We start from the raw sequence: 56,947 nt of genomic DNA on the forward strand, positions 1-56,947 counted from the left end.
CCGACAAGGTCCAGACCCCCGAGACGAAGCCCGAGTCGAAGCCGGAGACGAAGCCCGAGTCGAAGCCGGAGACGAAGCCGGAGACGAAGCCCGAGTCGAAGCCGGAGACGAAGCCCGAGTCGGCCCCGGAGCAGGAGTCCGCTCCCGCCCAGGCGTCCGCCCCCGTGGAGGAAAGCGCCGCCGCTTCCGGCTGAGGCCGAGAAATCCCCGACACTGCGGCTCTGCGCACCCAGGCCTGAGCGCACCGCACGGAAGAAGACCGCAGCGGATCTGCCCCTACCAGCTCTTCGCGGTGTTGAGCCGCACGTGGCGCGGGGCCCCACCGGCCGGTGGGGCCCCGCGCCATCCAGACACCCAGGCGTCCAACGCGTGGGGCCGGTCAGTTCTCCGAGATCGTCTGGAGCAGGTCGCCGACCTTGGCCTCCGGCAGCGCGCGGGCGACATCGGCCAGCGCGACGATGCCGACCAGCGTGTGCCCGTCGATGACGGGCAGCCGGCGGACCTGGTGCTCGCTCATGGTGCGCAGGATCTCTGCGGCGTCGTCGTCGGCGCCGATGGTCACGGCCTCTCCCTGAGCGAGGTCGCCGGCCTTCACCGCGCCCGGGTCCTTGCCGGCGCCCAGTACCTTCACCACGATGTCCCGGTCGGTGAGCATGCCCTTGAGCTTCTCGTCCGTGCCGCAGATCGGCAGGGCTCCGACCTTCAATTGGGTCATCTTCTTCGCGGCCTCAAGGACCGTCTCCTGGGCGCCGATGCACGTCGCGTCCGCGGTCATGATCTCGCGAGCCGTTGTCATCCGTCGTACTCCTTCATCCTCGTCTCGTCTGCACGGGTCTTGGGCCGGCCCCCTCACACGGACCGGTCACGGCACCTATGGGTGCCCCCTGCCCCCAGCCGGTAACGACATTCGTCCCATTTCCACCCCAGGGCGCCGACCGCGCCCCTCAGCGCACCTTGCCCGCCGCTGGGGGCGAGATGGAAAGGGGCGTGGAGGCTGCGTCGTCGTTCATGGCGATTACCCGGCGCTTCCGGGATTCACCAGAGACCTCGGAGTGTCTCGGTGGCGGGCAGGCCGCGAAGACATGGTGGATCTGGCCTCTGGTGATCCTGCGGGTGCATGGGGGCGCCTCCTTCGGAACGTGACCCGTCTTCTTTGGAGGTGCCTCCACGCCGACCTGTCGTTCGAATCTTGTGCGAATTGAATCGCGGAGTGCCCCAGAGGGGAGTGATTTCCGCGGAAGCGAGCGGCTGCGTCGGCGGGGAGGAACCACGCTGCGTCCTGGTCCTCCGCCGGTTCAAGACCAGCCATCCGCCCAGCTCAAACCCGTTCCTGCAGTACATCGACGGTCCGCACCGCCCCCGGCTCCACCGCCGCGTCAGCGTGCCGGTGCGACACCAGTCAGCCTCGCCCCTGCACGCAGGTCCGCTTCGTCCAGGCGACCCACGCAACAGGACGGACAAGCCCCAAAAGCGCCTCCTCCGCAACGACGCCACCCCCGATCCGGGACAGCCTGAACGGCACGGAACACCCCGGCCCCCGCCCCACCGACGCCGCGTGCGGGCGGGAAAAAGAGGGCTGTCACACGCCTGTGACAGTCGGCGGACAGCCCTATGAAATGCCGCCGCCACTCTCTTAACAAGAGAACAAAACGGGACATTCGGTCGGATGTCCCACCTGCTTCCGAGGACGCGAGCAGCGATGACCGAGCCGATCCGGCGGAGGAAATCCCATGACTCTCACACTCACCACCCCCCACACCACCACCGCGGCCCCCACGCCTGAGCTGGCCCCCCGCGAGCAGGAAGCACTGCGACACATCGCCGCCGGCCGCACCTACCTCCAAACCGCCCGCCACATGGGCCTCTCCAAGCACACCGTCGACGCCTACCTCCGCCGCATCCGCGCCAAACTCAACGTCAACACCACCGCCGAGATGACCCGCATCGCCATCGCACTCGGACTCTGACACCCCCACACCACAGACGGCGCCGACACCGACCTCATCCCCCCGAGCCCCGCACGCACCCGCGCACAGGGCCACAGCCACACCCCACAACCCGCACCCAGGCACGGCCGCACACAGAAGACAGAGTTCCGCACCGCGAGCCAAAGGGAACGCAGCGGACAACAGGGCCGTAGGCGGCGGGGACGCGACGGCGGCAAGCCCCACACGCGGGAACCGAGCCGGACACCCCGAGCCAGAGCCGCACGGCTGCGCGGCCGGGCCGGACGGAGAAGAGACAGGACCCGCCCCACACAGAAAGACGGGCGAGGGGTCAGGTGTGCAGGCGACTGTTCGGGCCCTCCCGGTCACCAGCACTCTCATCGTTGAACCAGTAATCACCCGCCGCCAGATAACGGAAAGAATGCGTGCGCTCACTCGGCAGTGTCAGCGTGACCGCACGCTTACCGTCCCTGCGCGGCACAAGCGTATGGACACCCGGCTGCCAGCCGTTGAAATCCCCCACCACACTCACCGGCCCCGGCGGAACATCCAAAGGCAGCACGAACGTGACCTCCGTACCACCCCTACGCAAAACCCGCTCCAACATGACACCACTCCTGACAGACCGTACGAAGGGACACACACCAGCCCATCCTCAACCCCAGGCCGCACTACCGCACCCCAAGAGACGGGGCGGGCTGTGACTCCGCCCACCCTCTCTTGACCGGGGAAGAAAGGTTTACCTAACTTCAGGGCATGGCCCCTCACACCCCCTCCGCCCCCTCCCCTGACGACAGCGCCGGTACCGGCGGGTCCGGGCTGGTCGACTTCGCGGTCGACCTCACCTCGCAGGAGGTGCTCCGGCGTGCCCAGGTGATGGAGGCCCTCGGCCCCGACTGGGACCCGGTGGAGGTCCTCCTGGGTGAGGAGGCCGCGTACGACCTGCTGTACTCCGGACTGGACGCGCAGCAGCAGCGCCTCTACGACGACCTTGTCGCGGCCGGTGTGCTGCCCGACCGGGGACACGGCCGTGCTGCCGCTTGACCCGCAGGCCGATCCCGGGCGCCGCGCCTGGGTGGCCTGCCCCCAGTGCCAGGACACGCGCGGCTGCGAGCCCTGCCAGGAGCGGCGGACCTGCTCCGCGCACTGGCGTTACCTGCTCACCAACACCGGCAGCCTGCTCCACCTGCAGTGCCCGGGGTGCAGCCACGTGTGGGTGCACGAGAGCGGTTTCGGTGCCACCCGTTCCCTCTGGGACCGCATCACCGGGGCCATGCCCGGCCTTTGAGCACCCCTGCCATGCGCGCGTGCGCGGTCAGGGGGCGGGGCGGAAGGCGGTGGCGCGTACGGCGGTGCCGCACAGGGCGAAGTTCCCGCCGTCGTCGGGAGCGAGCTGGAGACGTGCGCCGGCGGCGCCGATCACCATCGAGGGGGCGGCGAACGGCTCCGCGCCGGAGGCGCAGTAGCCGTCGGCCTCACCCAGGACCGGGGCGAAGGCGATACGGGTCGCCGCCGCACCGCCGACGGGCAGCTCCACCGGGCGCGCCGGGCCCTGGCGGATCACGGTGAGGCTCCTGGCGGCGGCGGGCGAGCCATGGCCGGCGAGGGCGACCGTGGGGTGGCCCCGCAGGACACACGGTGCGGGACCCTCGTTGACGACGGTGATCCGCACCGCGTTCACCCCCAGTCGCTCGGCACCCCCCGGTACGAGCTGGCCGCTACCGCACGGCGGCGCGGGCGCGGTGACGGCCCCGGTGCCGGCGATCTGGACGTGCTGGACGTTCTGGGCGGTGCGGGCGGTGGCCGGGTGGGCGTTCGCGGCTAGCAGGGCGGCGGCCGCGGCGGCCGTTGCCAGGGCCGTGCGCAGCCGGCGGCGGACCACGGCGCCGTTCACGGTGTGGGACATGATGCTCCTCTGGGTGCCGCACTGTGCCGGTGTGCAGATGGGCCTGTTCCCAGCCTGGCACCGCCCGCCCGGGCCCGCCCGGCCACCGGATGCCAGGGGGAGGGGCGGGTCAGCTGCGGCGGATGAGGGCTTCGGGGGCGCCGGCCGACTGGGATCCTTCCGACGCGAGGGTCAGCCGGTCGGGCTGCGTCATGGTGAGCACGTAGAGGTTGCCCCGAGGACATTCGAAGGTGGCCGAACGGTCGGTGGGGTGGCTGGTGACGGCCGCGAAGACGGCGGAGTCCTGGCGGATCTGCCGCAGCTCCAGGGCCTCGGTGCAGCCCAGGTTCCGCCCGGTGGAGAGTTCCTTTACGTCGCTGACCTGCCTGCCCACGAGCTCGCCCACCGCCCCGGCGTTCAGGGTGACCGTGACGGAGAACTCGCCCGCCCTGGCCCGGGTGATGCCGTCCGCGTCCGGTGTTCCGGGCCCGGTGCCCGACCAGGTCCCCACCCAGGCGGCGGGCAGGGCGGCCCGCCCCGACACCGGGCCCGAAGCCGATGCGGTCGGCGTCGGGGTCGGGGTGGCCTTGCCGCCACCCCCGTCCCGGTCGCGGTCGCCGTCCATGAGGAGCCGCAGTGGGAACGCGGCCAGCACGGCCAGCACGGCGGCCGCGCCCGCCACGGCGATCAGTCGGCCCCGGCCGGACGCCCGCCCGTCGACGCCCGCAGCGGAAGCCGTCGGAACCGGCGGCACGGGCGGAAGAGCCGCCTGCACCGCCGGCACCGGTGCCGGCGGTGCAGGAACGGGTGGGAGAGCGGCGACGGGTGGGAGCGCGGGCGGCGGGGCGAGGAGCCGGGTCAGTTCGCTCTCGCGGCGAGCGATGTCCGCGGCCAGGATCGGCGGCACCACGGCGTGCCACTCCCCCACCCCCGATCCCTCGTCGGGAGCAGCGGCGACGTCGGTGAGGCGCCGGTGGAGTTCCTGGGCGGTGGGCCGCTGGGACGGGTCCTTGGCAAGGCAGTCCCCCACCAGCGGGACCAGGTCTTCCGGGACGCCGGCCAGGCGGGGCTCGTCGTGGACGATCCGGTACAGGAGCGCCGGGAGCTGCAGCTCCTCCCCCGCGGCCAGGAACGGACCGCAGCCGGTGGCCGCGTACACGAGGACCGCCGCGAGGGAGAACACATCGGCCGCAGCCGACACGGCAGCACCGGTGGCCTGTTCCGGGGCGAGGTAGCCGGGAGTGCCGATCACCGCGCCGGTCTGCGTGCAACGGGCATCGCGGGCGGCGCGGGCTATCCCGAAATCGATGAGGAAGGGACGTTCGCGGCCCAGCAGCACGTTGGCCGGCTTGATGTCCCGGTGGACGACCCCGGCCGCCCCGACCGTCACCAGAGCCGCTGCCAGTTCCCGGGCCAGGCAGTACAGGGCGGGCCGCGGCAGCGGCCCGTGCCGGTGGATCCAGTCGGCCAGGGACGGCGCGGGAACGTACTCGGTCGCCAGCCAATGCGGCGCGGCCCCCGGCGGGCTGAAGTCGACCACCGACACGGTCCACGCCCCCCGCACACGGTCGCTGGTACGTATCTCCCGGTCGAAACGCTCCGCGAAATCCGCCTGCAGACTCAGAGCCCGGTGCACGGTCTTCAGCGCCAGCGGCCGGCCGGAAGCCGTACGGGCCAGGAACACCTCACCCATCCCGCCCTCGCCCAGGCGTGCCAGCAGGCGGTAGCCGCCCATCTCCAGCGGATCATCGGGCCGCAGAAGGTCCACCAACACCACCACCCACAACGCCTGTTGCCGGCCCGCGGGATACGGGTCGCCTGGTGAGGCCACCCTAAGCGACCCCACCACCCGCAAGCCCGGCAGGCAGCCCCACCGGTTCCCGCTTCAGTGCGAGTCAGCGGGTGGTGCGGTGGTCGTAGACGGCCAGCGACAGCGCCTTCATCGCGGCATGCGCGCGCCCCGCGTCCACACCCTGGTCGACCGCCTCCAGGGCGGCGGCCGCCGACACCCGCACCGACTGCGGCAGACCCTCGTGGGCGCACACGCGGTAGGCGACACCGCGGCGAGCATCCCGTTCCTCCTCGCTGACCCCGAAAGCGGTCAGTGGGAAGGCCGCCGCCTGGTACGTCGCGAGACTCACCAGAACCGCGTCGGCGACGCCCTCGGCATACCCGCCCACCGCATCCGAAACAGCCACCGCCACCGGAAGCGGATGCGGATCGGAAGCGGGAACCGGGGCCGGGGCCTGCGCGGAAACAGGCACGGAAACGGCTTCGGGGGCCGGGGCCGGGCGGAGGAAGTCGGCCACGTGCCTGCGTGAGAGGAAGGAGCCGATCCCCGCCCCCAGCGCGGCCGCCACCGCAGCCAGCACACCCGTCACCCGCCCGCCCAGCAGCCAGCCGAAACAGGCACCACCGGCCACCCCGCACATCACCAGGACGAACGTGATCATCAGATGGATGCGGGCAACCGGCGAAAGCGTCATGTCCAGCAGTATGCAATGCACACCTACCCCGCCGTCCAGGGCTGTCCACGCGGCTCGGGCTTTGCACAACGCACTTCGCACTCCCAGCCCGGTACGGGCGCGGCATGATCAGCTCCAACCGGGGCATACCGGCCCGGTGGCCCAATTGGCCGCGGGGCGAGGGTGGGCATGGCCGGCCCGACTCGTAGGATGAGCCTTTGATCATTGCATTCGCAGATTTCTACGGGGGCTCGGATGAGCAGTACTTCCTTCGACGCGGAATGGGCCGGTCTCAAGGGAGGGACGGCCGCCGCGACGCAGATGCGCCTCGCCGGCACCGCACCCGACGGCGGAGGCGGCGGGGGCGGCGAGGACCTCAAATCCGACCAGGCGGTATGGAACAAGGCCAGCAACGACGTCGGCCAGCTGGTGTCGGGGATCAAGAGGGCCAAGGCCGAGTTCGAGGCCGGGCAGAGCGGCGCGGCCGTCCCCGGCGTGGAGAGCGCAGCCGCACAGAGCGAGCTGTACCAGTCCTGGAAAACCTACCTCGACGGTCTCTCCGGCAAGTGCACCGCACTGCAGGGGCCGATGGTGCAGGCAGGCAAGGGCCAGGTCGCCAATGACGAGGCGCTGCGCGCCGACTTCGCCCGCATGAACGGCCAGTACAAGGACACCCCCGCCACCGGCGGCAGCAACTGAAACCCGCAGATGCGGCGTCCTGGATCAGGGGTTCAGGGCGCCGGAGCGGCCGGGGTCACGCAGCGCTTCCAGCCGCCGCTCCGCCAGCCGCAGATGACCGGGATCGGCCAGCGGCAGCGTCCGCAGCAGATCCACCAGTTCGGGTCCCGCCTCCAACGCGCCCGCTCGGTCCTTCACCTGCGTCCAGCAGTACAGGGCTCCGGCCGCCGCGTCACGGACCTCGGCCGCGTCCCCACCCTGCCACTCCAGCCGCGCCCGCCCCGCATGCACCCACAACCGGGTCGCCGACACGAAATCGCCGGCCATCCGCGCAAGATCAGCACGGATCTCCGCACACCGCACCGCCTCCGCCGACGCCCGTCCCCACCGCTCCACCACGCTCCGCTCCCACGCCCTCGCCAGCGCATCCGCCTCGCCATGGCGGCCCTCCACCGCCAACGCGTGCAGACGTGCCCGCGGGTCCCCCTCCACCACCGGTCCGGGCCGGGAGGCAGGCCCGGCAACCGGCTCGGGTTCCCGGCCAGGCTTTTCCGGTTCCCGGCGTACGCGGGCGGGCGCCGGCGAACGGCGCATCTCCAGCTCGCGCGCGGACGGCACCACCAGCGTGCCCGGCGCCGGCGCGGCCGACCCCACCGCCAGCACATGTACCTCCACGTCGGACGGCCGCACCGGAGCGCGCCGGAGCTGGTCGATCCACTGCCGGGTGTACCCGCTGACGCCTCCGCCCCCGGCCGGCACATCCGGCCCGCACACCACCCCGAACACCTCTACCCCGGCAAGTTCCGCGAGCCCCGGCAGCGCCCCCGCCTCCCCCACCAGTGGCCACGCCTCCTTGTCCGCCACCAGGTCGACCACCACCGTGGTCACACCCCCCGAACGCGAACGCAACTCCCCCACCAGCCACTCCCACGGCAACGAGGTGTAGCGCACGCTGCCCGCCGTCGTCCCCGCCAACGCGACGAACAACCGCCGGCTGCGACGATCCGCCGTCAACCGGCCGGACACGTACACGAACAGCGGACCTGTCGCCGCCACGGCCACCCGCAACCGCGCCAACACCGTGTTCGGATCACGCACCCCCTCCAGACACACCATGTCAGCCGGCACCTCGCACCCCAGCAACACGTCCGCCGGGACCATCGCCAGCGCGGCGACGTTCACACCAGGAGCCACCAGCACCCCGCCACGCCGCACTGCTGCATCCGCCGCCAACAACAGCACATGCCCCCGCGGCGCCCGCCCCCGACCACCGCCGTCGCCCACACCACCGAAACCCATGGGGCGACGCTATCCACACCACACCCCCCACCCGCACCAAACCCGGAGAACAGCACACCTGGGAAGGGAGTTCGTCCGCCTCTCCCGGACGGGCACACGGCGCCCTCCTCACCGAGGGCGTGATCAAGCCAGACTTCCGTCACCTGATCGGCTCAGCAGGATCTAGAGTGTGCGCGTGACCGAGCAGAATCCCGAACTCATCGCCGGCCGGTACCAGCTGGTCGAACGCATCGGCCAGGGCGGTATGGGCCGGGTCTGGCGTGGCGTCGACCAGCACCTCTTCGGGCGCGAGGTCGCCGTCAAGGAGATCCTCTTTCCGCCAGGTCTGGAGGACGGGGACCGCGCCGCACTGCTGCGGCGGTTCATCGGCGAGGCCCGCGCGGCGGTCACGCTCAACCACCCCGGGATCATCACCATCCATGACGTCGTGGAGCACGACGGCGCCCCCGTCATCGTCATGGAGCTGGTCCGCGGCAAGTCCCTGGCCGCCGCCATCCGCAGCCAGGGCCGACTGCCCGTCCAGCGGGTGGCCGAGATCGGCGCCGCCCTGCTCGACGCGCTGGCCGAGGCGCACGGAGCGCGGATCGTCCACCGTGACATCAAGCCGGACAACGTGCTCCTGACCAAGGACCGCGTCGTCCTCACCGACTTCGGCATCGCCCACCTCGCGGACGCCACGACCAGGCTGAGCCACAGCGGGACCGTCATCGGCACACCCCAGTACATGGCGCCGGAACAGCTGGAGGGCAAGCGCCCGACCCCTGCGAACGACCTGTGGGCGCTGGGCGCCACCCTCTACCACGCCGTCGAGGGGCGTCCGCCGTTCGATGCGGAGGGGCTGCACGCCCTCGCCGTGGCCGTGTTCACCCGGCCGCACCGGCCCCCGGTCCACGCGGGCCCGCTGACACCCCTGCTGGACGCGCTCCTCACCAAGGATCCGGCGCAGCGCGTGGAAGCCGCGGAAGCGGCCGGGATGCTCGCCTCGGTGCTGCGGTCCTCCCCGTCCCTGCCCGATGCCTCCACCGGGCGGGGGCGCGAACCGGAGCCCGGGCCCACACCCCCGCCCGACCCGAGGACGCCCTCCGTACCGGCGCAGGAGCAGGTACCCGAGCACGCAGCTGAGCCGGAGCCGGTTCCGGGGACGACGGCGTCGGTGCCGACCCCCACGGTCCTCGACCCCGGGTCCACCGCCGGCACGCCGCCGCGCTCCGTGCCCGACCGGCCGAGCGGGCCGCCGCCCGCACCGGAGGCGCCGCCCGAGGCCCCGGCCGAAGCACCGACCGAGGCACCGGTCGTGCCCGAGACCAGGCAGGAGACGAGGCAGGGCGAGCAGACGTCCGTCCGGGGACGTACCCTCACCCGGCGCTCGGTGGTCCTGGGCGCGGCGATGGCGACCCTCGCCACTGGCTCCGTCCTGACCTGGAGCCTCACCCACGGCGACGACGACCGCGGTGGCGGCAAGGCGGCCGGGAGCGGGGCGCCCCCTTCCTCCGTCACGGTGGTGATCGGGGTGGACGCACCGCTGAGCGGCGGGATGTCCTCGATGGGCGCCGGCATCAAGAACTCCGCCGACCTGGCGGCCAGGACCGCCAACGAAGCCGGGCACGTTCCCGGCGTGAACTTCGAGATCAAGGCCCTGGACGACGGGGCCGATCCCGCCAGGGGTGCCTCCAACGCCGCCCAGTTCGTGTCCGACGAGAAGGTGCTCGGGGTCGTCGGTCCGCTCAACTCCGGTGTCGCCAAGACGCTGGTGGCACCGCTCGCGCAAGCGAACATGGCCGTCGTGTCACCGGGCAACACCGACCCCGTCCTGACACTCGGCCCCGGCTGGGCCGCCGGCAGCACGTCGCGTCCGTACTCCACCTACTTCCGCACCGTCGCCACGGACGTGGACCAGGGGCCGTTCGCCGCTCGGTACCTGCACGGCGAGGCGAAGAAGACCAAGCTGTACGTGGTCGACGACGCGAGCGCCCACGGCACCGCTCTCAGCTCCCGTTTCACGGCCGAGTTCACGAAGCTCGGCGGGACCGTCGTCGGTACCGAGCAGGTCGACCCTGCAGAGCGCGCCTTCGAGGGCCTCGCCACGAGGGTCCGGTCGTCAGGGGCCGACGCCGTCTACTTCGGCGGCTACTACGACACCGCTGCGCCGATCTCCCAGCAGCTCAAGCAGGCCGGGGTGAACGCCCCCCTGATGGGCGGCGACGGCATCTTCGACCAGCAGTACCTCACGTCGAACCCGAAGGCCGAGGGCGACCTCGCGACCAACATCGGCGCACCCGCCGAGGAATCGCCGGCGGGGCAGGACTTCCTCGCCCGGTACCAGAAGGCGGGCTATCCGGAGGCGGCCGGCTGGTACGGCCCCTACGCGTACGACGCGACGTGGTCGCTGATCGAAGCGGTGAAGGCCGTGGTGGCGGCCAACGACGGCACCCTCCCCGACAACCTCCGGGCGAAGCTGCCGCAGGCCGTGGCGGGGCTGGCCTTCGACGGCGTCACGGGCCGGGTCGCCTTCGACGGCAGCGGTGACACGGTCAACCGCCGGCTGACGGTGTACAAGGTGAACGGCGGTACCTGGGCGACCGTACCGAGCGGATCCGCCGCCGCCCGCTGAGATCGGCAGGCGGCGGATCCGACCGGGCTGCTCGGCTCTCAGGGCGCCACGTTGCAGCGTCGCGCAATGACCTTGAGGCGTTCGAGCTCCCGTCGCGCTGCCGTCGGGTGGGCGAGATCGAGGGCCATCCCGGCGCGGGCCGAGATGTAGAGGATGTCCTGACGCGTGGCGGCGTCGAGGCCGGGGACGGTCAAGAGGCGGCGCCCCGTGACGCGCAGGAAGAGCGCGATGCTGTCGAGATCCTCGCGCAGCTGCACAGGAAGCACCTGCCGCAGTTCGTCCTTGGCGTAGTCGCGCGCCTGCCGGTCCGCCGTGCAGGGTCCGGGCTCCACGGGAGCCAGGTGAAGGCCAGCCTCTCGGGCGTCGCCGTACATCTCCGTCACCAAGGCGCGTGCAGAGGCGGTCTCGCCCCCCGCGGCTGCCTCGCGGGCCGACTGCAACGTGGAGCACAGTCGCGCACGGGCCCGGGGATCCTCGCCAGTCCGGGCGTTCAGATAGCCGGACCACACGTCGAACGCCTTACTCAACTCGGCATCCAGCATGACCGTGTACACGTCCGGCACTCCGCCGCCCCTTCGTCGAGCCCGTCCGGGCACGGACGGCAGCGGACAGGATAGGACGAACGCCGGACGGGATGCCTGGGAATTACCCGGTGCAGCGTGCAGGAGCCCCCGTGTCACGCTACTCAGCTGCTTGGTCCGTCCCGCCCGCGGTCAACAGTTGCGGGACAGCCCTCAGCCGATCCGTTCGGCCAGAGCCACGATGATTCCCGCCGGGCCGCGAAGGTTGCAGAGGCGGTAGACGCTCTCGTACTGCGCCACTTCGCCGAGGAGTTCAGCGCCGTGGCGGCGCAGGCGGCTGATCGTGTCGTCGATGTCGTCGACGGCGAACATGACACGGTGCAGGCCCAGAGTGTTGGGTGGCGGGTCGTGCAGTCCGGTGGTGATCGCCGCTGGGGTGTGGAACTTCGTCAGCTCCAGTTTGCCGTGACCGTCCGGGGTGCGCATCATCGCGATGGCGCTGCGGACCCCGTCGAGGCCGACCGTCCGGTCCGCCCAGATTCCCTCGATCTCCGCTTCGCCTTCCAGCTCCATGCCGAGCTCGGTGAAGAAGGCGATGGCGGCCTCCAAGTCGTCGACGACGACGGCCACGTTGTCCATCCGCTGGATCGCCACGCGGTGCTCCTTCTGCGTATCGCGGTTCGTTTCCGGCTATCGGTACCCCTGGGACGGAGCCGTGCCGCGTTCTCGACACCTCCCCGGCGGTCTACCGCCCGCGATCGCCGAAATCCAGGTCGAGGAGGGCGTTGGAGACCGCCTCGGTCGGCGCGGGGTGGATCCACAGCGGGGAACGGGCGAGGTCGAGGGCCTTGATGCCGAGGCTCATGGCGATCACCAGCGGCTGGATCAGGCTCGCGGCCTGCGGGCCCAGGATGTGGGCGCCCAGCAGAAGTCCCGTGCGGCGGTCCGCCAGTACCTTGCAGAAGCCGGTGGTGTCCTCCAGGTCCCAGCCGTAGGCGGTGTCGGCGAAGCGGCGTACGGAGACGGCGTAGTCGAGTCCCTCCTGTCGGCACTGCTGCTCCGTCCTGCCGACCTGCGCGATCTGGGGGCGGGTGAACACCCCTGCCGGGACGGCCTCGTGAGAGGTGCGGACCGGAGCGTCGGGGTGGAGCAGGTTGTGCGCGACGACGTGCGCCTCCCGGTTCGCCACGTGTTTGAGCGGGAAGGGCGTGCAGACGTCTCCGAGGGCGAACACCCCCTCCGCGCTGGTCCGCTGGAAGGCGTCCACGACGATCCGGCCGTCGTCGTGCAGGTCGATCCCGGCGCGGCCGGCGTCGATCCGGTCACTGTTGGGGTTGCGTCCCACCGCCACGAGCAGGGTGTCCGCCTCGACGGCCGGGCCGTCGTCCAACACCAGGCGCAGCCGTCCCGGCTCGCCCTCGACGCGGGTCAGCGCCCTGCCCGTGCGCACGTCGTAGCGCTCGGACGCGATGGCGGTGTAGGCGGCGGCGACCGTCTCGTCCTGGGCGGAGAGCAGTGTGTCCTCCTGTTCGATGACCGTGATGCGGCTGCCCGCCGCGTGGAAGACGTGTGCGAGTTCGGCTGCGACGTAACCGCCGCCCAGCACCGCGAGGTGCCGCGGCGGGCGGTCCAGGCGCATCACCGTGTCGGAGGTTTCGTACGGCAGTCCGCCGTCCCGGACCGGCGGGGGTACGGCCGGGCGGCTGCCGACGGCCACGACGACCTGCTCTCCGCGTACCGTGACGGTGTCGGCGCCGGCCTCGACGGTGAGCGTCCGGTCGCCGGTGAAGCGGGCGCGGCCCTTGTGGACGTCGATGTTCGCCGAGCCGCGCCGCCCCTGCTCCCCCTCGGCGGCCTCCTGGTCCAGTCGGCCGAAGACCCGTTCGCGGACGGCGGGCCAGTCCACGCGGCCCGGCCGGGCCTCCACGCCGAACCGGCCGGCCTCGCGGATCGTGTCGGTGAGGTCCGCGACGTGCACGAGCATCTTGCTGGGGATGCATCCGCGGTTCAGGCAGGTGCCGCCGAACGGCCCCTCGTCGATGACGGCCACGTCCAGGTGCGAGAAGCGCTCGTCGACGACGGTGTTGCCGGAGCCCGCCCCGACGATCACGAGATCATGAGTTCGCATGCGGCGGAACCAGGAGGAGGAGTGAACGATCGAACGCGTCGGCGGCCGGCCGGACGCGGACCCACCCCCATCGCCAGGACGAGAGGAGCGGCAGATGGCCGGTAGGACGATTCCGGACCTCGGCGCACAGACCGACGCCGTGGCCCGTCTCGCGGCAGGCGTCCCGGACGCCCGGCTGGACGCCCCGACGCCCTGCCCCGACTACACGGTCGGTGTCCTGCTGGTCCACCTGACCGGTCTGGCCGTCGCCTTCCGCGACGCCGCACGCAAGGACCTGGGCCCCACGACCGACACCGCCCCGGACCCGGCCGCGACCCCGCTGTCCGCCGAGTGGCGTGAGGAACTGCCCCGCGTCCTCGGCGAACTGGCCGAGGCCTGGCGGGACGTCCGGCGGGCATACCCGTGCACGGCACGCGGCGCGCGGCCCGCCGCGCCTGCGTCACGGGGGCGCCGGGGGTGCCCAGGCCGGGTCGCGTCCGCTCAGGCCGACTGCCCGGTCCAGCAGCGGGGCGTCGTCCGGTACGGGCACGACCGGGCCGAAGATACCCCCGCCGCGGGTCTCGTCCTCGGCGGCCGCCAGCAGGAATTCGTACGCGGCGCGCAGCGCGGCCTGGTCGGGCGCGTACTCCTGGCCGGTCGCCCGGGCCAGGTCCCAGCCGTGGACGACCAGTTCGTCGACGGCCACCGCACCCGCGATCTCGCCGGGCAGGTCCACGCTGCCGGCGCGGGTCATACCGGTCCAGGCGGCCGGATGCTTGGTGACGACGGCTGCCGCCGCGACGGCGCTGGTGGCGAAGGCCAGGGCGAGCATCCACCGCTGGTCGAAGGTGTGGCCGGTGGCGTGGTCCAAGGAGTAGCGGCCGGCCCCGGCGAGGCCGATGGCGGCGGCGGTGAACCCGAGGAAGGCCGGGTACTCGAACCCGCCGCCCTGGGCGAAGAAGCCCGCGGGCGCGTGGACGGCCACGGCGCCCGCCATGGCTCCCGCGGCCGCGGCGCCCGCCGCCGGCGTGGCCAGGCCCAGGACGAGCAGCGCCCCGCCCCCGGTCTCGCCGAGTCCCGCGGCCAGGGCGCTCTGCCGGCCGGGGGTGTAGCCCATGTGCTCCATCGCGGCCGCCGTATTGTCGAGACCGGCTCCGCCGAACCACCCGAACAGCTTCTGGGTGCCGTGTGCCATGAGCACCGCTCCGGTTCCGGCCCGCAGCGCCAGCAGGGCGAGGTCGCGTCGGTTGATCCAGCTCATCGAAGTCTCCCCGGAGGCGGCGGCGCGGTCGTGGTGCGGCGACGACATCCGTATCCCGTCAGGGCGGCGGCGACCCCGGGCCCGCCCGCAGGTCCGCCGAACGGGCGACCGCCCAGCGGAGCAGCGCACGCCCGGGCCGCGGCGCCGTTCCGGCGGCGGCGCCGCGGGCCCGGTTCGGCGTTCGCCTGCGGGCGCTGTCGGTGACGCGCCGCGTTGATGGTGGGCGCGGCGGCGTTCCGGGGCCGCGTACGCCGACCGGCCGGTGCGCGGCCGAGGTCGGGAGGACCGGTGCCCCGGCCCGAGCCTGGAGGGGCGGTACCTGCTGTTCGCGGCCACGGTCACGCCGGCCTGCCTGACGGCGTGCGGTCGTCCGGCGAGCCCGAGCCCGGACAGCGTGCTCCCCCTGGCCCAGGCGGGGCGGGACGGGCTCCCGGTCCGGGAGGTCGCCTCCCGGCCCAAGACCTGGACGAGCTGGTTCCCGTAGGGCCGCCGGGGGCTCCGGTATCGCCCCGGAGCCATACGCAGCCGACCGGCTGGGCCTCGTTCCAGGCTCGGGCGAGAGCGGGGGCCACGGGCGCGATCCCGGCCCCCCCTGGTAGCACCGCACAGCCCACGCGTTGTGCGGGTGCACGCGCATGAAGACGTCGCAGAAGCCCGCCCCGACGGCCCGGGCCAGGAGCCCTCACCAGCGCGCGGCCCAGCCCCTTTGGCCGAGGCCGGCCAGCCGGCCACCGCGGCTGCGTCATCAGCGGAAAAGGGAAGAAGATCCATACCCGTCGATCGGTCCGGAGGCACGACACGACCCGGCAGTCGCCTCCCCCACCGGGAGGCCAGACCGCGCGGGCCGCCACCACGTGCCCCGGCCAGGCCGTCGCACCGGGATTTCCGGGCACGTTCCGTCACCGCGGGGGTACGACACCCCGCTCCGCAGGGCGCGGGAGGCCCGGCGCGTTCACACTGGCAGGACGACGAGTGCAGTGTTCAAAGTGCAGTGTGCAGTGCGGCAAGGAGGCCGGATGAGCTGGGCATCGTGGACCACCTGCGGGATCTTCGCCGGTCGGGACGGAGTCAAGACCGGCGAGTCGGGCCCCGTCCTCACCGGTGAGCTCGACATCCACACCACGTGGACCGAGGTCGAAGGCCTGGCCTACGTCACGGTGCAGTACAGCGGGGCGTCCGACTGGCTCCCCCTCGCGGGAAGCCCCGTCCCCTGCCCCAGTGAGGAGGCGAGCCGCGCCCTGCACGAAGCGGTCATCGATTCCGTACGTGCCGGAGCGCGCCTTCCCCTGAGCACCGGCCTTCCCTGAGGTCCGCCCGTCAGGCCGCCGCGCCCACAGTCCGGCGGGCCACGTAGGCCCGGCGTTCCTCCGTGGTGAGCCCGCCCCACACCCCGTACGCCTCCCCGGTGTTCAGCGCGTGCTGCAGGCACTCGGCCCGCACCGGGCAGCGGGCGCAGATCTCCTTGGCCGCCTGGTCGCGGGCGGCGCGGTCCTCACCGCGCTCCCCCGCCGGGTGGAAGAACTTGCGCGAACCAAGGCCCCGGCAGGCCGCTTCCGCCTGCCAAGCCCAGTGGTGCTCGGCCAGGCCCGGGAGTCGCGACACGTCGGACATTGCTTGCTCCTTCCGTGGGATGGTGATGACGAAAGCTCGCCTGCTCACGATCCCGCGGATGAAACGTCAGTCGCGAGGGGCCGCCGACGGGGTCCGACGGCGGGGGCTGTCGACGGGGCCTGTCGGCGGGGTCCGCCGGCCGCAGTGGGGGGGGTTGCGGCCGACGGACGTCTCCAGGACCCGCCGCCCTGACCTGGCGGTGCAGCGCGGTGCTACGCGGCGCCCGTCATACGGGCGAACACGACCACGTTGCTGTCGTAGTAGTGCTTCTTGGGGTCGAAGTCTCCGCCGCAGGTCACCAGGCGCAGGCCCGCGTGGTCGAGGTTCTTGTAGACCTCCAGCGTGGGGAACTCGGCCTTCGGGTACTCGCTGACCCGGTCCACCGTGAACGTGACCGTCTTGCCGTCCTTACGGGTCACCTTGATGGTGTCACCGCCCTTCATCGTCTTGAGCTTCTCGAACACCGCTGATGCTCCGTTCCACGTGACGTGTCCTGCGATCACGGCCGGTCCCTGGGAGCCGGGCGTCGGTCCCGGCTCGTACCAGCCCGCGAGCGCGGGGTCCTTCGGGGTCTGCATGGTGCCGTCCGCGTTCTGCCGCAGCGTCTCCAGGGAACTGGTCAGCCCCAGGGAGGGAATCGTGATCTTCTGCGGTTCCGACCGGGCGAGGGCCTGCTCGGCCCGGCCCGCACCGGCGCCCGTACCGGTGCCCGCGCCTGTGCCCGTTCCGTTCTGCGATCCGTCCGCGGATGTCGCGGCGTCGCCGCCGGCGGGCTTCCCGGCGGGGGCGGCGGCGCCCGGTGCGCCGCCCTGCCCGGCCTGTCCCGGTGGGGCGGGGGGCTTCGCCGCGTTCTGGCCTCCGCAGCCCGCGAGCAGCATGGCGGCGAGGGCCGCGGCGGCCAGGGGGCGTACGGTGCGCCGTGCGGCACGGCGGGGGCGGGGCCGCTCGGTCGACGGGGCGGTCGTGACGGGTGCGGGGGCCCGCTTCACGCGCCGCCCCCCGTGTTGTCCTGGCGGACGGGGACGGCGGAGGCCCGCTTGCGCGTGAGTGCCACCGCACCGGCCGCCACGGCGAGCACGGTGATCGCCACGCCGTCGCGCATCGTCACCTGCACCGAGGCGTTCTCGAGGGAACCGCCGCCGGTCTCGATGGCTCCGACCGGGATGGATCCCACGGCCGCGCCCTTGACCTCTCCGCAGTTGGTCGGAGCCGTGGCTTCCTGGGGCAGCTTCGGGTCGAGCTCGCTCTTGCCGGCGCCCTCGAAGTCGTACTTGCCGTTCTTGTTGCGGTCGATGCCGTGCTGTACGACGTGCAGGTCCTTGATGTGGTCGACCACGTCCTGGCCGACGGTGATGGTCCGCTTGTAGGAGATCTTGCCCTTCTTGTCGGCTACGGGCATGCGGTCCACGGCGAGACCGCTGGTGGCCTTGGTGTCACCCGACGTGGTGAGGGAGATGTTGATGTCGCCGTAGTCGTGCGTGGCCTCGGTGTTGTTGAGGACTCCGTCGCGGTTGGTGTCGTCGGTCGCGTCCGGGCACTTGAAGTCGTGTCCCTTCGTCGAGCCGTGCAGGTGCTGCGCAGACGGCGATCCGGGCACCATGCCTTCGGACTCGATCTGCACGGTCAGCTGGTTTCCCTTGAGGCTGAGCATGACCGTGCCGCGGGAGCCCGATTCGTTCAGCTGCGCCAGGTCGATCTGGTACGCCTTTGCGCCCTCCGCGAGAGCTGGTCCGGAAAGACCGAGGGTCAGGAACACGGCGGTGGGTACAGCGGCGAGAACCACGTGGCGACCGGCACGCTTGACTATCACATTCGCTCCTGTTCCGTTGATCCCCGGGACGGGAATCGCAGATCGTACGGGGTCGAAACGAGCCCCCGGAGAGGGCCTCGTTCCTTCTTCGGCGCCCCAACGCCTGTGGATTGGTGTCTGTTTGAAGATTTTTTGGCGCCCACTGCGTCCGGCAGCGTTCCCCCGGTCATCCAGATGCGTGACATCGCATCGGCCAGGGCGGGGAATCGGGCGGCGTCGCAGAGCATCACCGAGAGCACGAGCATTCCGTGCGCGGTGGATTTCGGATCACGGTTCCGGTGCAGCCACATGACCGCGTCGCCCAGGGGGCGGCGCCCCAGGAGGATCCCCGGACTCCGCACGCCCGCGGCCGTCTCGAGGTCGCGGCGCCGGCCGCCGAACGGCAGTTCCTGCGCTCGGCGCATGCCGGGTGGGGGGGCCGCGTCCCGCACGTGGCGGACGTAGCCTTCGGGCGGGGCCTGCCCGTTCTCGAAGGTGTTGCGGAATCCGGTGATGCGAGGGCCCGCATCGTGGTGACGGAGCTCGATGTAGAGCTCGATGAACACACCTCGAAGTTGAATGCGGAGGGGGAGATGGGTTTTCCCCTCATCCCCCGGGCCGGCCATGCTGAAAAGACCGTCAGCATCTGCCGCTCTCGACCGGATGGCCGACGTCAGGAGCCGATACTCGTCCACCGATGCGTACGCCGAGGAAAACGACACGGGTTTCAGCATGGCCGCCTGCATCAGGTGGAGGAGCCGGAACCCGGACTCCTCGTAAGTAATCTGAACGGAATCGGTTCGACCTCGCTGTACTCACGCACGCGCATCCACCGCCTTCGACATTATTCCGATCGCCGACGGGTGACGTGGTCCCCATCGCCGGATTCGGTTTCGGTTCGGTCTCGACCTTTGTAGTCGTCCCGGCGGTGAACGGGCCAATAGTTGGCCTCTGTTGCTAAGAAATCTGTGCGCGATCCCGGCCGGTGGGATGTGGTCAGCGCGCCGGTCCGGCGGTGGGCGTACCGGCCGCCTGTTCGAGGACCTCCAGGACCGTGTCGCGGAACAGCGTGGTCTTGTAGCCGGTCTGCGGCAGCGGCCGGCAGCGGTCCAGTACGGTCGCGGCCGCCGCGGCGAGGGTGCCGGGGGTGGCCTCGTGGCCGATGAGCGCGGCCTCCACCTCCGGAAGCCGCAGCGGGACGCGCGCCACCCCGCCCGCGGCGACCGCGGCGTGAGTGACGGTGGCCCCGTCGAGTGCGAGCCGGGCGGTGGCCTCGACGAGGGGCCACTCGGCGTGGGCCCGGCTGGTGGCCCGGTGGCAGGCGGCGCGTTCGCCGGGCAGGGGTGCGGGGAGCCGGACCGCGGTGAGGATGCGGTCCGGCGGCAGGAGGTGGTCGGTCCGGTGGAGCCGGTCGCCGTCGCCGTACAAGTCGGCGACCGCACGCGGGGGTTCGCCGTGGATCTCGGCCTGGGCGTCGTAGGTGAGCAGGGCCATCGCCAGGGTGGACGGGTGCGGGGTGATGCAGGGGCCCCCTCCGCTGACCACGCCGAAGTGGTGGTCGCCCTCGCGCGCGGGGCAGCCGGCGCCGCCCTTCTGCAGGCAGCTGACGTGCGGGTTGCGGTAGTACCAACAGCGGTTGCGCTGCAGCAGGTTGCCGCCCAGGGTGCCCGCGGCGCGGATCTGCGGGGTGGCCGCGGTCCCGGCGGACACCGCAAGGGCCGGCCAGCCCGCGCGTACTTGCGGATCGGCGGCCAGCGCGGCGAGGGTGGTCAGGGCGCCGATCCGCAGCCCGCCGCCGGGCAGCGGCCTGGTGCCGTGCAGGTCGGCGGCGCCGTCGAGGTCGGTGAACGGCCCGGTGGAGACGCCGCTGCGCTGCCGGGCGCCGGTGTCGGTGCCACCGGCGCGCAACTCGCCGCCGGAGGCCCGTACGGCGGCCGACAGGTCGGTGAGATCGGGCTCGGTGCTCACGTACGCAGTCCTTCCAGGAGCCGGTCGGGGCGGATGGGCATGTCGTACGGGCGCCAGCCGGTCGCGTCGTGGACCGCGTTGGCCAGGCACGCCGCGGTGGGCAGGGTGGCGATCTCGCCGAGGCCCACCCCGCCGCCGGGGACGTGCTCGAAGCCCTCCTGGTGGAAGTGGACGGAGATCTCGGGGGTGTCGCCGATCCCCGGGATGCGGTAGTCCTCCAGGTTCTCGGTCAGCACCCGGCCGGTGACGGGGTCGGCGCGCCGATCCTCGAACAGGGCGTAGCCGATGCCCTGGACGACGGCGCCCTCGCACTGGCCGCGTGCCAGCCGGTCCTCGTGGATGCGGCCGGCGGCGATGCCGCTCCACACGCTCAGCGGGCGGATCCGGCCGAGCCGCGTGTCGACCTCGACCTCGGCGACCTGGACCGATCCGGTGAAGCCGCGGCCGACGGCGATACCGCCCAGGGTGAAGGGGGTGACGAAGCCCCGGCGGTCCCGGGGGCGGCGGCCGGTCACCCGTACGCCGTGTGCCGCGTCCAGCCGGGCGGCGACGTCGGATCCGCCGAGCGCTTCTCGCAGCCGGGCCGCGGCGTCCACGGCGGCGGGCACGAGGGAGGGTGTGGTGCGGCTGCCACCGGAGACGGGGCCGTGGACGGCGTCGCTGTGGCCGATCTCGGCGCGCACCCTCGCCTCCGGCAGGCCCAGCGCCTCGGCGACGGCCCGAAGCAATACGGTTCGCGAGCCCGTGCCCATGTCCTGTACGGCGCAGCGGGCGACGACGGTCCCGTCCTCGACGGTGAGCTCGACCTCGGTGACGGGATCGAGGAAGTACAGCCAGTTGGCCGCCGCGACGCCGACGCCGCGGCGGAACCGCCCGGTGCCGCCGCGATGGCCCGACCAGACCGGCAGGGCCGCGGCCCGCTCGTACAGGGCGTGCCGCTTGGGGTTGCCGTCCCAGCGGCGGCGCAGGGCGATCGGGTCCTCGCCGAGGCGGTGGGCCATCTCGTCGACGGCCTGTTCCAGGGCCCAGCACAAGGTGGGTCCGCCCGGGCCGCGGAACGGGGCGCCGGGGGGCCGGTGGGTGACCGTGTCGAAGTCCCGGAGCCGGCGGGGGGCCTTGCCGTACATGAACCGGGCCAGTGCCGCCACGGAGTTGCCCACCGAGACCCCGCCGTCGGTGTCCGCGTCGATGGCCAGCGCACTGAGGTCGCCGGCCGCGTCGGCGGCCATCGCCAGCCGGATCCGGGTGCCGGGCCGGTAGCCGCCGTCGGTGAGTTCCTCGTCCCGGTCCAGCACGACCCGTACCGGGGCTTCGTGCAGTCGGGCCAGCTCCACGGCGGCGACGACGTCGGAGGTCAGGCCCATCTTGCAGCCGAAGCCGCCGCCCACGTGCACGGCCCGCGCCACCACCCGGTCGGGGGGCACGCCGAAGCGTTCGGCGGCGAGTTCGGCCACGCGTTTCACCGACTGCGTGGACACCTGGATGTGGAGGGTGCCGTCGGCCCAGTGGGCCAGGCAGGCGTGCGGTTCCAGGGGGGTGTGGGTCTGTGAGGCGGTGGTGAACACGCCTTCCACGACCCGGTCGGGGTTCTTGGTACGGGCTTCCTGGATGCGGCGTACGGCCGCGGCGGGGCGCCTGCTCATGGCGGACGGGCCCCGCAGGTTGCCGCGCCAGCGGGCGGGCACCAGCTGGGGGGTCTCGCCGGACCCGGGCGCCCGCTTGCGCGCCGCCTTGTCCTCGTAGACCAGGGGTCCCTCGCCGGTGCGGGCCAGGCCCGCGTCCAGGGCCGCCGGGAGCACCTCGTAGTCCACCGTGACGCGCGCGGCCGCGGCTCGTGCGGCGGCCCGGTCGGGTGCCGCGACCGCGGCGACGGGCTGCCCGACGTACCGGACCACGCCGTCGGGGGGCAGCAGCGGTACGAAGGGCAGGTCGCCGGCTTCGAGGGAGCGTACGTGCGCGTGGGCGTGCGGCGAGCGGATGATCACGCCCTCCAGCAGGCCTTCGGGGTGCAGGTCCGTGGTGTAGCGGGCCGATCCGTCGGTCTTCTCGGGGGCTTCGGTGCGCGGGACGGCCCCCAGCTGCCTGCCGGTCGGTGCCGTGTCGTAGTCGCCGGCGCATGCCGCGGCGACCGCTCTGTAGATCCCCTCGTAGGCGCCGCAGCGGCAGAGGTGGCCGGCCAGGGCTGCCGCGATCTGCTCGCGGCCGGGTCGGGTGGAGCCGTGCTCGGCGCGCCACCGTTCGAAGAAGGCCGCCGCCTCGACCACGAACCCGGGGGTGCAGTAGCCGCACTGGAGAGCGTCCTCGCCTGCGAAGGCGCGTGCCACGGGGTGGGCCGCCAGGCCCTCGACCGTCGTCACCCGCCGTCCGGCCAGCCGGGCGGCGGGCGTCAGGCAGGACACCCGGGGCTCGCCGTCGACCTGGATCGTGCAGGCCCCGCACACGCCGCCCGCGCAGACCAGTTTGGTGCCGGTCAGTCCCAGGCGGTCGCGCACCACCTCCACGGCGGCCGGGTCGTCGTCCACGTCGACCGTGCGGCGGGCGCCGTTGACCTCGAACTCCACGAGACGCACTCCTCAGCCGTGGGGTGGTGACCGCCAGAGCCTCGCGCTCACCGTCACGCTCCTTGATATACCGCTCCCGGGCCCGGCGCAGTCCGGCGCATTCCCGCGCACGACCCGTCGCGCACGGGACGCGGCTCCCCCGGGACCGGGCCCGGGGCCCCGGACGCCGGAGGGAAGCCGTCCGGCGGTTGGTCCGTTCGCGGTGTGCCGTCATGACCTGATCGATCGGACCGGGCCGTGCGCGAGCCGTGCGGGCGGCCCCGAAATCCGCTTCGGGGCACGCCGGGGCGCGAAGTAGCATCCCCGGATGCCGAACATCAAGACCCTGACGCCCGAGGCCGGCCGGATCGACGCCGCCGGGCTGCGGGCCTGCGACGCCGACCGCCTCGCGCGCTGCGCCGTCGACCGCGCGGAGCCCTGGTGGCGGCGGACGGCCTGCGTGGAGGCGCTGACCGGCCGGGTGCCGCAGGCACGGCTGGGTGAACTGCTCGCGTGCGTCCGCGACACCGGTGACACCGGCACGGTCCGCAGGGCGCTGCTGGACGTCCTGTCGGACCGCGCCGAACTCCTGCCCTGGCTGCGGCACGAGGACCGGCGGCGCGAGGAGGCGTACGGCATGCCGGAGGCGGTCCTCCGGGCGCGCGGGGCCCTCGGTGACCTCACGGCGGCGGCCGAGTTGGCGACCCTCGCGTTCAGTCACTGGTGGACCCGCCGGGCCGTCGGTGACGCCGGGCTGGACGCGCTCGCGGAGCGGTACGGGGCGCAGGCGGTGCTCGCCGAGCTCGCGGGCGGACGGCCGGAGGACCGTGCCGCGGCCGTGCGCATGCGGGACCGGGCCGGCGGGGACGTCGTCGACGCGCTCGCCGACCCCGACCCCGCCGTGGCCCACCTCGCGCAGTCGCTTCTGACCTGCCCGGACCGGATCCGCGCCTACCTCGCCGGGGCGCCGACCCCCGACGCCGCGCTGTGGGCGGCCTTCGCGCTGCACCGGCTGACCGGTGACGCGGCGCAGACCCGTGCCGTGTACGAGGCTCTGGGGCGCCCGCGGGTGGAGGTCGAGGGCCTGGACGAAGAGCTGCGCCGGGCGATCGTCCACGAGTACGGGCACGAGTGCGAGAAGCAGAGCGACCCCCGATGGCGGATCGAGGCCCTGTGCACGGAGCCGCCGCAGCCGCCGGACGAGGAGCGGCAACTGGCGCTTGCGACGGCGGCGCTGACCGCGGCGGGGCTGGTTCCGCGTCCCCCGCTCTCGTGCGGGGAAGCCCACCGCCAGGGCGGCGGGACGTACCACGTGATCGGGTACGGGGAGGGCGGCCGGAGCGAGGTGTACATCAGCACGCTGGGGCCGTTCGCGGGCGACCACGAGGACGACCCCGCCGCACGCGCCGCCCTGGAGGCGGCCGGCTTCCGCTGGATCGACGGGTCCACCGGCGCCGTCCGCGTCACCGGCCTCGGCGTGTACTACTTCGGGGCGCGCGAACCGCTCGACGTCAGCACGCTGCTGTTCTACTGGCAGGACTGAGGGCTGCCTGTGCCGTTGCCGTCACCGGCGCCGGGGCGGGTTCCCGCATGCAGGGCCGCGACCGCGTGGACGGCGGCTCCGGTGGCCATGGCGTCCTCCTCGAAGACCACGCGGTTGGAGTGGATGTCGGGAGCCTGCGCCGGCGGGACGCCGGGCGGGCACGCCCCGAGGAAGGCCATCGCGCCCGGCACCCGTTGCAGGACGTACGAGAAGTCCTCGGCGCCCATGATCGGTGCGGGCAGATGGTGGACCCGGCCGGGACCGAGGAGCGCGGCCGCGGCCTCGTGGAGGGCCGCCGTGCGGGCGGGGTCGTTGACGACGGGCGGATAGCCCTCGGTCAGCGTGACGTCGGCGTGCGCTCCGTGGGCGGCGGCGACGTGTTGGGCGATACGGGTGATGCCGTCGCGCACCAGGTGCCGGGTGGCGGGGGTGAGGGTGCGGAAGGTTCCGTGGATCTCGGCGGTTTCGGGGATGACGTTGGTGGTGGTGCCGGCGTGGATCGAGGCGACGGTGACCACGGCCGGATCGAAGACGTCGAGGGTCCGCGTGACCATGGTCTGCAGGGCTTGGACGATCTCGCAGGCGACGGGGACGGGGTCGAGTGCCCGGTGCGGGGCGGAGGCGTGTCCGCCGCGGCCGCGTACGGTCACGTGCAGCCCGTCGGATGCGGCGAAGGTGGGGCCGGGCCGCAGGTGGAGGGTGCCGGCGGCGAAGCGGGTGGTGACGTGCAGGGCGAAGGCGGCCGCGACCCGGCCGCCGTCGGCGGTCTCCAGAACCCCTTCGTCGATCATGTGCCGGGCGCCGCCGCCGGATTCCTCCGCGGGCTGGAACATGAAGACGACGCTGCCGGCCAGTCGTGAGCGGCGGGCCGCGAGCAGCCGGGCGGCTCCGACGAGCATGGCGGTGTGCGTGTCGTGTCCGCAGGCGTGCATGGCGCCCGGCACCGTGGAGGAGAAGTCCAGGCCGGTGTCCTCGTCCAGGGGCAGCGCGTCCATGTCGGCGCGCAGCAGGACCGTCGGGCCGGGCCGGGCGCCTTCGAGGCGTGCGGTGACGGAACTCAGGGCCGCCCCGGTGGTCACGTCGAGCCCCAGCCCGTCCAGTGCCTCCAGGACCGCCTGTTGAGTGCGGGGCAGGTACGCGCCCGTTTCGGGGTGGCGGTGGATGCTGCGGCGCAGTGCCACGATGCCGGGCAGAGTGGCGCGCGCGTCGGCGAGCAGTTCCTCGAAGGCCGACGGCGTCATCGCAGCGTCGCCCGTGGCGGTGGTGGGCACGCGTGCGCGGGACGGGTCGGACGGGTGTCCGGCTCGGCGGGGCCACCGCCGGCCGGCGAAGCGACGTACACGGCGCCTCCTCCAGGGGAACGAGCATCGCGGGCACTTGCCATGGTGCCGCGCGCCCCGCCCGCCACGCCGACGAGCCATATGCGGCGCGCCGCAGCGCTCGGCCGGCGGGTGCAGCTCGTCCGTCGTCCGGACCGGCCGCGGGGCGTCAGTCGCGCGAGGCGTCGTCGAGGGCGGCCGTGCCGTCCTTCGTACGTCCAAGGTTCACGGCGCACAGCCTCGCGCCGGGCGGTGTCCGCTCTCCATGCCCGGCGGAGGCGTTGACTGTCCAGTCCTGTCCGCACCTGTTCGCGGTGCCAGGGCGGGCTCAGGTCCCGCGCAGGTCCGTGGCGTACGCCGCCTCCCTGACTTCCAGGTCGGGGTGGCGGCGCAGGTCGACGACGGCGGCGCGGCAGGGGTCCGGCCAGTTCTGGCGGCACCCGAGGGCGGTGGCCAGGGCGACGGCGAGGAGTCCCTGCACGACACCGCCGTCGGCGCCCAGGGAACGGACCGCGGCGAGGGCGGCCGTGGGGTCGGCGAGCGGGTCGCCGTACCGGTGATTGTCTTCGAGGTCCTCCGCCACCCGGCCCGCGAGGACGGGGCGGTCCCCGATCGCCGCGATCAGCTCGTGCAGCGCGATCAGCAGTTCTGGCTCGGCCGCCGCCAGGTCGACCGCCCGGACGAGGAGGGCGGTGCGGGTGGCGGTGACGGCCTGTTCCGTCGCCATCTGCCGGGCGAGGGCCGCGTAGATCCGGCGGTCGCGAATCCACGACTCGGCGAGGTGGTGCAGGCGGCGGCGTGCCGGCAGGTCCCCGCCGGGTCCGCCGCCCTCCGCTTCTCCGGCCGCGACGCGTTCCAGCAGCCGTTCCACGACGCCGTGGAGGAGGCTGCCGGGCGCCACCCCGCCGACGGGGTGCGGCAGTTCGGACTGGGCCAGCTCCAACAGCCCGCTGCGCGACCGCCACTCCGGCAGGGGTGAGGTGAAGTCGGTGTAGAGGTCCGCCAGCATCGTCCCGGCCGCAGGTGCGTACCGAGCCCAGTCGGCGAGCTCGCGCACGGCCTCGTCCACGGTGTGTTCCTCGGCGACCAGGGGCAGCCTGGCGACGAGCGCCCCGTACCGGGGCCGGTGGGCCGGGGCCAGGTCCCCCGGGCTCCAGTCCAGCAGTGCGCGCCGGGCGACGTCCGGCCCGTGGGCGACCGCCGATTCCAGCAGGGCCCACATCTCCGCATCCGGCAGCAGTGCCGGGGCCAGGCCGACGACGGTGGCGTGCACGTCCGGATGGACGCCCGGGGTACGGCCCGCGGCGGCCAGGAGCGCGGTGGCGGCGCCCGGGGCGAGGTGGCGGACGGCGAGCCGGGCCGCCGCCTTCCGGACGGTGACCTTCACTCCGCTCTCGCGGGTCAGGACGTCCCCGACCAGGGCCGCGACCCGGCTGGGCCTGGCGTGGGCCGCCGCCCGGCCGGCCGCGGACCATGCCGCTGCGGCCCCTTCGCCGCCGGCGTGGTCGAGCAGGGCGGCGAGGGCCGAGGCGGGGTCGCAGGTGTGGGCGGACGCGTCCAGGGCCGCATCCGTCAGGGCCCGTGCCCGGCCGGGCGCGGTGTCGTCGGCCGCGGCCGCGTACCGCTGGAGCAGGGCCCGTCCGTACTCGGGTACCGGGGCCACCGCCCGCAGAAGCGCGGCGCGCTCGTCGAGGCCGCGGCCGGGATCGGCGACGACGGCCGCGGCCAGCCCTACCGCGGCCTCCTGCTGCCGGGGCAGCCACCGGTCGGCGTACCGGAAGGGCGGCATGGGCCGGGGCGCGCCGGCCGCCGGGAATCGGCCGTCCGGGGGCGGGGCCTGCGGCAGCGCGCGGTCCAGCAGGTCGGTGCGCTCCGCAGCGAGTACGGCGAGCACCGGGGGCAGGAACACCGCGGAGGGCTCCAGCGCCAGCAGCTTCGTGAGGCGGTCGCCGCGGGTCGCGGGGTCGGCCAGCCAGGCCGCGGCGACCTCCGCGAAGCGGGCGTCCGGGCAGGTGTGGAGGGCCTGTTCGAGGCGGTCCTGGAGTTCCGGGATCCGGTGGGCGCGGTGTCCGCAGGCCGTGACCAGCGCGAGCAGGGGCGCCACGTCCCCGTGGGCGGCGGCTCGGTCCAGCCACGGGCGGAGGGCGTCGACGACGGCGCGTATCGCGCCGGTGCGCCGGATGCTGCCCGGTGGGCCGAGTTCCACCGTGCCGGTGTGCGCGGTCAGCGCCTCCAGCATGCGTACGGCGGTCCTCGGGGCGGCGGGGGCGGCGGTCGTGTCCGTGGCGGCGGCGAGCAGGGCCACGGCCAGGGTCCGGATGGTGTCCCGGGTCATCGGCGCGCAGTCCCGGGCCCGCAGGGCGTCCAGCGACAGCCGTTCCAGGAACTCTGACCCGCTCCGCCCGCCGACGGGCGGGGTGACTCCGAGGGCCCGAACGAGCAGCGGTACGGGCAGGCCGGCGAAGGCGGCCAGGGCCTCCCTGCGTACGGGGTCCCGCTCGCCCGCCAGCCGGCCGGCGGCCAGCGCGAGGACCTCGGCCACCTCGTGCGGATCGCGGGTGTGGCCGGCGTTGAGGGTCAGCTGTTCCCAGACCGTCCCCCGATCGTCGGCGTCGCCGGTGCCGAGGGCCGACAGGAGTTCGGGGCGGGCCTCGGCGGGCGGCAGGAGGGCGAGCGGGAACCACAGTTCCCAGCCCGTGCGGCGTTCGGTGCCGAGTCCCTCGATCAGGGAGCGGGCCCTTGCGTGCCGTTCGGCGGCAGGCAGCAGGGCGAGGACGCCTGCGTGCGCGCCGAGTTTCCGGCGGGAGCCGCCCTCAGCGACGACGGCGTCCAGGAAGCCGGGCCGGCGCGCCGGTGGCACCGACCGCAGCAGGACGCAGAAGGCGTTCCGGTGGAACCACCGGGCACCGAGCCCGGGCAGCGACGGCGGGTCCGCCGCCACCAGCTGCCGCAGGACCGCCGGGCCGGGGGTCCGTTCCCAGCGCGCGGCCGTCCGGGCGGGGTCGGCGAACCAGCGGGCGACGCGCTCGGCGTCCACCGCGACGAGGTGGCCCAGCCGGCCGTGCACCGGATCGGGCAGGTTGTCCGGGCCGTAACGTTCCAGCAGGTCCAGGACCCGCCCGGGAGCGGCGGGCAAGGCGGCGGCGATCGCGGTGGCGTGCCGCTTCCACCAGCGTTCGCGCAACGGCTCGGGGAGGGCGCCGAGTTCGCGCTCCGCGTGGTCGAGGACGGCGACGGGGTGGCGGGCGGCCAGCGTGCTCCAGTCCTCGAAGGCGAGCGCCCCGGCGAGTTCGGGCAGCAGCCTCGCCGTGAACTCCGGCGAGCAGCCCGGCAGGAGGCGGGCCGCGTCCTGGTCGCCGTACTCGGTGCGCGCCCGGAGGGCCAGCCGCTCGGCGAGCCGGGGCCGTCGTCCGTCGCGCAGCAGCCGTGCCAGATCGGCCCGGACCACCGCGGGCGCGTCGTCGTACGCGGCCTCGACAGCGGCGTCGGGGACGGGCAGCCGGCGGGCGCCGCGGAGCGCGTAGCGGCGTACGACGGGGTCGCTGTCGGCGAGGCGCGCGGCGAGGTGCGCGATGTCTCCGCCGGTGAGGGCGGCCAGCGCGGCGAGGCGGCGCTCGTACGGGCCGCGCGCGTCCAGGGCGGTGAGCAGGGGCCGCAGTGCCTCCCGGGCTGCGAGCCGGTGGGCCGTGACGGCGGTGTACCGGAGCCGGGCGGCGTGCGGGAGGGGTTCGAGGGCGACGAGCAGGTCGTCGGCGGTAGAGGTCATCGCTGGGCATTGTGCCTGCTGAGGCGGCCTCGGCCCCATCGAATATCGGGCGCCCGCCGCCCGCGGGCGGTGCGCAGCGGGCGGCGGGCGTGGCATGGCAGCGGTTACGGGACCCGCAGCGCTGCCAGCCGCTGTTCGAATGGCACCGTCACGAACCCGTCCGCCGGGTCCACCGACGTGATCGCCCCGGTCAGCGAACGAGGTGTGATCGCGGCGGCGGTGTCGACGTCGGGGGCGGCGCCCGGTCCGGGGACCGCGGCGGGCGTCGTGAAGCGTGCCAGCTCGGCGCCCGCCCGGGCGATCCGCTGCGCCAGTCCCTCCTCGCCCCAGTCCTCCGAGGCCGCGTACACGGCGGTCGGCAGGACGAGCGCCCGCAGGTAGGTGAAGAGCGGGCGCAGTGCGTGCTCGGTGACCAGGGAGTGCCGGGCCGTGCCGCCGGTCGCGCCGAGGAGTACCGGCTTGCCGGTGAGGGAGTCCTTGTCGATGAGGTCGAAGAAGGACTTGAACAGGCCGCTGTACGAGCCGGCGAACACCGGTGTCACGGCGATCAGGCCGTCCGCGGCGGCCACCGCGTCGAGCGCGGAGGCCAGCCGGGCGGGCGGGAAGCCGGTGACGAAGTGCTGGGCGATCTCGGTCGCCAGCTCCCTCAGCTCGATGACTTCGGTTGCGGCGTCCACGTGTTCCAGGGTGGCGGCCGCGAGGCGGTCGGCGAGCAGACGTGTGGAGGAGGGCGAGCTCAGTCCCGCCGATACGACGACGATCTTCATGCTTGCGTCTCCTCCTCAGGCGTTTCCCGGGCCGCGGTCGCGGCGACGGCCGCGACCCGGGCGGCGTGGGTCGGCGCGTCGGGCACGCCGGCCGCGCGCAGGTTCGCGAACTCCTTGCGCAGCACCGGTACGACCTCTTCGCCGAGCAGGTCGAGCTGCTCCAGGACGGTCTTCAGGGGCAGGCCCGCGTGGTCCATCAGGAACAGCTGGCGCTGGTAGTCGCCCGCGTAGTCCCGGAAGGACAGGGTCCGCTCGATGACCTGCTGGGGCGAGCCGACGGTCAGTGGCGTCTGGGAGGTGAACTCCTCCAGCGACGGGCCGTGGCCGTAGACCGGCGCGTTGTCGAAGTACGGGCGGAACTCGCGCACCGCGTCCTGCGAGTTCCTGCGCATGAACACCTGGCCGCCGAGACCGACGATGGCCTGCTCGGGGGTGCCGTGTCCGTAGTGGGCGTAGCGCTGCCGGTAGAGGTTCACCATCTGCTCGGTGTGGGAGGCCGGCCAGAAGATGTTGTTGTGGAAGAAGCCGTCGCCGTAGTACGCGGCCTGCTCGGCGATCTCCGGTGACCGGATGGAGCCGTGCCATACGAAGGGGGCGACGCCGTCGAGGGGGCGGGGGGTGGCGGTGAAGGACTGCAGCGGTGTGCGGAACTTGCCCTTCCAGGTGACGACTTCCTCGTCCCAGAGGCGGCGCAGGAGGGCGTAGTTCTCGACGGCGAGGTCGATGCCGTCGCGGATGTCCTTGCCGAACCAGGGGTAGACCGGTCCGGTGTTGCCGCGGCCCGTCATCACGTCGACGCGGCCGTCCGCGACGTGCTGGAGCATCGCGAAGTCCTCGGCGATCTTCACCGGGTCGTTCGTGGTGATCAGTGTGGTCGAGGTCGACAGGATGAGGTTCTCGGTGCGTGCGGCGATGTAGCCGAGCATGGTCGTCGGCGAGGAGGGGACGAAGGGCGGGTTGTGGTGCTCGCCGGTGGCGAAGACGTCGAGGCCGACCTCCTCGGCCTTCTGCGCGATGGCGAGCATCGCCTTGATGCGTTCGTGCTCGCTGGGCACGCGTCCGGTCGTCGGATCGGCCGTGACGTCACCGACGGTGAAGATCCCGAACTGCATGGCTCCCCTTCCCGAGGTTGTTTATGATTCAACTATACCGGGAACGAGGGGCGCGACCGCGGTATTCCCGCAGGCGCAGGGGTGGGGGTGCCGCGGCCGGCGGAACGGTCGGGGCGGCGGTCCGGGCGGCAGTCGGGGCGGCCGACGACTGGGCCGAGGACGGTCAGGCGGAAGCGTTCCAGGCGGTGGTGAGCCCGTCCAGCCACGCGGGCGGCAGCTCCACGGCGTCCCACTCCTCGCGCAGCTCCCGCGGTGCGGCGGCGAGCCGCTCCAGCACGGCGATGCTCGTGGCGGAGTGCAGGAGCGAATAGCGGCCGTGCATCGTGATGGCACTGTCCGGGCCGTACCCGGCGAACATCCGCTCCAGCCGGGCCCGGTGGTCCGCGGCGAACCCCGTCAGCCGCCCGGCGTATCCGGCCCGCTGCCGGGGGCTCATGGTGCCGAGGACGGCGGCGAGGACCTCGTCCGTCACCTCCGGATCCAGCTCCGACGCCGCGGTGAACGACAGGAACAGGGGCGTGACCGCCACCCGTGCCCGCTCCACCTCCATGCGCCTGGCGCGGGGCCGCTCCCCCGCCTGGCCCTGCTCGCCTTCCACGCCGACGGCCCGTACCAGGGTCCGCTCGGCGACGGCGCCGAGCTGCTCCAGTACGTCCCGGGCGCCGGCCCCCTCCTCCCCCGGCGCCCGGCGGGCGGCGCTCAGCTCCTCGTGTGCGAGGGCCAGGGCGCCCGCTTCCAGGAGCCCGATCAGTTGCCGCGCATCATCGGACGGGACCCCCGCCCGCGCAAGGAGCTGCAGCAGTGTCGCCCTCGCGTTCTCGACGCTTACCTCGTCCGGCCACTGCCGCCCCCCGTCGGCCACGCTCATCAGATCCTCCTCATCACAGCGATCAAGGGCACCGTAGGCCCTTGATCCTTCCAGACCTCCGCCGGCGCCGCCGACCGATGTGGGGGCGGCCGGGCCGGCTCCGGCCGTCAGGGCCGCAGGCCGGCTCGCCCGAGGGCGATCTCGGACAGGGCGGAGATGGCCTGCGGGTCGCCGCGGCGCCAGGCGTCCGCGAGGCCGCCGGGCGGGGCGGGGATCGCGCAGAGGTCGCCCGGGGGGCCGGTGAGGGCGCGCAGGGCGAGCAGGTCGGCGCCGCCGGGAGTGGTGAGCAGGCTCCGGATGGCGGCGCTGCGACGGATCCAGCGCAGGCGGAGGGACAGCCACAGCAGGAGCACGCAGGCCACGGGGACGACGATCAGTGCGAGCGTGACCAGGAAGGCCACCTGGCCGACGGTGTCCTGGAGCGACTGTCCGGCGTCGGCGAGCCCGGTCCCGGCGTCGGCCGCGGACCGGAACGGCGTCTTCAGGAGGTCGCCGACGAGCGGTACCCGTGAGGCCGTCTCCCCTGCGTCGACGAGGGCGGCGGCCAGGCTGTCGCCGGAACTCTCCACCTTCCGCCCGGGCTCGGCCAACTGCATGATCGCGTCGTGGACGGCCAGGGCGAACGCCACCGCGGCGGCGATCAGGAGCACCGCGGTCAAATCCGCGAGCATCTGGCGGTTCCGCCGCGCGGGGGTCTGGGCGTAGAGAAGCAACGGCCGCTCCTGTTCCGGTCATGGCATCGGGAAGACCGGCCCGGCCGGCGACGCGACCCGGCCGGTCACCCGACCGTACGCCGCCCCCGCCCCTCACCCGTGCGCCCACGGGCCCGGGCCCACGAGACGATGCCGGATTGGCGCAGCCGACCCGCCTGCGGCGGGCACCAGCGGAGCAGAGCGCTCAGCAGCGGAGCGGAGCGCTCAGCTCACCACGTACGCGGCCGGCAGTGTGTCGGCCCGCAGGCGCAGCTCGGCCGTCAGGGCGCCGCGGATCCAGCCGCCGACGTCTGCCGTGGCTCCCCCTCAGCGTTCAGGGGGACAGCCTCGCACCGCCCGGCGTGCCCTCCCCCGCAGGGGAGGGCACGCGGTGGGCGGCCGTCAGGTCAGCCAGGGCTTCCAGACGGGCTCGTTGCGTTCCACCCACTTCTTCGCCGCCTGCTCCGGGGACAGCTTCTCCTCGGCGATCATCAGGGAGACCTCGTTCTGCTGGGCCTTCGTCCAGTGGAACTTCTTCAGGAACTCGGCCGCATCTCCGCCCGACCGGGCGAAGCGCGTGTTGAGGTACTTCTGCAGCGGTGTGTGCGGGTAGGCGCAGGCCACCTTCTCCGGGTCGTCCGCGCAGCCCTCGGTGTACTCCGGCAGCTTCACCTCGGTCATCGGGACGCGCTCGAAGAGCCACTGCGGCTCGTACCAGTACGTCAGGAACGGTTTCTTCTCCTTGGCGAACTGCTTGATCTGGGTGATCTGGGCGGCCTCGGAGCCGGCGAAGACCACTTCGTAGTCCAGGCCCAGGTTCTTCACCAGCGCCTTGTCGTTCGTGATGTAGGACGGGGAGCCGTCCATCAGCTGGCCCTTGCCGCGGCTCTCCGGTGTGCGCAGCCGGTCGGCGTACTTGTCGAGGTTCTTCCAGTCGGTGACGTCGGGATGCGCCTCCGCGAAGTACGTGGGGACGAACCAGCCGATGTGGCCCGTCAACCCCAGGTCTCCGCCGCGGGTGATGGTCTTCTTGCCCTCGACGTACCGCTTCTCCTGTTCGGGGTGTCCCCAGTCCTCCAGGATCGCGTCGACGCGCCCCTGGCTGAGGGCGTCCCACGCGGGCACCTCGTCGACCTGGACGGTGTCCACGCGGTAGCCCAGCTCGTGTTCGAGCAGATAGGAGGCGACGGCGGTGTTCGCCTGGGCGCCGACCCACGACTGGACGGAGAGGGTGACGGTCTTCGCGCCCTCGGCCGCGGCGTACGGGGAGGACTGGCGGGTCATGTCGGCGGCCCCGCAGCCGGTGAGGACGGCGAGTCCGGTGGCGGCGGCGAGGACGGCCGCGCCGCGCGGGCGGCGCAGGGTGCGCCGGTGGTTCGTGCCGCGCATGTCAGGCCTCCTTCGCGGGCTGGGTGACACGGTCGAGGAGCAGGCCGAGGCAGACGATCGCGGCGCCGGCCACCAGGCCGGTGGCGAGGTCGCCCTGCGCGAGGCCGAGGACGACGTCGTAGCCGAGTGCGCCGCCGCCGACGAGGCCGCCGATGATGACGACGGCGAGGACCAGGACCACGGCCTGGTTGACGGCCAGCAGCAGGGCGGGCCGGGCGAGCGGCAGCTGGACCTGGCGCAGCAGCTGTGCGCGGGTCGCGCCGAGCGAGCGGGCGGATTCCACGACGGCCGGGTCCACCTCGCGCAGGCCCTGGACGGTGATCCGGACGACGGCGGGCAGCGCGTACACGACCGCGGCCGCGGCGGCCGGGGCGCGGCCGACGCCGAACAGCGCGACGACGGGGATGAGGTAGACGAACTGCGGCAGGGTCTGGCAGATGTCGAGGACGGGCCTCAGCATCCGCTCGGCCCGGGCGCTGCGGGCGGCTCCCACGGCGATCGCGAAGCCGAGTACGAGCGTGACCGCCACGGCGGCCAGGACCTGGGACAGGGTGTCCAGGGAGGCTTCCCACACTCCGAGCACCCCGACGGCGCCGAGGGCGAGGACCGCGGTGAGGGCGGTGCGCCAGGTGCCGGCGAGCAGGGCGAGCGCGCAGGCCACGAGCAGGAGCAGCCACCAGGGGGTGGCCTGGAGCCCGCCGCGCAGCGGGTCGAGGATCCAGCCGGTGAAGCGGGCGGCCCAGTCGGCGGTGCCGCCGACGACGGGTACGCCGGAGTAGAGGTGGTCGGTCATCCAGGCGACGGCGGAGTTCACCGGATCGGCCACGGAGACGGTCCAGGACTCCGGCCATACGGAGGTGCCGGCCATCCGGCCGACGACGGCGACGGCCACCGCTGCGAGGAGGGTGAGCAGGCGTCCGTACCAGCCGGAGAACACCCGCCGCAGCAGGTGCTGTTCGCCGAGGGGTACGGGGTCGGCGCCGAGCCGCCGGCCCGCGGCGTCGGCGGTGCGGTCCAGCACCACGGCCAGCAGCACGATCGGGATGCCGGCGGCGAGGGCGGCGCCGACGTCCACGGAGGCGAGGGCCTGGTAGACGCGGTCGCCCAGGCCGCCCGCGCCGATCACGGAGGCGATGACGGCCATGGACAGGCCGGTCATGATGGCCTGGTTGACGCCGAGCAGGAGCTGGCGGCGCGCGAGCGGAAGCCGGGCGGTGAGCAGCCGCTGGCGGCCGGTGGCGCCGAGCGAGGCGGCGGCTTCCATGACGCCCGCGTCGGCCTCGCGCAGGCCGAGGGCGGTGAGGCGGGCCATGGGCGGGGCGGCGTATACCACGGTGGCGAGGACGGCGGCGGGCACGCCGATGCCGAAGACCAGGACCATCGGCAGCAGGTAGGCGAAGGCAGGCAGGATCTGCATGGTGTCGAGTACGGGGCGCAGTACGCGGTCGGCGCGCGGGGACAGCCCCGCGGCGAGGCCCAGCAGGGTGCCGAGTACGACGGAGGCGGCCACGGCGACGACCATCAGCGCGAGGGTCTGCATGGTCGGCACCCACATGCCGAGCAGTCCGCAGGCCGCGAAGGCGGCGGCGCAGGTCGCGGCGAGCCGGATGCCGGCGAGGCGCCAGGCGACCAGGGCGGCCAGGGCGGTGACTCCGGTCCAGCCGGCGGCGAGGAGGAGCACGTACACGGCGCGGACGGACACCACGACGGCGTTGCTGACATGGCCGAAGAAGTAGAGGAACAGGGGGTGGCTGTCACGGTGGTCGATGATCCACTCGCCGGCGCGGCCGAGCGGGCCGGAAAGGTCCACGGCGAGTGCCGCGGGCCAGCTGCCCGCGGCCGGGAAGGCCATGGCGAGGGGGATCAGCAGGGCGACGGCGACGCCCATGGGGAGGAGGAACGCGCGGCCCGCGGCCAGGCCGCGCAGGCCTCTGCGGGGGCGGTCCTGAGCAGCGGGCGCGGTGTGGGAGGGCCCCGGGCCGCCGGGCCGGTCGGTGGCCTGCGGGGCTCCCTCGGGGGCGGTGGCGCGGGAGCCCGGAACGCGGGCCGGGGTGTGCGTTGTCGTGTGGGCCGCAGTCGCGGTCATGCGCACCACCTCCGTGTGTGAGGGACGGGGACGGGGACCGCGGGACGGGCGGGGCAGGTCACGCCGCCACCCCCCGTCCGGTGGGAGCCGGGAGCCCGGCGACCACGGCGAGGAGCCCGGCGTCGTCGACGACGCCCAGGCAGCGGCCGCCGTCGACGACGCGGGCCGGTCCGCCGCTGACGGCGACGGCCTGGATGGCCTCGACGACGGTGGTGGCGGGGGCCAGCGCGGGACCCTGTTCGGCCTCGCCGGCGGTGGCGGGGCGCATCGCGGTGCGGACGGTGAGCACCTGTTCGCGCGGGACGTCGCGGACGAAGTCCCGTACGTAGTCGTCGGCCGGGGACCCGACGATCTCCTCGGGCGTGCCCAGCTGGACGATGCGGCCGTCGCGCATCAGCGCGATCCGGTCCCCCAGGCGCAGGGCCTCGGCCAGGTCGTGGGTGATGAAGACCATGGTGCGGCCCTCCTCGTGGTGGAGCCTGGCGACCTCCTCCTGCATCTCGCGCCGGATGAGGGGGTCGAGCGCACTGAACGGCTCGTCGAACAGGAGCACTTCGGGGTCGGCGGCGAGGGCGCGGGCCAGGCCGACGCGCTGCTGCTGGCCGCCCGAGAGCTGGCCGGGGCGCCGGTGCTCCAGTCCGTCCAGGCCGACCTTGGCGACGAGTTCGGCGGCCTTGTCCCGGCGGTCGCCGCGGCCGACGCCCTGGATCTCCAGTCCGTACGCAACGTTGTCGAGGACGGTGCGGTGCGGGAGCAGGCCGAAGTGCTGGAAGACCATCGCGGCCCGGTGGCGGCGCAGGGCGCGCAGCCGGGTGGCGTCCATGGCCAGGACGTCCTCGCCGTCGATGGCCAGGCTTCCGGCGGTCGGCTCGATCAGCCGGGTGAGGCAGCGTACGAGGGTGGACTTGCCGGATCCCGAGAGACCCATCACGACGAAGACCTCACCCTTGCGGACGTCGAAGGTGACGTCGCGGACGGCCGCGGTGCAGCCGGTTCGCTCGCGCAGTTCGGCGGCGGACAGGTCGGCGTCGGCGGAGCCGGGGACCTTCGCGGCGGCCTTGTCGGGGCCGAAGACCTTCCAGAGGCCGTCCACGGAGAAGACGGACGTCGCGGCGGGATCGGCGGGCGCAGGGGCGGCGGCGGGGGTGGTGGTGTTCATCGGGCAGCACCGTCCCGGGTGAGGAGTTCGGCTGCCTTTTCGCCGACCATGAGCACTCCGATCATCGGGTTGACGGCGGGGATCGTCGGGAAGACGGAAGCGTCGGCGATGCGTATGCCTTCGAGTCCGCGGATCTTCAGGTCCGGGCCGACGACGGCCCCGGGGTCGTCGGCGGCGCCCATCCGGCAGGTGCCGGCCGGGTGGTAGACGGTGTGCGCGACGGAACGGGCGTAGGCGCTCAGCTCCTCGTCGCCGGTGATCTCCGGGCCGGGACAGACCTCGCGCCCGAGCCAGCCGGCGAGCGGCTCGGTCGCGGCGATCTTGCGGGCGAGCTTGATTCCGTCCACCAGGGTCCGGCCGTCGTAGTCGTCCTCGTCCGTGAAGTAGCGGAAGTCCAGGGCCGGCTTGACCTCGGGGTCGGCACTGGTCAGGTAGAGGCGGCCGCGGCTGCGCGGCTTGGGGATGTTGGGGGTCATCGACACTCCGTGCGCGGGGCGTTCGTAGCCGAGGCGCTCGGGATTGTCGGTGAAGGGGACCTGGTAGAAGTGGAACATCAGGTCGGGCCCCGCGGATTCGGGGTCGCGCCGGACGAAGAGGCCCGCGTCGCTGTCCATCGCGGAGTTCTCAGGTATCGGGCCGTCGGTCTCCCAGACGATCACCGACTCGGGGTGGTCGAGCAGGTTCTCCCCGACGCCGGGCAGGTCGTGCACCGGCGGGATGCCGAGGGCTTCCAGGTCCGCGCGCGGGCCGATGCCCGAGTGCAGCAGGAGCCGCGGGGTGTCCACGGCGCCGGCGCACACGATCACCTCGCGGCGTGCGGTGAGGAGGGACTCCGTGCCGTCCGCGGCGCGTACGCGGACTCCGCGCGCCCGGGTGCCGTCGAGTTCGAGGCGGTGGGCCCATGTCTCCAGGAGGATCCGGAGGTTGGGGCGTTCGTCCATGACGGGGTGGAGGTAGGCCACCGACGCGGAGGAGCGTTTGTTGTCCTCGGGGTGGTAGGCGAGGTCGAAGAAGCCGGCGCCCTCGTGGAAGGGCTTGCGGTTGAAGCCCTCGACGCGCGGGACGCCCAGGGCGTTCTGCGCGGCGTCGACGAAGTCGCGCGCGATGGCGTTGCGGTCCTTCTCGGCCACCGGGACGATGTTGTTGAGGAGCTTGTCGAAATACGGCTCCATGGCGGCCGCGTGCCAGCCCTCGGCCCCCGCCGCCTCCCACTCGTCCCAGTCGGAGGGCAACGGCTTGAAGGAGATCAGGGTGTTGTGCGAGGAGCAGCCGCCGAGGACGCGGGCGCGGCTGTGGCGGATGTGCGAATTGCCGCGGGGCTGCTCGGTGGTGGGGTAGTCGTAGTCGAGTTCACCGCCGAGCAGGCCCATCCAGCGGCGCAGGGTGAGCACGTCGGGGCGGTCGACGTCGCTGGGGCCGCCCTCGATGACGGCGACGGTGACGTCCGGGTCCTCGGTCAGGCGGGAGGCGATCACCGAGCCGGCGGTGCCGCCGCCGACGACGACGTAGTCGTACCGGTACTCGTGCACGGCCTCGGGCTCGTGCGCGGACTCGTCTTCGTGTACCGACTCGTGTGGGTCCGCGGGCGTGGGGATGTGCGTGGGGGTGGTCATGCTCTGCTCCTCCTTCAGCCCGCGAACCAGCGCACGGGGCGCGGGGCGAGGTTCTGGTACACGTGCTTGGTCTCGCGGTACTCGGCCAGGCCCGACGGGCCGAGTTCGCGCCCGGTGCCGGACTTGCCGAAGCCGCCCCACTCCGCTTGCGGGAGGTAGGGGTGGAAGTCGTTGATCCAGACGGTGCCGTGGCGCAGCCGGCCCGCCACGCGGCGGCCGCGTCCGGCGTCGGAGGTCCACACGGCGCCGGCGAGGCCGTACTCGGTGTCGTTGGCGAGGGCGACGGCCTCGGCCTCGGTGCGGAAGGTCTCGACGGTCAGGACGGGCCCGAAGACCTCTTCCCGGACGACGCGCATCCCCCGGTGGCAGCCGTCCAGCACGGTCGGGCGGTAGAAGTAGCCGGGTCCGTCGGGCCGTGCGCCGCCGGAGCGCAGTACGGCTCCTTCGGCGAGGGCGGAGGCCACGTACTCCTCGGTGCGTTCGCGCTGCGCGGCGGACACCAGCGGCCCGCACTCCACGCCCGGGTCGGTGCCGCGACCGAGGCGGATCCGGTCCGCCCGGCGGGCGAGTTCGGCGACGAAGCGCTCGGCGGCGCTCTCCTCGACGATGAGCCGGGAGCCCGCGGAGCAGACCTGGCCGCTGTGCATGAAGGCGGCGTTGAGCGCCTGGTCGACGGCGGTGTCGAAGCCTTCCGGGGTGGCGCAGGCGTCGGCGAAGACGACGTTGGGGTTCTTGCCGCCGAGTTCGAGGGCGACCTTCTTGACGGAGTCGGCGGCCGCGCGCATCACCTTCGTACCGCTGGTGAGACCGCCGGTGAAGGAGACGAGGTCGACGTCGGGGTGGGCGGCGAGGCGCGCGCCGACGGGGTCGCCGGCACCGGTGACCAGGTTCGCCACGCCGGGCGGGAGACCGGCCTCCACCAGCAGACCGATGAGGGCGGCCGTGGACAGCGGGGTGATCTCGCTGGGCTTGATCACGAAGGTGTTGCCGGCGGCGAGGGCGGGGGCGATCTTCCAGGAGGCCTGCAGGAGCGGGTAGTTCCAGGGTGTGATCAGGGCGCAGACCCCGACCGGTTCGTGGACGACGACGCTGTGGACGTCGGGGGTGCCGGCATCGATCACGCGGCCCGCGCTCTCGCCGGAGACGAGGTCGGCGAAGTAGAGGAAGGCGTCGGCGACGCAGTCCACGTCCACGCGGCCCTCTTCCAGCGTCTTGCCCGCGTCGCGGCTCTCCAGCAGCGCGAGGCGTTCGCGGTCGCGGTGCAGCAGGACGGCGGCGCGGCGCAGCAGTGCGGCCCGCTCCAGCACAGGGGTCTGCGGCCACTGCCCGCCGTCGAAGGCCGCGCGGGCGGCGCTGACGGCCGCGTCGGTGTCCGCGGTGCCGCCCTCTGCGACCACGGCGAGGACCGTGGCGTCCGCCGGGTCGAGGATCTCTCGCGTGGCTCCTGATATCGCGGAACGCCAGGTCCCGGCGATGTGGATGGTCGTCTGCTCGGACACGACGCGCTGTACCTCCGATTCGGGCACCGCGGTGTACCCGCGGTGGTGGTGCTCGGGCGCGCTTGCCCCGGTCCACGCAAGACATGTCCCATCCGTCACTGGAAGTGACGGGAGTCACTCTCCGTCGCACCGCAAGGAGTTGGGGCATATGCGAATAATTCGGACACCGATGGGCGTGCCGGGCCGCCCGGGAACCGCAGGTCGGGGCGTGACGACGGGCGGGCCTCCGACTGCAGCGGCCCGCCCGGGCCGGGGGCGCGGGCCTGGGCGGAGCGGGAACGGGCGGCGGCGGAGCAGCGGAGCAGCGGCGGAGCGGCAACGGGCGGCGGCGGAACGGGCGCGGAGCGCGGTCAGGACTGCGTACGTGACAGGTGTGCGGGCGGTCGTGCGGCCGCGCGACGGTGCTTGATGTTGACGGCCGAGGCCTTGGCCACGGCCATGGGGTTCAGGAATCTCAGCGGACCGATCAGGCGGGATCCGAAAAGGTGCATGTGCCGCGCGAGCGATGCGTCACGCGCCGCCGCCGAGAACATCAGCCGCTCCACGGGGTTGAACGGGCGGGCCTTGGCGAAGTCGGCCGCCAGGTACTGGTGCCCCCGCAGCGCGCGCCGGTGTCTGCGTTCGTACGCCGTGAGGGACCCGTCGAGGTCGCCTCGGCCGGTTGCGGCGGGGGCGACGGCCTCTGCCAGCCATTGCGCGGACTCCAGGGCCCACCCGCATCCCACACCCCACAAGGGGTCGCCGGTCAAGGCGGCATCGCCCACGAGTGCGACGCCGGGTGCCGTCGGCTTGCGGCTGTGCAACGGGTAGTTGACGGTGCCTGTGATCTTCGTGATGCGCTCGGCGGAGTCGATGGGCGGCGCCTCGGGCAGGGCGCGGACGAACGCCGAGAAGCTGCCCTCCAGGTCTTCCCGGAAGGCCGGGAGCCACTTCTTGCCGGGGAGCACCGCGATCACCGTCACCCCGTCCCCGTTCGGGAACGCGTAGGCCATGTCGGGGTCGAGGAACCACGTGTGGCCGAGTCCTCCCTGCAGCGGGAGGTCGCGGAAGTGCGCGAAATAGCCGAACCGCCCGTTCTCGTACTGCCGGCCGGGCACCCCGGCGTACTTCGCCACGGCCGAATCCCCGCCGTCGGCGCCGACCACCAGACGGGCCCTGATCTCGCGCTCGCCCCGCGGTGTCGACGCGCGCACGCCGACGGTCCGCCCGGCTGCGCGGACCAGCCCGGCCACCTGGTGGCCGAGGAGCAGATCGACGCCCGGCGTCCGTCCGGCGAGGGAGCTGATCATCGGATCGAGGGTGCTGCGCCGGATGTTGTACGCGTACGGCAGCGCGGGGCCGCCCGGCGCGGCCCTCGGCTCGATCCAGCCCCAACGGGTGTACCAGCGGACCTCGTTGCGGACGGCTCCGGCCTTCTCGATGGCGGGGACGAGGCCGAGTTCGTCCAGCACGGGGTAGGCGTTGGCCGTGATGGAGTGGGTGCACAGCACCTTGTACGCCTCGGGGTCCGAGCGCCGTTCCAGGAGTGCGACGCGAACACCGCGGCGGGCCAGCAGGATCGCCGAGCGTCCGGCCGGCGGACCCACACGGTGCGGCCGTCCAGGGCTGAGCCTCAGACCTACTCCGTCCGCAGGGAGGAGAAGACCCCGCCCAGCACGTCGCGCTGCGGTCGGGGCGCGCCTTCGGAGAATGCCGCCCGGGCGCGGTCGACGTCGTCGCGCCGGAAGGGGCGGGGCTCCTGCGGGGCCAGCCCGATGACCAGGGGACGGGCTCCCGCGCGCTCGTACGCGGCGAGCTTGTGGTGCCCGTCGAGGAGATGGCCGACGGAGCTTTCGGCGGTGGGGAACAGCGCGACCAGGGCCGGAAGGCCGCCGCCGGCACGGATGCGGTCGCTGTAGCCGCGCACCGCCCTGTGGTCGCGGGGCGGCCAAGCGTCGGTGGTCACCAGGGCAAGTTCCTCGTCGGCGTACCAGCTCTGGACCCGGCGGGCACGCGGATGGACCACTCGTAGGTGGTGCGGAGCGAGCGCGGCCGTCATCACGTACCGCCCCGGGGCGAGGAGTGACAGCAGCGGGCGCAGACATTGCGGATCCGGTGGCTCGGCGTGACCGTTCCGCGGATCGGGCACGAGGCCGGGGGCGCCGAGCCACTCGGTGAGGTACTTGACCTCCGACAGCCCGGGCCCGCCCGTGCCCGCGCGGGCCGCCAGCCGACCCAGGCTGCCGCAGCCGTCGTTGGCCTCCAGGACCGCCGGATCGCCCGCGAGCAGGAGCAGGCTGCCGCTTTCGTCGCCGATCACCTCGATGACGCCGTGCCCGTCGGGCACGTCGAAGCACACGGAGCGGGAAGGCGGAGGCAGCCGTCTGATCATCGGCCAATCGTATGGCCGCGCCCGGTGGGGCCTTGACCGTGTACCCGTGGCCGGCCCAGGGAGCGTCGTCACAGCAGCGACGCCGCCCGTGGGCCGACCGGATGGGACTGTGGCGAAACGGCTTAGTGATCCGGTTGTGGGCTCCGAGGCCGATGACCCCTCGGCCTACGCCATGCTGGCGTGGATGCGGGAGCGCGCCGGAGGCCGGGAGAGCGCAGTGCGCTTGGCCCGACTCCCCCGGCAGCCTCCGGATACCGAGACGCCCTGCGAGGGATGGCGGAGTCCCAGGCACGGCCCGGGACACCTGGAGGGACTGCGCGGTGAGGCCGGCCCGCTTGACTGAGGACGACCAGCGCGATGCCGGCCGGGCGACGCTGCTGCGGGCCTCCCCGACCACGGCGGGATCGCGGCGGGGGACGGCGTGCGTTGCGGCGCCGCGGCCCACACAGGGTGCGCCTACGGCGCGGTGACCCGCACCGGCTCCGTGTCTGCCGCGCTGTGCCGCTCGGCCCAGTTCTCCAGGGCCGTGCGGCAGGCGTGGTCGACGTGGTGCAGCCCCGAGAGGTCCAGCTCCACGGGGCGGTCCTGCGGCAGGGCCTCGAGACTGTCGAGGATCTTCGGCAGCCGCAGGAACGTCGCGTTGCCCACCAGATACACGCGGACCGGGCCGGCGCCCTTGTCGATCACCTCCAGCTTGACGTGCGAGGCCTGCCAGGCGGTCTTGGCGACCGACAGGGCCAGACCGATCAGCACGCCCTCGAACATGTTGACGGCGACGATCGCCACGGCCGTGACCACCAGGATCAGCGCTTCACCGCGGTACGCCGTCCACAGCAGCACTACCTGCCGGAACGGAATCAGCTTCCAACCCGCGTGCACGAGGATGCCGGCGAGTGCGGGCAGCGGGATCAGCTCCAGGACGGACGGCAGGAGCGCCGCGAACAGCAGCAGCCACACGCCGTGCAGCACCCGGGAGGCCTTTGTCTTCGCGCCCGCCTGGACGTTGGCCGAGCTGCGCACGATCACGGCGGTCATCGGCAGCGCGCCGAGCAGCCCGCACACGGTGTTGCCGGCGCCCTGCGCCATGAGCTCCTTGTCATACTCGGTGCGCGGCCCGTCGTGCAGCCGGTCCACGGCTGCTGCGCTGAAGAGGCTTTCGGCGGAGGCGATCAACGTGAACGCCAGGACGGTGCCGAGGACCGCGGGTTGGGCCAGCTGACCGAAGGCGTCGGCCCCCGGCGGTTGGATCGCGCCGAGCAGCCCGTGCACTTCCACCGTGGCGACCGGCAGCCCGAACGCCAGCGAGGCCAGCGTGGCAAGCAGCACCGCCGCGAGCGCGCCCGGCACCGCCCGGGCCCGTTTCGGCATGCGCTTCCACAGCACCATCACCGCGATGGTGGCCGCGCCCACTCCGAGCGAGGCCAGGGCCTCGGTGCTGCCGACCGCACGGACGAGCGCCTCCGGCAGCCCCGCGATCTTGTCGATGCCGGACGCCGGCGCCTTCAGGCCCGCCGCCGCGTACAGCTGGCCCGCGATGATCACGAGCCCGATGCCGGCCAGCATGCCCTCGACCACCGACACCGAGATGGCCCGGAACCAGCGGCCCAGCCGGAGCGCGCCCATGAGGAGCTGGAGGAGCCCGGCGGCCAACACGATCACACCGAGCGCGGCCAGCCCGAACTGGCGGACTGCCTCGAAGACGAGCACGGTCAGACCCGCGGCCGGCCCGGACACCTGCAGGCTGCTGCCGGGCATCAGCCCCGCGACGATGCCGCCCACGATGCCGGTGACCAGGCCGAGTTCCGCCGGGACGCCGGAGGCGACGGCCACGCCGACGCACAGCGGCAGCGCGACAAGGAAGACGACGAGGGAGGCGGCGAAGTCACGCCTGAGATGGGGAGACCTGATCACAGCGTTCACGGTGCCGCTCACAGAGCCTCGAAGGTGTCGGTTCCCGCGCGGTGTTCGAGCACGGCCCCGGTGTGCACCTCGTAGTACCAGCCGCGTACCCGCAAAAGCCCCTCGGCCAGCCCCTTCTCCACGCAGGGGTAGGAACGCAGACGCAGAAGTTGGGCGAGAACGTGGTGCTGCACGGACTCGGCGACCGCCGGGTCGTCCGGGTCGGCCGACACCGGCCGGCTCGCGGCGTACGCGAGCCAGTCCCGCACGGCCGGGACCGGGTCGAGGTCGTCGCCGCGGACCAGCGCGCCGACGGCCCCGCAGTGCGAGTGGCCACAGACGACGATGTCCTGGACGCCGAGCACTTCCACGGCGTACTCGATGGTGGCGGCCTCGGAGGTGGGCCGCTCGGAGGCGTACGGCGGGACGATGTTGCCCGCGGTACGCAGCTCGAAGAGCTGACCGGGGGCAGCGCCGGTGATCAGGGCCGGTACGACCCGGGAGTCGGAACAGGTGATGAACAGGACCTCTGGTGACTGGCCTTCGGCGAGCTTGGCGAACTCCTCAGGGCGCTGTCCGAATGTGCGGGCGTTGTCGATGAGGGGCTGCATGCGTGGTCATTCCTCCTGGCGCGCCATGGCAGCGCGTCGGACGGGCAGGACAGAGGCAGGCGCTGCTTCGCTGTCAGCAGCGGAAGACCTGGAGCGCCGCCGGGACGTGGCGGGTCTGCGCGAGGGCCTGACGGCCCGTCGAGGCAGCGGTTCGCCGTGACCGGTGAGGGCGCGCGGCACCTACCCCGATGACTGGATTCCGGACTGGGCTCCGGCGGTGGCACATCGGGATCCGTGCGCGTGTGCGAACACCGCGGCACTTGTCGGCACCAGGCGGCGAGCAGGGCGGCGGCGGGGACCGCGACCGCAGTTCCGGCTGTCGCACCTCGCAACATCGACCCCTCCAGCTGAAAAAGACATCTGTTGCACTCACCAAGAACCAGTCAACGGTTGGTCAAGAAACACGTTAACGCGGCAAAGTTGTTTGCGCGGTTAACGCAACGTGTCGGACGGAAGAGAGCCCGAAAGTGCGAGGTTCGTTGGCTCGAACTTGTCTGTCCCGGCTCGCAGCAGGTGGGCATCCGCTGTCGTGGGCGGCAGGGGAACGCTGCCTGGCCCACCGCGAAGACCAGCGGACGGGCAACCCGCGTGTGATGGTCAGCCGGCAGACGAAGTCCAGCCGTGGGCCGGCGTCCACGGCCTGTGTCAGTCACGCCCTCGACGCCTGCGGCTTCCCACCCCGCATGATCCGCGACACTCGACTGCTCGACCTGCTCAACACCATGGACCCCGTCTGCCGGATCGGTGACCGCCTCGCCCGGCTGACGAAGACGCAGGCCCCCCGGAAGTTCCTCTTCAATGATCTCGACCAGCCAGCCGAAGGCGGTCGGGCCGCCACGTCCAGCGCGGGCCTCTGCAAGCCGGGCGCCCATGCGGTCCTTGTACTACGAGCAGCGGCACCGGCTGCTCGGCGCCGGCGGCAGCGACTTCTCTTGGCGAACCTGTTCCGGGCGCCGGAGGAGCCGGTGTCGCCGGAGGCGATGGGTGAGCTGTTCGGCCGGCTCGGGGCGCGGGCAGGGCTGTCACGGAGGGTGGGTCCGCATATGGCGCGGCGGGCGTTCGGGTCGAACGTTGCGAGGTGCAGGTGCTGCTGGGGCAGCGGAGTCCGCTCGTCGGGTCCGTACCGGTTCCCGGATCCGGATCGGGTGCGGGCGGCCGTCGAGCGGGTCCCGACCCCGCGTGCCCTCGGTGCCGGCAAGGAGGATCGGCGACGGCCGCTGTCTCGTTCGTCAGGTCGAGCGATGGTTCGCCGAACCTGAACGGCGTTGCCTGGAGCGCGGCGTGTTCTGTTCCCTCGACGACCTCAAGGCCGCCCTCGAGAACTGGATCAAGGTCTGGAACGACGAGGCCCGGCCCTTCGAATGGACCCAGACCGCCGACCAGACCCTCGACCGCATCTGCCGCTACTGCTCACGCATCTCCGAACCAGATCACTGGGTGTGGGCCAACAGGAGGTGGCGCTCGTCCGGGGTGAGGCCGCCGCGCACACCGTGCAGGACCCGGTCGGCGAGGGCGTGGCGGCGGCACGGGAGGCGAACCGGGCAGCGTTGGCAGACGGCCTTGGCGGCCTCTTCGCGCTCCCGGGCGGCCTCGGCCCGCTCGTTCGCGCCCCGCTCGAAGACCTCCCGTTCCCCGGAGCGGCACGGTCCGTCGAGCGGCGCATCGTGTCGGGGGTCGAGGAGTACGTCCGTACGGGAGTTGTCGGTCACGCCCGGCTTCCTTCCGGCAGGGGCGGCCCTTCGTGACCGCCTGTTCCGCTCGTATCACCGGAACCCGCGGGTCCATGCGTGGTCGGGCCGATGCCGGCGGAATCCGCCGGGTCCGACGCCAAGGGTGTCGACACCACCGGCGAACAGCCGCACGCCCCGTGAGGAGGCGGCGCGCAGGTGTCGATACCAGGTCCGCAGACCGGGGACCTGCGGTTTCTTTGTGGACGGGCGGGTTGTCGTTGCCGTAGCTTGCCTCTGCGCGCTCATCCCCGGGCGCCTGCGTACCGTGCCCGTGGGGGGTTCACAGCGTCATGTCCTCGTCCCATCCCGACGTTCTCCGCCCTCGTCCGCCGCTGGCCCACCCGGCCCCCAGTCCCGGACGTGCTCTCCTCGGGGTGCTGCACGCCGCGCTGACGGCGGCCGCGGCAGGCGACGCCGTCTCCCTGTACGCCGGTTTCCGGGCGCACTCCGCGGTGGTGGGGGACGGCGAGTTCGCCTACATCTCCGAAGACCGGTGGGCGGCCCTGAACACGATGTTCGCCAGGGTGGAGCAGGTCCAGCTGCTCGTCGTGCTCGCGTGCGCGGCCGTCTTCATCACCTGGTTCCACCGCGTCCGGCAGCGGGCCGGCATGCTGGCGCCCACCGGGTTCCGCCGGGGTCCGGGCTGGGCGATCGGGGGCTGGTTCGTTCCGGTGGCCTGCCTCTGGTTGCCGTACCGGATCGCCAACGAGGCCTGGACGGTCGGTCTGCGGGGCGCCAAGGGCCCCTTCTGGCCGTTGAACCTCTGGTGGGCGTCGTTCGCGGGCTCGATCCTGCTGGGCCGGTACGCGAGCGTGAGCCACCGGCGGGCCGAAGACCTCGGCCCCTTCCTCGACGCGGTGACCGTGGGCATGGCGGCCGACGCCCTGAGCATCGTCGCGGCGGGCGCGGCCATGCTCTTCGCCGCACGCCTCACCCGCATGCTGGAGGACGAAGGGGACCCGGCCGTCCGCCGCTGAGCCCGGCGCGGCTCACGGTTGATGAGCGGCAGCCGGGTCTCACAGCCGCCAGTACGTCCCCGCCCGGGAATCGACGTGCACCACGTGCCGGCCGACGCGCACCACGTGGTGGTCGGGACCGGACCAGGAGCCGGTGACACCGTCCGCCCCGGGCAGCGGGGTCCAGATCTCCAGGAAGGTGCTGCCGTCGGGGTTGGTGCCCCGCTCGACGAGGTTCGCGCCGTCCCGGCGCAGTGTGCCGGTGTCGTCGCCCGGCTCGCCGGTGAGGTGGTGGAAGCGCACCTGGAAGCCGTCGAATGAGGTCCTACCGGCGAAGCCGCGGCTGTCGGCGTAGTACGACCCCGCCTGCAGCCACACCACTTGGGTGTCCCGGTCCTCGACGACCGGTCCGCCGTTGCGGCTGATGCCGCGCCGCAACCAGGCGCCGCGCTGGGGTGCCGGGACGCCCCGGACCTCACCCGCCGGCTCCGGCTCAGGCACGGTCGTCGGTGGCCGGGTCGTCCACGGCCAGGAGCGTCAGCGGTACGTTGCCCCGTACCGCCTGCGAGTACGGGCAGACCGCGTCCGCCCGGTGCAGCAGCGCCTGGAGGTCCGCCGCCGGCCACCCCGGCAGGCTGACGGTGAGGACCACCGCGAGGCCGTAGCCCGCGGGTGTGTCCGTCGTACCGAGCTCCACTTCGCAGGCCACCCGCGCGGCGGAGGCGTCCGCCCCGAACTCGGCGGCGACTTCCGCGAACGCGGAGGTGAAGCAGGCCGCGAAGCCGGCCGCGAACAGCTGCTCGGGGTTGGTGGTGCCGGGCACCTTCTTGCGGGGCGGCGCGAGACGGACCTCCAGGCGCCCGTCGTCCGTGCGGACGGATCCGGTGCGTCCCCCGACGGCGTGCGCGGTCGTCCGGTACAGGCTGCGTGTGAGTGGCGCGGTCATGGCGTTCGGCCCATCTTGCTCGACGAGGACGCTGCCCGGGAGCGGACAGCGGGCGGTGCCGCTCGTGCGGCACCTCGCGCGTCGTCGTGCGTAACCGGGTACGGCGCATCTCGTCCGGGGCCAGGATCCGGCCGCCGGACAATCTAGCACCGGACCCGGTCGGCCGGGGCCCCGCCGGAGGTGGGGTGCCTCACCCGCTCCCCCGCCCGTTCCCGCTCCCTCAGCCGGTCCCGTCGCAGGCCTGGGAGGCGGGCCGGTACCGGCTGCGGTACGCGCCCGGCGGCATGCCCTCCCACCGGGTGAAGGCACGGACCAGGGCCGTGGCCCCGCTCAGGCCGACGAGCGGGGCGATCCGGTCCAGGGGCAGGGCCGTGGTCTCCAGCAGCCGCCTGGCCCGGCCGTGTCGGGCGGTGTCGAGGAGCGCGCGCCACGAGGTGCCCTCCGCGTGCAGGGCCCTGCGCAGGGTCCGGACGCTGAGGTTGAGCTGCCGGGCGGGGCCTTCGGGGCCGGCGTCCTCGAGCGCCGCTTGCTCCAGCCACTGCCGGACGCGTTCGGCCACGGTCGGGGCCGCTGCGGACAGCTGGTGCAGGAGGCGGTCGGCGTAGGCCCGGTGCAGGCCGTTGAGCGCCGGGTCGTAGAGGGGGCGGCGCCTGTCGAGGTCCTCGCCGGCGACCGTGATCGCGTTCTCCGGGGCGTCGAAGGCGACGGGGCAGCCGAAGACGCGGGCGTACGGCTGCGCAGAGCCCGCACGGGGGTGGGCGAAGGACACGGCCAGGGGCGTCCAGTCGTCGCCCGCTATCCAGCGGGCCGCCCGCACCATGCTGCTGACGACCGCTTCCACCTGCTGGGGGTGCATGGCGGGCGGGCCGACGGTCGGCCGGTAGCAGATGCGGCCGGCGCCGCCCAGGCGGCGCAGGGTCACCGTGCCCGCCTGGCTCACCAGGGGGTGGTAGCGCTCGGCCGCGCGTGCGGCGTCCGCGAGGCTGGCGCAGGTGAGGATCAGGTGGCCGAGGATGTGCAGGCCGTCGGGCCGCATGCGGTCGCCCACGAGGAGTCCGGTGTGCGGGCCGGCGCCCCTGGCTGCCAGCACCTCGTCCCACAGGGCGCGCATCTCGCCGTACTCCAGCCGGTCCGTGGGCATGGCCCGGGAGTCGGCTCCGCCGGTGCCCGCCTCGGCCGTCGCGCTCAGGACCGCGAGGGCGTACGAGGCGTTGACGGAGGGTCCTGTGACGGAGGGGGACTCGACGGTGGACACGGCCGTCAGTCAATGCGGGCGCGCCACCCCCGTCAATAGCGTCCGCCGGACTGCCGCACGCGGGGGGGCGGGGTGCGGGTCGGGTCGGGGTCGGGGCGGGGTCGGGAGAGTCAACGCCTTGGCCGTCGGAGTCAATGACGGGGCCACGCGCCGCTCCTAGGGTCGTCCTTCGGACACCGAGGAGATCGGGGGTCGGGCCCCTGGGCCGCGGAAGCGACGTGCTGCCCTGATCACACCGCTCAGAGGAGTACGCCGTGATTCTCTTCCTGCTCCCGGCAGGCGACTACGACCCCACCGAGGCGGCGGTGCCCTGGGCCGCGCTGCGGGACGCCGGTTTCGAGGTGCGGTTCGCCACTCCGGACGGGAAGGTCGCGCTCGCCGATCCCCGGCTCACGGACCTCGGCTTCTCCTGGCTGTCGCCCTGGCTGATGACCCGTCGCGCCGAGCTGGCCGCCTACCGGCGCCTCACCGAGGACCCTTCCTTCCTCGCTCCCCTCTCGTACGCGGACGCCGACGCGCTGGTCGGTCCGGCCGACATCACCGGCCTCTTCGTACCGGGCGGCCACGCCCCCCGCATGCGGACGCTGCTCGAAGACGCCACCGCCCAGCGGCTGTTCGCCCGGGTCTTCACCCGGGGGCTGCCGGTGGGCGCCGTCTGCCACGGGGTGCTGCTCGCCGCCCGGGCCCAGGATCCCGCCACCGGGCGCTCGGTCCTGCACGGCCGGCGGACCACGGCTCTGACGTCCCTGCTGGAGCTGACGGGGTGGAACCTCACCCGGCTGTGGCTGGGGCGCTACTACCGCACCTACCCCACCACCGTGCAGGAGGAGGTCACGGCGGCGCTCGCCGATCCGCGCCACTTCCTCACCGGCCCGCCGCTGCCCGTACGGGACACCGCCGCCCGGCCCGGACGCGGCTTCACCGTCACGGACGGCAACTACGTCTCGGCGCGGTGGCCCGGTGACTGCCACCGCCTCGCGGCGGAGTACCTGGCCCTGGTCCGTGCCCGTTCGGCGGGAGCCGTGGACCGCCCGGTCTGACCCCCCCGACCGCGCACGCGGTGGCGTCCGGGGCCGAGGAAGACCATCTCCGCAGTGTCGTGAACGCTTCGTGAAAGGGATGGGGATGAATCGACGAAGAGCCTTGGGACGGAGCCGGTACCTGCTGATGGGCCTGGTCCTCGCATTGGTGACGCTGGCCCTCGGCCTCGCGGCCGCCGGCGCGCCGACCGGGCCGCCGTGGTGGGAGCCCGTGGCGCGCCCGGCCCCGGACTCGCAGGTCAACGTCACCGGGGAGCCGTTCACCGGGACCGACGCCCAGGGCCGCGTGCGCGGATACGTGGACGCGCACGTCCACCTGATGTCCGACGAGGGCTTCGGAGGGCGGCTAGTCTGCGGAAAGGTCTTCTCCACCGCCGGTGTGGCCGACGCGCTGAAGGACTGTCCCGAGCACTACCCGAACGGCGTCCTCGCCCTCTTCGACATGATCACCAAGGGAGGCGACGGCCGCCACGACCCGAACGGCTGGCCGACGTTCCGCGACTGGCCGGCCCATGACTCCGCCACCCACCAGCAGGCGTACTACGCCTGGGTGGAGCGGGCCTGGCGGGGCGGGCAGCGGATCCTGGTGAACGACATGGTCACCAACGGGGTGATCTGCTCGCTGTACTTCTTCAAGGACCGCGGCTGTGACGAGATGACCGCGATCCGGCTCCAGATCCAGAAGACCTACGAGCTCCAGGCCTACGTGGACGCCATGTACGGCGGCGCCGGCAAGGGCTGGTTCCGGGTCGTCACCGACCCCGACCAGGCGCGCAGGGTCATCCAGGAGGGCAAGCTGGCCGTCGTCCTCGGGGTGGAGACCTCCGAACCGTTCGGCTGCAAGCAGGTGCTGGACAGCGCCCGCTGCATCATCGAGGACATCGACCGCGGTCTGGACGAACTGCACCGCCTGGGCGTGCGCAGCATGTTCCTGTGCCACAAGTTCGACAACGCCCTGTGCGGCGTACGGTTCGACTCGGGCACCCAGGGGATGGCCATCAACGCCGGCCAGTTCCTGTCGACGGGCACCTTCTGGAGCACGGAGCCGTGCCCCGGGCCCGAGCACGACAACCCGATCGGCTTCGGGCTGGCGGCGGGATCCGCCGAGCACGCAGGGCTCACCGGTGAGACCGCGAACTCGGGAACACCGCAGACCGAGGCCGAGGCGGCGGCCCGTGTCCGGGCAGCCCTGCCCGAAGGCGTCGAACTCCCGGAGTACGGCGGCGCCTCCCTGCAGGCGGCACAGTGCAACCGCCGGGGCCTGACCGCGCTGGGCGAGTACGCGGTGCTGGGCATGATGAAGCGCGGCATGATGCTGGAGATCGACCACATGAGCGTCAAGGCGGCGAACCAGGCGCTGCGCGTGCTGGAAGCCGAGCGCTACTCCGGTGTCCTGTCCACGCACGGCTGGATGGACGAGAACTGGACCGAGCGGGTCTACCGCCTGGGCGGGTTCATCACGGGCCACATGTTCGAAGCCCCCGCGTTCGCCGCCGAGGCACGCGAACACGCCGCCCTGCGCGCCCGGTACGGCGCCGGGTACGGCATCGGCACCGACATGAACGGCTTCGCCTGGCTGCCCGGTCCCCGGGCCGCGGCAGGCGATCAGGTCCGCTATCCCTTCCGCAGCCCGGACGGCGGCTCGCTCCTCGACCGGCAGGTCACCGGCTCGCGCGTGTGGGACGTCAACACGGACGGCGGCGGCACCCACTACGGTCTCGTACCGGACTGGATCGAGGACATCCGGGTCACCGGCGGCCAGGACGTGGTGGACGAGCTCATGCAGGGCGCCGAGGGCTACCTGCGCACGTGGGGCCGGGCCCACGGCCACAACACCCCGTACGCGCCCCTGGTGCGCGGCTACCGCCCGCACGCCGGGCACCTGGCGTCCTCTCGGCCGCTGCCCGCCGGCTTCATCCACGAGGCGGTCTGGAAAGTGCTGCGGGACCCCGCGCCCGGCACGGTCCGGCTCTACGAGTGCAAGGCGGCGAACCACTCGCTGCTGACCCCGGATCCCGGTTGCGAGGGCCTGCAGCCCCTCGGCGCGGTGGGGTACGTGTACACGAAGGCGGTGCCGGGCTCGGTACCCCTCTACCGGTGCTACATACCGTCCGTCTTCGACCACTTCGTCTCCCACCGCGCCGACTGCGAGGGGCCGTACTCGCGGGAGGGCCTGCTCGGTCACGTCATGCCGGTGGCGGCGGCGCCGTAGGGGCGGGCGGACCGAGGTGCCCCCGGCGCGTGCGGCCCGGGGGCACCTCGCCGGCGTCGGCCGCGGGGGCGGCGTGCCGCCTGCGGGGGGGGAGCCTGCGGGGCCGTCCGGAGGCGGCCGTCCGGGGGATCCGAGGACCTCACGTGCCCTTCCCCGGCCGACCGCGGGCACCTCTTCCCCACAACGAAAGAGGTGCACGATGCCGCTCTACCTGTCGAGGTTCAGCTACACCCCGGAGACATGGGCACGGCTGATGAGCCACCCCGAAGACCGTACGACGGCCGCCAGGTCCTACATCGAGTCCGTCGGCGGGAAGCTGCACGGCTTCTGGTACGCCTTCGGCACCCACGACGGATACAACCTGTGGGAGGCCCCCGACAACGTCTCCATGGCCTCGGTCGCGCTGGCGATCAGCGGGGGCGGGGCGCTCAGCTCGTTCGAGACGACCGTGCTGCTCACCATCGACGAAACGCTGGACGCCCTGCGCAATGCCGAGCAGATCCGCTACCGGGCTCCCGGCCGGCAGCAGTGAGGACTACCCGCCCTCGCCGCCGAGGACGTTGTTGACGTAGGCCGCGAGCGAGCAGCGCAGGCCTTCGGGGGACATCTTCTGTTCGTCGATCAGGTGCGCGACGAGGTCGGCGCGGATGGTGGCCAGCAGCGCGTGGGCGGTGAAGTCCGGGTCGTGGACGCCGGGCACCTGGTCGAGCGCCGCCCGCAGCGTTTCGTGCCACCAGTCGTAGTGCTGGGCCCGGTACGGGCTGCTGAGCCCGGCGTCCTCGGCGGCCGCCATGAGGTTCCGGTTCTCGATCTTGAAGGTCAGCGAGGTGTCGAGGAGGGCCAGCACCCGCTGCCGCGGTGCGGTACCGGTCGCCTCCTGCACCTCGCGCACCGTGCGCTGCAGCGGTTCGAGGCGGGAGGTGATCACGGCGGCGATGAGGCCGGCGCGGTCGCCGAAGCGTCGGAAGAGGGTGCCCTTGCCCACGCCCGCCGCCGCGGCGATGTCGTCCATCGACACGCCGTGGGGGCTGCTGCTGGCGGCGAACAGGGCGTCGGCGGCTGCCAGGACGGCTTCCCGGTTGCGCTGGGCGTCGGCACGCTCCGTGCGCTCCGTGCGCTCCGTACGTCGGGCCACGGGTCCTCCTTCGTCTACGGCCTCTCCGGCCCCGGGGAATGATATTCGGCCGGCTGGTGTGAGCGGGTCGCGCCCAGCTCCCGTTCGACGAAGGCCCGCAGGGTCCCCGGGGGGCGGCCGGTGAGGCGCTCCACGGTGTCCGTGGTGCGGTCCTCGGCTCCGCCGGCGATCGCACGGTCCATCTGCGCCAGCATGGTGGCGAACTCCAGCGGTATCCCGGCCGCCCAGCGGTCGCGCAGTTCCTCGAAGGTCAGCTGCCGGTGTACGACGGGCCGACCGGTGACCTCGGTGATGATCGCGGCGGCGTCGGCGTAGCTCAGCGCCTGCGGCCCGGTGAGGATCAGGTCGGTGTCGGGGGCCCGCCCGTCGGTCAGGGCGCGTACGGCGACGGCGGCGATGTCCTCGGCGTCGACGAATCCGACGCGGCCGTCTCCCGCGGCCGTGAGGATGGCGCCGTCCTCGCGGATGGTACGTGCGTGGGGGGCGGAGCCGGCGAAGTTCTGCATGAACCAGGAGGGCCGCAGCACCGCCCACTCCTCGAACAGACCGGGCAGTTGTTCGTGGACCCGGCCCACCGCAGGGCCGCCCGCGGGGATCGCCGAGGAGCTGAGCAGCACCGCGCGGCGTACGCCTGACGCGCGGGCCTGGTGGAGGAAGGGCAGCATGACGGCGGCCGGATCCGGTGAGCCGACGGGTGGGATCAGGTAGGCGCGGTCGACGCCGTCCAGGGCTTCGGCCCAGGTCGCGGGCTCGTTCCAGTCGAATCGGACGGCCTCGGCGCCCGGGTGCGGGATGCGCGGGGTGGCGGTCCGGCCGGCCGCCTTGACGCTCCGGCCCTCGGCGGTCAGCCGGGCGGTGACGCGGCGGCCGGTCGTCCCGGTGGCCCCGATGACCAGGGTGGCGGGGGCGGGGGCGGTCGTCGTCATCGGCCGGCTCCCGTGAAGTCGGCGCCGGGCTGGGATGCGGCGAGCGGATTCCAGTAGTCCCGGTAGGTGGTGATGAGGCCGTCCTTGACCGTGACCACGGCGATGTAGGTCATGTCGTAGGGGGTGCCGGTCTTCACCAGACGGCCGACTCCGCGCATCTCGACCACGATGGTTTCGGGGACGGTGGTCTGATGGATCTTCACCTCGGGGAAGTCGTGCAGGTCGACGTGGTCGGGGTAGTGGCGCATGTACTCGCCGACCGCGGCCTTGCCTTCGAGGCACGGGGGCCATCCGTCGGGGGCGAAGGGGAATTCGAGGACGCCGCCGGTGTCCCACAGGTCGACCCAGGCGGGGATGTCCTTCTCCAACAGCAGTTCCAGGCCGTGGCGGTACAGCTCCGCGGCCGTCATGGGGATGGTCATGGTTCAGGCTTCCGATCTGCTCGCAGCGGGAACGGGCGCACGCGTGGCACATAAACGGACCGCCGGTCCGTATGATCTCGAGCCTACGGACCGCCGGTCCGCTTAGCAAGCAGCGCCCGGCGCCCGACTGGCAACCGCCGCGGGGAGATGAGGCCCCTGAAGGCCTCGGCCTGCACGGCGGTCCGGGCACCGGACGGGGGGCGAAGCGCCGATGATCGCGCTGGAGTGACGCCGAAAGCGGCGAAGCCGCAGCCGACCCGCGCGGGGGTCTGCTGCGGCTTCGACTTCGGCTTCGGCTTCGGCTTCGACGAGGTCAGGAAGTGCGCTTGAGCGTCCAGGTGTTGGGGTTGAAGCTCGGGACGGCGGAGTAGCGACAGCCGCTCGAGTAGTAGGTGCTCGTGATGGTCCAGCCGGCAGGCGGCCACGTGGACGCGCAGGCGTTGACCTGCGTACCCACGGGGTAGCCCCTGAGGTCCTTGATCTGCTTCATGTTGGGCGTGAAGCCGGAGCCGCACCCGCCGCTGTTCCACCACTGGACGTCGACCCAGCCGTCCGGGGTGAGCGCACTGGCGCACATGTTGACCGTGTCTCCGGGGGCCGCCGAGGCGGGACTCGCGGTGACGGCCAGGGCGGTAACGGCCATGGTGGCCAGCGTGACGGCGAAACGGGTGCGAAGCACGAGACGTTCCCTCCTCGGCGCACCGGGTTCGCCGCCGACCGTCGGCGGGCCGTGCCAGGCGCCGCACCATTGCTATCCGACCGACCCAAACTCCGGAAAGTCACCTTTTGGGCATAACTCTGCGATCATTTAGAGCCGTTCGCGGCGGCCAGCCGATCGGCCGACGGGCCTCGGGGCGCACTCCGACCGAGGCGCCGCCTTGAACCGGCCGCACACGCCCGAGATGACAAGGGCGCCCGTTCCCCGGCGGGGACTCGGAGGTGTACCGGCC

The 56,947-nt window shown here is 73.1% G+C and carries 50 protein-coding genes, 2 pseudogenes and 1 riboswitch; of the genes and pseudogenes, 13 read left to right on the forward strand and 39 right to left on the reverse strand.

Going from position 1 to position 56,947, the window contains the following annotated elements:
• Positions 1–194, forward strand: a pseudogene (locus AB0F82_RS19635) (ABC transporter permease); the annotation flags it as partial.
• 185 nt (positions 195–379) lie between these two features.
• On the opposite strand, the gene AB0F82_RS19640 reads toward AB0F82_RS19635, so the two are convergent.
• Complete coding sequence (locus AB0F82_RS19640) at positions 380–796, reverse strand: CBS domain-containing protein (RefSeq protein ID WP_356816019.1); 417 nt, start codon at positions 794–796, stop codon at positions 380–382.
• Between the two features lie 934 nt (positions 797–1,730).
• Here AB0F82_RS19640 and AB0F82_RS19645 point away from each other — a divergent pair.
• Positions 1,731–1,967, forward strand: a complete 237-nt coding sequence (locus tag AB0F82_RS19645) for a response regulator transcription factor (RefSeq protein ID WP_356816018.1) — start codon at positions 1,731–1,733, stop codon at positions 1,965–1,967.
• 310 nt (positions 1,968–2,277) lie between these two features.
• Here AB0F82_RS19645 and AB0F82_RS19650 read toward each other — a convergent pair whose 3' ends face one another.
• On the reverse strand, positions 2,278–2,553 hold the full coding sequence (locus AB0F82_RS19650; RefSeq protein ID WP_362629224.1) for an isoamylase early set domain-containing protein: 276 nt from the start codon (positions 2,551–2,553) through the stop codon (positions 2,278–2,280).
• Between the two features lie 149 nt (positions 2,554–2,702).
• On the opposite strand from AB0F82_RS19650, the gene AB0F82_RS19655 reads away from it, so the two are divergent.
• A complete protein-coding gene (locus AB0F82_RS19655; RefSeq protein ID WP_356816017.1) occupies positions 2,703–2,990 on the forward strand; it encodes a DUF6400 family protein in 288 nt (95 codons plus the stop codon).
• Positions 2,977–3,234 (forward strand): hypothetical protein, encoded by a 258-nt coding sequence (locus tag AB0F82_RS19660; RefSeq protein WP_356816016.1) that lies wholly within the window; start codon positions 2,977–2,979, stop codon positions 3,232–3,234. The genes AB0F82_RS19655 and AB0F82_RS19660 overlap by 14 nt, the downstream gene beginning before the upstream one ends.
• 27 nt (positions 3,235–3,261) lie before the next feature.
• Here the strand turns inward: AB0F82_RS19660 and AB0F82_RS19665 are convergent, their stop codons facing one another.
• The 3 genes from AB0F82_RS19665 to AB0F82_RS19675 all read right to left on the reverse strand — a co-directional run bounded on the left by AB0F82_RS19665 (position 3,262) and on the right by AB0F82_RS19675 (position 6,317).
• Positions 3,262–3,852, reverse strand: a complete 591-nt coding sequence (locus AB0F82_RS19665) for a DUF4232 domain-containing protein (protein WP_362629228.1) — start codon at positions 3,850–3,852, stop codon at positions 3,262–3,264.
• Positions 3,853–3,961: 109 nt separating this feature from the next.
• Positions 3,962–5,599 (reverse strand): serine/threonine-protein kinase, encoded by a 1,638-nt coding sequence (locus AB0F82_RS19670; protein ID WP_362629230.1) that lies wholly within the window; start codon positions 5,597–5,599, stop codon positions 3,962–3,964.
• 127 nt (positions 5,600–5,726) lie between these two features.
• A complete protein-coding gene (locus tag AB0F82_RS19675) occupies positions 5,727–6,317 on the reverse strand; it encodes a hypothetical protein (protein WP_362629233.1) in 591 nt (196 codons plus the stop codon).
• Positions 6,318–6,551: 234 nt separating this feature from the next.
• Between AB0F82_RS19675 and AB0F82_RS19680 the strand changes: the two genes are divergently transcribed.
• Entirely contained in the window at positions 6,552–6,995 is a 444-nt protein-coding gene (locus AB0F82_RS19680) for a hypothetical protein (protein WP_362629236.1), read from the forward strand.
• 24 nt (positions 6,996–7,019) lie between these two features.
• Here AB0F82_RS19680 and AB0F82_RS19685 read toward each other — a convergent pair whose 3' ends face one another.
• Complete coding sequence (locus tag AB0F82_RS19685) at positions 7,020–8,273, reverse strand: hypothetical protein (RefSeq protein ID WP_362629239.1); 1,254 nt, start codon at positions 8,271–8,273, stop codon at positions 7,020–7,022.
• A 175-nt stretch (positions 8,274–8,448) separates the two neighbouring features.
• Here AB0F82_RS19685 and AB0F82_RS19690 point away from each other — a divergent pair, with 175 nt between their 5' ends.
• On the forward strand, positions 8,449–10,884 hold the full coding sequence (locus AB0F82_RS19690; RefSeq protein ID WP_362629242.1) for a bifunctional serine/threonine-protein kinase/ABC transporter substrate-binding protein: 2,436 nt from the start codon (positions 8,449–8,451) through the stop codon (positions 10,882–10,884).
• 38 nt (positions 10,885–10,922) lie between these two features.
• On the opposite strand, the gene AB0F82_RS19695 is transcribed toward AB0F82_RS19690, so the two are convergent.
• The 3 genes from AB0F82_RS19695 to AB0F82_RS19705 form a co-directional block, all read right to left on the reverse strand.
• Complete coding sequence (locus AB0F82_RS19695; protein ID WP_362629245.1) at positions 10,923–11,447, reverse strand: hypothetical protein; 525 nt, start codon at positions 11,445–11,447, stop codon at positions 10,923–10,925.
• 171 nt (positions 11,448–11,618) lie between these two features.
• Complete coding sequence (locus AB0F82_RS19700) at positions 11,619–12,059, reverse strand: VOC family protein (protein ID WP_362629248.1); 441 nt, start codon at positions 12,057–12,059, stop codon at positions 11,619–11,621.
• 91 nt (positions 12,060–12,150) lie between these two features.
• Positions 12,151–13,533 carry a mycothione reductase gene (locus AB0F82_RS19705; protein ID WP_362629251.1) on the reverse strand — a complete coding sequence of 461 codons (1,383 nt, stop codon included), beginning with the start codon at positions 13,531–13,533 and terminating at the stop codon, positions 12,151–12,153.
• Positions 13,534–13,627: 94 nt separating this feature from the next.
• Between AB0F82_RS19705 and AB0F82_RS19710 the strand changes: the two are divergent.
• A pseudogene (locus AB0F82_RS19710) lies at positions 13,628–13,951 on the forward strand (maleylpyruvate isomerase family mycothiol-dependent enzyme); the annotation flags it as partial.
• 21 nt (positions 13,952–13,972) lie between these two features.
• Here AB0F82_RS19710 and AB0F82_RS19715 read toward each other — a convergent pair.
• A complete protein-coding gene (locus AB0F82_RS19715; protein ID WP_362629254.1) occupies positions 13,973–14,773 on the reverse strand; it encodes a TIGR03086 family metal-binding protein in 801 nt (266 codons plus the stop codon).
• A 1,016-nt stretch (positions 14,774–15,789) separates the two neighbouring features.
• On the opposite strand from AB0F82_RS19715, the gene AB0F82_RS19720 reads away from it, so the two are divergent.
• Positions 15,790–16,080 carry a hypothetical protein gene (locus AB0F82_RS19720; RefSeq protein ID WP_356815689.1) on the forward strand — a complete coding sequence of 97 codons (291 nt, stop codon included), beginning with the start codon at positions 15,790–15,792 and terminating at the stop codon, positions 16,078–16,080.
• A 10-nt stretch (positions 16,081–16,090) separates the two neighbouring features.
• On the opposite strand, the gene AB0F82_RS19725 is transcribed toward AB0F82_RS19720, so the two are convergent.
• The 6 genes from AB0F82_RS19725 to AB0F82_RS19750 form a co-directional block, all read right to left on the reverse strand.
• Positions 16,091–16,384, reverse strand: coding sequence for a WhiB family transcriptional regulator (locus AB0F82_RS19725; RefSeq protein ID WP_362629257.1), 294 nt, complete (start codon positions 16,382–16,384; stop codon positions 16,091–16,093).
• A gap of 212 nt (positions 16,385–16,596) precedes the next feature.
• Positions 16,597–17,373: a class F sortase gene (locus AB0F82_RS19730; protein WP_362629260.1), complete on the reverse strand. Its 777-nt coding sequence runs from the start codon at positions 17,371–17,373 to the stop codon at positions 16,597–16,599.
• Positions 17,370–18,194, reverse strand: coding sequence for a hypothetical protein (locus tag AB0F82_RS19735; RefSeq protein ID WP_356816037.1), 825 nt, complete (start codon positions 18,192–18,194; stop codon positions 17,370–17,372). Before AB0F82_RS19735 ends, AB0F82_RS19730 begins: the two co-directional genes overlap by 4 nt.
• On the reverse strand, positions 18,191–18,907 hold the full coding sequence (locus AB0F82_RS19740; RefSeq protein WP_362629264.1) for a ribosome-inactivating family protein: 717 nt from the start codon (positions 18,905–18,907) through the stop codon (positions 18,191–18,193). Before AB0F82_RS19740 ends, AB0F82_RS19735 begins: the two co-directional genes overlap by 4 nt.
• Positions 18,908–19,169: 262 nt before the next feature.
• Positions 19,170–20,141 carry an FAD binding domain-containing protein gene (locus AB0F82_RS19745; protein WP_362629267.1) on the reverse strand — a complete coding sequence of 324 codons (972 nt, stop codon included), beginning with the start codon at positions 20,139–20,141 and terminating at the stop codon, positions 19,170–19,172.
• Entirely contained in the window at positions 20,138–22,702 is a 2,565-nt protein-coding gene (locus AB0F82_RS19750) for a molybdopterin-dependent oxidoreductase (protein WP_362629270.1), read from the reverse strand. Before AB0F82_RS19750 ends, AB0F82_RS19745 begins: the two co-directional genes overlap by 4 nt.
• A 307-nt stretch (positions 22,703–23,009) precedes the next feature.
• On the opposite strand from AB0F82_RS19750, the gene AB0F82_RS19755 reads away from it, so the two are divergent.
• Positions 23,010–24,224: a hypothetical protein gene (locus tag AB0F82_RS19755; RefSeq protein WP_362629273.1), complete on the forward strand. Its 1,215-nt coding sequence runs from the start codon at positions 23,010–23,012 to the stop codon at positions 24,222–24,224.
• Here the strand turns inward: AB0F82_RS19755 and AB0F82_RS19760 are convergent.
• The 16 genes from AB0F82_RS19760 to AB0F82_RS19835 form a co-directional block, all read right to left on the reverse strand.
• A complete protein-coding gene (locus tag AB0F82_RS19760; RefSeq protein WP_436842118.1) occupies positions 24,209–25,465 on the reverse strand; it encodes a M20 metallopeptidase family protein in 1,257 nt (418 codons plus the stop codon). The genes AB0F82_RS19755 and AB0F82_RS19760 overlap by 16 nt on opposite strands.
• 406 nt (positions 25,466–25,871) lie before the next feature.
• Positions 25,872–29,309: a hypothetical protein gene (locus tag AB0F82_RS19765; protein WP_362629278.1), complete on the reverse strand. Its 3,438-nt coding sequence runs from the start codon at positions 29,307–29,309 to the stop codon at positions 25,872–25,874.
• 104 nt (positions 29,310–29,413) lie between these two features.
• Entirely contained in the window at positions 29,414–30,076 is a 663-nt protein-coding gene (locus AB0F82_RS19770) for a CE1759 family FMN reductase (RefSeq protein WP_362629281.1), read from the reverse strand.
• Positions 30,073–31,188, reverse strand: coding sequence for an LLM class flavin-dependent oxidoreductase (locus tag AB0F82_RS19775; RefSeq protein WP_362629284.1), 1,116 nt, complete (start codon positions 31,186–31,188; stop codon positions 30,073–30,075). The genes AB0F82_RS19770 and AB0F82_RS19775 overlap by 4 nt, the downstream gene beginning before the upstream one ends.
• Before the next feature lie 163 nt (positions 31,189–31,351).
• Positions 31,352–32,056, reverse strand: coding sequence for a hypothetical protein (locus AB0F82_RS19780; RefSeq protein WP_362629287.1), 705 nt, complete (start codon positions 32,054–32,056; stop codon positions 31,352–31,354).
• 107 nt (positions 32,057–32,163) lie between these two features.
• Positions 32,164–32,769 carry a hypothetical protein gene (locus tag AB0F82_RS19785; protein ID WP_362629289.1) on the reverse strand — a complete coding sequence of 202 codons (606 nt, stop codon included), beginning with the start codon at positions 32,767–32,769 and terminating at the stop codon, positions 32,164–32,166.
• A gap of 381 nt (positions 32,770–33,150) precedes the next feature.
• Entirely contained in the window at positions 33,151–34,137 is a 987-nt protein-coding gene (locus tag AB0F82_RS19790; RefSeq protein ID WP_436842116.1) for an ABC transporter substrate-binding protein, read from the reverse strand.
• Between the two features lies 1 nt (position 34,138).
• On the reverse strand, positions 34,139–36,025 hold the full coding sequence (locus AB0F82_RS19795; RefSeq protein WP_390074714.1) for an ABC transporter permease subunit: 1,887 nt from the start codon (positions 36,023–36,025) through the stop codon (positions 34,139–34,141).
• A 256-nt stretch (positions 36,026–36,281) separates the two neighbouring features.
• Positions 36,282–37,382 carry a quaternary amine ABC transporter ATP-binding protein gene (locus tag AB0F82_RS19800; RefSeq protein WP_362629295.1) on the reverse strand — a complete coding sequence of 367 codons (1,101 nt, stop codon included), beginning with the start codon at positions 37,380–37,382 and terminating at the stop codon, positions 36,282–36,284.
• Entirely contained in the window at positions 37,379–38,995 is a 1,617-nt protein-coding gene (locus AB0F82_RS19805) for a GMC family oxidoreductase (RefSeq protein WP_362629298.1), read from the reverse strand. Before AB0F82_RS19805 ends, AB0F82_RS19800 begins: the two co-directional genes overlap by 4 nt.
• Before the next feature lie 14 nt (positions 38,996–39,009).
• Positions 39,010–40,494 (reverse strand): aldehyde dehydrogenase family protein, encoded by a 1,485-nt coding sequence (locus AB0F82_RS19810; protein ID WP_362629301.1) that lies wholly within the window; start codon positions 40,492–40,494, stop codon positions 39,010–39,012.
• Positions 40,495–40,844: 350 nt separating this feature from the next.
• Complete coding sequence (locus AB0F82_RS19815; protein WP_362629304.1) at positions 40,845–42,080, reverse strand: NAD(P)/FAD-dependent oxidoreductase; 1,236 nt, start codon at positions 42,078–42,080, stop codon at positions 40,845–40,847.
• 32 nt (positions 42,081–42,112) lie between these two features.
• Positions 42,113–42,865, reverse strand: coding sequence for a hypothetical protein (locus AB0F82_RS19820; RefSeq protein ID WP_362629307.1), 753 nt, complete (start codon positions 42,863–42,865; stop codon positions 42,113–42,115).
• A 456-nt stretch (positions 42,866–43,321) separates the two neighbouring features.
• On the reverse strand, positions 43,322–44,776 hold the full coding sequence (locus AB0F82_RS19825) for a SulP family inorganic anion transporter (RefSeq protein WP_362629310.1): 1,455 nt from the start codon (positions 44,774–44,776) through the stop codon (positions 43,322–43,324).
• A 17-nt stretch (positions 44,777–44,793) separates the two neighbouring features.
• Positions 44,794–45,375 (reverse strand): carbonic anhydrase, encoded by a 582-nt coding sequence (locus AB0F82_RS19830; RefSeq protein WP_362629313.1) that lies wholly within the window; start codon positions 45,373–45,375, stop codon positions 44,794–44,796.
• Between the two features lie 1,430 nt (positions 45,376–46,805).
• Positions 46,806–47,084, reverse strand: coding sequence for a WhiB family transcriptional regulator (locus AB0F82_RS19835; RefSeq protein WP_356812639.1), 279 nt, complete (start codon positions 47,082–47,084; stop codon positions 46,806–46,808).
• Between the two features lie 395 nt (positions 47,085–47,479).
• Here AB0F82_RS19835 and AB0F82_RS19840 point away from each other — a divergent pair, with 395 nt between their 5' ends.
• Entirely contained in the window at positions 47,480–48,082 is a 603-nt protein-coding gene (locus AB0F82_RS19840) for a DUF4328 domain-containing protein (RefSeq protein WP_362629317.1), read from the forward strand.
• A gap of 39 nt (positions 48,083–48,121) precedes the next feature.
• Here the strand turns inward: AB0F82_RS19840 and AB0F82_RS19845 are convergent, their stop codons facing one another.
• From AB0F82_RS19845 to AB0F82_RS19855, 3 genes are all read right to left on the reverse strand, one after another.
• Positions 48,122–48,562: a hypothetical protein gene (locus AB0F82_RS19845; protein ID WP_362629319.1), complete on the reverse strand. Its 441-nt coding sequence runs from the start codon at positions 48,560–48,562 to the stop codon at positions 48,122–48,124.
• Positions 48,555–49,007: an Ohr family peroxiredoxin gene (locus tag AB0F82_RS19850; RefSeq protein ID WP_362629322.1), complete on the reverse strand. Its 453-nt coding sequence runs from the start codon at positions 49,005–49,007 to the stop codon at positions 48,555–48,557. Before AB0F82_RS19850 ends, AB0F82_RS19845 begins: the two co-directional genes overlap by 8 nt.
• Positions 49,008–49,082: 75 nt before the next feature.
• Positions 49,083–49,145: riboswitch (guanidine-III (ykkC-III) riboswitch) on the reverse strand.
• Between the two features lie 82 nt (positions 49,146–49,227).
• Positions 49,228–50,262: an AraC family transcriptional regulator gene (locus AB0F82_RS19855; RefSeq protein ID WP_362629325.1), complete on the reverse strand. Its 1,035-nt coding sequence runs from the start codon at positions 50,260–50,262 to the stop codon at positions 49,228–49,230.
• Positions 50,263–50,516: 254 nt separating this feature from the next.
• On the opposite strand from AB0F82_RS19855, the gene AB0F82_RS19860 reads away from it, so the two are divergent.
• From AB0F82_RS19860 to AB0F82_RS19870, 3 genes are all read left to right on the forward strand, one after another.
• Complete coding sequence (locus AB0F82_RS19860; protein WP_362629327.1) at positions 50,517–51,302, forward strand: type 1 glutamine amidotransferase domain-containing protein; 786 nt, start codon at positions 50,517–50,519, stop codon at positions 51,300–51,302.
• A gap of 85 nt (positions 51,303–51,387) precedes the next feature.
• Positions 51,388–53,514, forward strand: a complete 2,127-nt coding sequence (locus AB0F82_RS19865) for a hypothetical protein (protein ID WP_362629330.1) — start codon at positions 51,388–51,390, stop codon at positions 53,512–53,514.
• A 199-nt stretch (positions 53,515–53,713) separates the two neighbouring features.
• On the forward strand, positions 53,714–54,046 hold the full coding sequence (locus AB0F82_RS19870; protein WP_356812646.1) for a GYD domain-containing protein: 333 nt from the start codon (positions 53,714–53,716) through the stop codon (positions 54,044–54,046).
• Between the two features lie 3 nt (positions 54,047–54,049).
• On the opposite strand, the gene AB0F82_RS19875 is transcribed toward AB0F82_RS19870, so the two are convergent.
• The 4 genes from AB0F82_RS19875 to AB0F82_RS19890 all read right to left on the reverse strand — a co-directional run bounded on the left by AB0F82_RS19875 (position 54,050) and on the right by AB0F82_RS19890 (position 56,676).
• Positions 54,050–54,649 (reverse strand): TetR/AcrR family transcriptional regulator, encoded by a 600-nt coding sequence (locus AB0F82_RS19875; protein ID WP_362629333.1) that lies wholly within the window; start codon positions 54,647–54,649, stop codon positions 54,050–54,052.
• Positions 54,650–54,663: 14 nt separating this feature from the next.
• The gene (locus AB0F82_RS19880) at positions 54,664–55,575 is read right to left on the reverse strand and encodes an NmrA family NAD(P)-binding protein (RefSeq protein ID WP_362629336.1); all 912 of its coding nucleotides are present in this window, start codon (positions 55,573–55,575) and stop codon (positions 54,664–54,666) included.
• A complete protein-coding gene (locus tag AB0F82_RS19885) occupies positions 55,572–55,997 on the reverse strand; it encodes a nuclear transport factor 2 family protein (protein ID WP_362629339.1) in 426 nt (141 codons plus the stop codon). The genes AB0F82_RS19880 and AB0F82_RS19885 overlap by 4 nt, the downstream gene beginning before the upstream one ends.
• Before the next feature lie 313 nt (positions 55,998–56,310).
• The gene (locus tag AB0F82_RS19890; RefSeq protein WP_356812652.1) at positions 56,311–56,676 is read right to left on the reverse strand and encodes a hypothetical protein; all 366 of its coding nucleotides are present in this window, start codon (positions 56,674–56,676) and stop codon (positions 56,311–56,313) included.
• Between the last annotated feature and the right edge of the window lie 271 nt (positions 56,677–56,947).

The sequence above is a fragment of the Streptomyces virginiae genome (genome assembly GCF_040638905.1).
Lineage (GTDB): Bacteria > Actinomycetota > Actinomycetes > Streptomycetales > Streptomycetaceae > Streptomyces > Streptomyces virginiae_B.

Bases quoted from the DNA above. Each gene is read 5' to 3' on its own strand.
- AB0F82_RS19640 (WP_356816019.1), bottom strand. From the start codon at position 796: ATGACAACGGCTCGCGAGATCATGACCGCGGACGCGACGTGCATCGGC.
- AB0F82_RS19645 (WP_356816018.1), top strand. From the start codon at position 1,731: ATGACTCTCACACTCACCACCCCCCACACCACCACCGCGGCCCCCACG.
- AB0F82_RS19650 (WP_362629224.1), bottom strand. From the start codon at position 2,553: ATGTTGGAGCGGGTTTTGCGTAGGGGTGGTACGGAGGTCACGTTCGTG.
- AB0F82_RS19655 (WP_356816017.1), top strand. From the start codon at position 2,703: ATGGCCCCTCACACCCCCTCCGCCCCCTCCCCTGACGACAGCGCCGGT.
- AB0F82_RS19665 (WP_362629228.1), bottom strand. From the start codon at position 3,852: ATGTCCCACACCGTGAACGGCGCCGTGGTCCGCCGCCGGCTGCGCACG.
- AB0F82_RS19675 (WP_362629233.1), bottom strand. From the start codon at position 6,317: ATGACGCTTTCGCCGGTTGCCCGCATCCATCTGATGATCACGTTCGTC.
- AB0F82_RS19680 (WP_362629236.1), top strand. From the start codon at position 6,552: ATGAGCAGTACTTCCTTCGACGCGGAATGGGCCGGTCTCAAGGGAGGG.
- AB0F82_RS19685 (WP_362629239.1), bottom strand. From the start codon at position 8,273: ATGGGTTTCGGTGGTGTGGGCGACGGCGGTGGTCGGGGGCGGGCGCCG.
- AB0F82_RS19705 (WP_362629251.1), bottom strand. From the start codon at position 13,533: ATGCGAACTCATGATCTCGTGATCGTCGGGGCGGGCTCCGGCAACACC.
- AB0F82_RS19715 (WP_362629254.1), bottom strand. From the start codon at position 14,773: ATGAGCTGGATCAACCGACGCGACCTCGCCCTGCTGGCGCTGCGGGCC.
- AB0F82_RS19720 (WP_356815689.1), top strand. From the start codon at position 15,790: ATGAGCTGGGCATCGTGGACCACCTGCGGGATCTTCGCCGGTCGGGAC.
- AB0F82_RS19725 (WP_362629257.1), bottom strand. From the start codon at position 16,384: ATGTCCGACGTGTCGCGACTCCCGGGCCTGGCCGAGCACCACTGGGCT.
- AB0F82_RS19740 (WP_362629264.1), bottom strand. From the start codon at position 18,907: ATGCTGAAACCCGTGTCGTTTTCCTCGGCGTACGCATCGGTGGACGAG.
- AB0F82_RS19755 (WP_362629273.1), top strand. From the start codon at position 23,010: ATGCCGAACATCAAGACCCTGACGCCCGAGGCCGGCCGGATCGACGCC.
- AB0F82_RS19760 (WP_436842118.1), bottom strand. From the start codon at position 25,465: ATGACGCCGTCGGCCTTCGAGGAACTGCTCGCCGACGCGCGCGCCACT.
- AB0F82_RS19765 (WP_362629278.1), bottom strand. From the start codon at position 29,309: ATGACCTCTACCGCCGACGACCTGCTCGTCGCCCTCGAACCCCTCCCG.
- AB0F82_RS19770 (WP_362629281.1), bottom strand. From the start codon at position 30,076: ATGAAGATCGTCGTCGTATCGGCGGGACTGAGCTCGCCCTCCTCCACA.
- AB0F82_RS19775 (WP_362629284.1), bottom strand. From the start codon at position 31,188: ATGCAGTTCGGGATCTTCACCGTCGGTGACGTCACGGCCGATCCGACG.
- AB0F82_RS19780 (WP_362629287.1), bottom strand. From the start codon at position 32,056: ATGAGCGTGGCCGACGGGGGGCGGCAGTGGCCGGACGAGGTAAGCGTC.
- AB0F82_RS19790 (WP_436842116.1), bottom strand. From the start codon at position 34,137: ATGCGCGGCACGAACCACCGGCGCACCCTGCGCCGCCCGCGCGGCGCG.
- AB0F82_RS19795 (WP_390074714.1), bottom strand. From the start codon at position 36,025: ATGGGCGTCGCCGTCGCCCTGCTGATCCCCCTCGCCATGGCCTTCCCG.
- AB0F82_RS19800 (WP_362629295.1), bottom strand. From the start codon at position 37,382: ATGAACACCACCACCCCCGCCGCCGCCCCTGCGCCCGCCGATCCCGCC.
- AB0F82_RS19805 (WP_362629298.1), bottom strand. From the start codon at position 38,995: ATGACCACCCCCACGCACATCCCCACGCCCGCGGACCCACACGAGTCG.
- AB0F82_RS19820 (WP_362629307.1), bottom strand. From the start codon at position 42,865: ATGATCAGACGGCTGCCTCCGCCTTCCCGCTCCGTGTGCTTCGACGTG.
- AB0F82_RS19830 (WP_362629313.1), bottom strand. From the start codon at position 45,375: ATGCAGCCCCTCATCGACAACGCCCGCACATTCGGACAGCGCCCTGAG.
- AB0F82_RS19850 (WP_362629322.1), bottom strand. From the start codon at position 49,007: ATGACCGCGCCACTCACACGCAGCCTGTACCGGACGACCGCGCACGCC.
- AB0F82_RS19865 (WP_362629330.1), top strand. From the start codon at position 51,388: ATGAATCGACGAAGAGCCTTGGGACGGAGCCGGTACCTGCTGATGGGC.
- AB0F82_RS19870 (WP_356812646.1), top strand. From the start codon at position 53,714: ATGCCGCTCTACCTGTCGAGGTTCAGCTACACCCCGGAGACATGGGCA.
- AB0F82_RS19880 (WP_362629336.1), bottom strand. From the start codon at position 55,575: ATGACGACGACCGCCCCCGCCCCCGCCACCCTGGTCATCGGGGCCACC.
- AB0F82_RS19885 (WP_362629339.1), bottom strand. From the start codon at position 55,997: ATGACCATCCCCATGACGGCCGCGGAGCTGTACCGCCACGGCCTGGAA.